General features: G+C 39.2%; 56 protein-coding genes, 7 tRNA genes, 4 pseudogenes, 1 CRISPR repeat array and 1 riboswitch (2 of these 69 cut by a window edge). Of the genes and pseudogenes, 52 read left to right on the top strand and 15 right to left on the bottom strand.

Features of this window, described 5'->3' with window-relative positions:
- The 7 genes from H4683_RS12595 to H4683_RS12565 all read left to right on the top strand — a co-directional run.
- Positions 1-32, top strand: a tRNA-Asp gene (locus H4683_RS12595) (it extends 44 nt beyond the left edge of the window).
- A gap of 139 nt (positions 33-171) precedes the next feature.
- Positions 172-247, top strand: a tRNA-Phe gene (locus H4683_RS12590).
- Positions 248-254: 7 nt separating this feature from the next.
- Positions 255-328 (top strand) — tRNA-Gly (locus H4683_RS12585).
- A 3-nt stretch (positions 329-331) separates the two neighbouring features.
- Positions 332-408: transfer RNA gene (locus tag H4683_RS12580), tRNA-Ile, on the top strand.
- Position 409: 1 nt separating this feature from the next.
- Positions 410-484 (top strand) — tRNA-Asn (locus tag H4683_RS12575).
- 8 nt (positions 485-492) lie between these two features.
- A tRNA-Ser gene (locus tag H4683_RS12570) sits at positions 493-583 on the top strand.
- A gap of 11 nt (positions 584-594) precedes the next feature.
- Positions 595-666 (top strand) — tRNA-Glu (locus H4683_RS12565).
- A gap of 503 nt (positions 667-1,169) precedes the next feature.
- Here the strand turns inward: H4683_RS12565 and H4683_RS12560 are convergent.
- Positions 1,170-1,910 (bottom strand): TraR/DksA C4-type zinc finger protein, encoded by a 741-nt coding sequence (locus tag H4683_RS12560; protein ID WP_338062465.1) that lies wholly within the window; start codon positions 1,908-1,910, stop codon positions 1,170-1,172.
- A gap of 142 nt (positions 1,911-2,052) precedes the next feature.
- The gene (locus tag H4683_RS12555) at positions 2,053-2,964 is read right to left on the bottom strand and encodes a 1,4-dihydroxy-2-naphthoate polyprenyltransferase (RefSeq protein ID WP_192599180.1); all 912 of its coding nucleotides are present in this window, start codon (positions 2,962-2,964) and stop codon (positions 2,053-2,055) included.
- Between the two features lie 348 nt (positions 2,965-3,312).
- Here H4683_RS12555 and H4683_RS12550 point away from each other — a divergent pair, with 348 nt between their 5' ends.
- From H4683_RS12550 to H4683_RS12530, 5 genes are all read left to right on the top strand, one after another.
- Positions 3,313-4,698 (top strand): isochorismate synthase, encoded by a 1,386-nt coding sequence (locus H4683_RS12550; RefSeq protein ID WP_192599179.1) that lies wholly within the window; start codon positions 3,313-3,315, stop codon positions 4,696-4,698.
- Positions 4,691-6,403 (top strand): 2-succinyl-5-enolpyruvyl-6-hydroxy-3-cyclohexene-1-carboxylic-acid synthase, encoded by a 1,713-nt coding sequence (gene menD, locus H4683_RS12545; RefSeq protein ID WP_192599178.1) that lies wholly within the window; start codon positions 4,691-4,693, stop codon positions 6,401-6,403. The genes H4683_RS12550 and menD overlap by 8 nt, the downstream gene beginning before the upstream one ends.
- Positions 6,396-7,241: a 2-succinyl-6-hydroxy-2,4-cyclohexadiene-1-carboxylate synthase gene (gene menH / locus H4683_RS12540; protein WP_192599177.1), complete on the top strand. Its 846-nt coding sequence runs from the start codon at positions 6,396-6,398 to the stop codon at positions 7,239-7,241. Before menD ends, menH begins: the two co-directional genes overlap by 8 nt.
- Positions 7,238-8,056, top strand: a complete 819-nt coding sequence (menB, locus tag H4683_RS12535; protein ID WP_192599176.1) for a 1,4-dihydroxy-2-naphthoyl-CoA synthase — start codon at positions 7,238-7,240, stop codon at positions 8,054-8,056. The genes menH and menB overlap by 4 nt, the downstream gene beginning before the upstream one ends.
- 102 nt (positions 8,057-8,158) lie before the next feature.
- The gene (locus tag H4683_RS12530; protein WP_192599175.1) at positions 8,159-9,604 is read left to right on the top strand and encodes an o-succinylbenzoate--CoA ligase; all 1,446 of its coding nucleotides are present in this window, start codon (positions 8,159-8,161) and stop codon (positions 9,602-9,604) included.
- Positions 9,605-9,748: 144 nt separating this feature from the next.
- Here the strand turns inward: H4683_RS12530 and H4683_RS12525 are convergent, their stop codons facing one another.
- Together H4683_RS12525 and yidD are read right to left on the bottom strand one after the other, a co-directional pair.
- Entirely contained in the window at positions 9,749-10,783 is a 1,035-nt protein-coding gene (locus H4683_RS12525; RefSeq protein WP_192599174.1) for a metal ABC transporter solute-binding protein, Zn/Mn family, read from the bottom strand.
- A 134-nt stretch (positions 10,784-10,917) separates the two neighbouring features.
- Positions 10,918-11,166, bottom strand: coding sequence for a membrane protein insertion efficiency factor YidD (yidD, locus tag H4683_RS12520; RefSeq protein WP_192599173.1), 249 nt, complete (start codon positions 11,164-11,166; stop codon positions 10,918-10,920).
- 94 nt (positions 11,167-11,260) lie between these two features.
- On the opposite strand from yidD, the gene H4683_RS12515 reads away from it, so the two are divergent.
- From H4683_RS12515 to H4683_RS12495, 5 genes are all read left to right on the top strand, one after another.
- Complete coding sequence (locus H4683_RS12515) at positions 11,261-11,710, top strand: Dps family protein (RefSeq protein WP_192599172.1); 450 nt, start codon at positions 11,261-11,263, stop codon at positions 11,708-11,710.
- Positions 11,711-11,773: 63 nt separating this feature from the next.
- Positions 11,774-11,956, top strand: coding sequence for a putative motility protein (locus tag H4683_RS12510; RefSeq protein ID WP_192599171.1), 183 nt, complete (start codon positions 11,774-11,776; stop codon positions 11,954-11,956).
- Between the two features lie 86 nt (positions 11,957-12,042).
- On the top strand, positions 12,043-12,351 hold the full coding sequence (locus H4683_RS12505; protein ID WP_192599170.1) for a transposase: 309 nt from the start codon (positions 12,043-12,045) through the stop codon (positions 12,349-12,351).
- A gap of 37 nt (positions 12,352-12,388) precedes the next feature.
- On the top strand, positions 12,389-12,859 hold the full coding sequence (locus H4683_RS12500; protein WP_338062464.1) for an NUDIX domain-containing protein: 471 nt from the start codon (positions 12,389-12,391) through the stop codon (positions 12,857-12,859).
- Positions 12,849-13,640 carry an alpha/beta hydrolase family protein gene (locus H4683_RS12495; protein WP_192599169.1) on the top strand — a complete coding sequence of 264 codons (792 nt, stop codon included), beginning with the start codon at positions 12,849-12,851 and terminating at the stop codon, positions 13,638-13,640. Before H4683_RS12500 ends, H4683_RS12495 begins: the two co-directional genes overlap by 11 nt.
- Before the next feature lie 47 nt (positions 13,641-13,687).
- Here H4683_RS12495 and pckA read toward each other — a convergent pair whose 3' ends face one another.
- On the bottom strand, positions 13,688-15,274 hold the full coding sequence (gene pckA / locus H4683_RS12490; protein WP_192599168.1) for a phosphoenolpyruvate carboxykinase (ATP): 1,587 nt from the start codon (positions 15,272-15,274) through the stop codon (positions 13,688-13,690).
- A 171-nt stretch (positions 15,275-15,445) separates the two neighbouring features.
- Positions 15,446-15,563: riboswitch (SAM riboswitch) on the top strand.
- Between the two features lie 190 nt (positions 15,564-15,753).
- Here pckA and metK point away from each other — a divergent pair.
- Together metK and H4683_RS12480 are read left to right on the top strand one after the other, a co-directional pair.
- A complete protein-coding gene (gene metK / locus H4683_RS12485) occupies positions 15,754-16,977 on the top strand; it encodes a methionine adenosyltransferase (RefSeq protein ID WP_192599167.1) in 1,224 nt (407 codons plus the stop codon).
- A 563-nt stretch (positions 16,978-17,540) separates the two neighbouring features.
- Positions 17,541-19,481: a M28 family metallopeptidase gene (locus H4683_RS12480; protein ID WP_192599166.1), complete on the top strand. Its 1,941-nt coding sequence runs from the start codon at positions 17,541-17,543 to the stop codon at positions 19,479-19,481.
- A 153-nt stretch (positions 19,482-19,634) separates the two neighbouring features.
- On the opposite strand, the gene H4683_RS12475 is transcribed toward H4683_RS12480, so the two are convergent.
- Positions 19,635-21,941 carry an ATP-binding protein gene (locus tag H4683_RS12475; protein WP_192599165.1) on the bottom strand — a complete coding sequence of 769 codons (2,307 nt, stop codon included), beginning with the start codon at positions 21,939-21,941 and terminating at the stop codon, positions 19,635-19,637.
- Positions 21,942-22,128: 187 nt separating this feature from the next.
- Complete coding sequence (locus tag H4683_RS12470) at positions 22,129-23,034, bottom strand: polyprenyl synthetase family protein (protein WP_192599164.1); 906 nt, start codon at positions 23,032-23,034, stop codon at positions 22,129-22,131.
- A 135-nt stretch (positions 23,035-23,169) separates the two neighbouring features.
- Between H4683_RS12470 and H4683_RS12465 the strand changes: the two genes are divergently transcribed.
- On the top strand, positions 23,170-23,811 hold the full coding sequence (locus H4683_RS12465) for a response regulator transcription factor (RefSeq protein WP_192599163.1): 642 nt from the start codon (positions 23,170-23,172) through the stop codon (positions 23,809-23,811).
- A gap of 511 nt (positions 23,812-24,322) precedes the next feature.
- A complete protein-coding gene (locus tag H4683_RS12460; protein WP_192599162.1) occupies positions 24,323-24,631 on the top strand; it encodes an ABC-three component system middle component 6 in 309 nt (102 codons plus the stop codon).
- Positions 24,632-24,758: 127 nt separating this feature from the next.
- Here H4683_RS12460 and H4683_RS12455 read toward each other — a convergent pair whose 3' ends face one another.
- Positions 24,759-25,271: a gamma carbonic anhydrase gene (locus H4683_RS12455; RefSeq protein WP_192599187.1), complete on the bottom strand. Its 513-nt coding sequence runs from the start codon at positions 25,269-25,271 to the stop codon at positions 24,759-24,761.
- 117 nt (positions 25,272-25,388) lie between these two features.
- On the opposite strand from H4683_RS12455, the gene H4683_RS12450 reads away from it, so the two are divergent.
- From H4683_RS12450 to H4683_RS12350, 22 genes and pseudogenes are all read left to right on the top strand, one after another.
- A complete protein-coding gene (locus tag H4683_RS12450) occupies positions 25,389-26,177 on the top strand; it encodes an alpha/beta hydrolase (RefSeq protein WP_192599161.1) in 789 nt (262 codons plus the stop codon).
- Positions 26,178-26,274: 97 nt separating this feature from the next.
- On the top strand, positions 26,275-26,850 hold the full coding sequence (locus H4683_RS12445; RefSeq protein ID WP_192599160.1) for a histidine phosphatase family protein: 576 nt from the start codon (positions 26,275-26,277) through the stop codon (positions 26,848-26,850).
- Positions 26,851-26,870: 20 nt separating this feature from the next.
- The gene (locus H4683_RS12440) at positions 26,871-27,011 is read left to right on the top strand and encodes a cupin domain-containing protein (RefSeq protein WP_192599159.1); all 141 of its coding nucleotides are present in this window, start codon (positions 26,871-26,873) and stop codon (positions 27,009-27,011) included.
- A 250-nt stretch (positions 27,012-27,261) separates the two neighbouring features.
- A complete protein-coding gene (gene lepB, locus H4683_RS12435) occupies positions 27,262-27,789 on the top strand; it encodes a signal peptidase I (protein WP_192599158.1) in 528 nt (175 codons plus the stop codon).
- Positions 27,790-27,792: 3 nt separating this feature from the next.
- A complete protein-coding gene (locus tag H4683_RS12430) occupies positions 27,793-28,335 on the top strand; it encodes a nucleoside/nucleotide kinase family protein (RefSeq protein WP_192599157.1) in 543 nt (180 codons plus the stop codon).
- A 14-nt stretch (positions 28,336-28,349) separates the two neighbouring features.
- Complete coding sequence (locus H4683_RS12425) at positions 28,350-28,898, top strand: GNAT family N-acetyltransferase (protein WP_192599156.1); 549 nt, start codon at positions 28,350-28,352, stop codon at positions 28,896-28,898.
- A gap of 57 nt (positions 28,899-28,955) precedes the next feature.
- Positions 28,956-29,141, top strand: a complete 186-nt coding sequence (locus H4683_RS12420) for a hypothetical protein (RefSeq protein ID WP_192599155.1) — start codon at positions 28,956-28,958, stop codon at positions 29,139-29,141.
- 129 nt (positions 29,142-29,270) lie between these two features.
- Positions 29,271-31,427, top strand: coding sequence for an ATP-dependent helicase (locus H4683_RS12415; RefSeq protein ID WP_192599154.1), 2,157 nt, complete (start codon positions 29,271-29,273; stop codon positions 31,425-31,427).
- Positions 31,424-31,801: a fluoride efflux transporter FluC gene (locus H4683_RS12410; RefSeq protein WP_192599153.1), complete on the top strand. Its 378-nt coding sequence runs from the start codon at positions 31,424-31,426 to the stop codon at positions 31,799-31,801. The genes H4683_RS12415 and H4683_RS12410 overlap by 4 nt, the downstream gene beginning before the upstream one ends.
- On the top strand, positions 31,798-32,148 hold the full coding sequence (gene crcB / locus H4683_RS12405) for a fluoride efflux transporter CrcB (RefSeq protein ID WP_192599152.1): 351 nt from the start codon (positions 31,798-31,800) through the stop codon (positions 32,146-32,148). The genes H4683_RS12410 and crcB overlap by 4 nt, the downstream gene beginning before the upstream one ends.
- A gap of 123 nt (positions 32,149-32,271) precedes the next feature.
- Positions 32,272-33,009: a thermonuclease family protein gene (locus H4683_RS12400; protein ID WP_192599151.1), complete on the top strand. Its 738-nt coding sequence runs from the start codon at positions 32,272-32,274 to the stop codon at positions 33,007-33,009.
- 136 nt (positions 33,010-33,145) lie between these two features.
- Positions 33,146-33,280, top strand: coding sequence for a hypothetical protein (locus tag H4683_RS22170; protein ID WP_338062463.1), 135 nt, complete (start codon positions 33,146-33,148; stop codon positions 33,278-33,280).
- A 14-nt stretch (positions 33,281-33,294) separates the two neighbouring features.
- Positions 33,295-33,552 (top strand): Na+/H+ antiporter NhaC family protein, encoded by a 258-nt coding sequence (locus tag H4683_RS22165; protein ID WP_338062462.1) that lies wholly within the window; start codon positions 33,295-33,297, stop codon positions 33,550-33,552.
- 330 nt (positions 33,553-33,882) lie between these two features.
- Positions 33,883-34,865: pseudogene (locus H4683_RS12390) on the top strand (beta-ketoacyl-ACP synthase 3).
- A gap of 248 nt (positions 34,866-35,113) precedes the next feature.
- A pseudogene (locus H4683_RS22410) lies at positions 35,114-35,315 on the top strand (transposase); the annotation flags it as partial.
- Between the two features lie 1,400 nt (positions 35,316-36,715).
- The gene (locus H4683_RS12380) at positions 36,716-36,967 is read left to right on the top strand and encodes a phosphopantetheine-binding protein (RefSeq protein WP_192599149.1); all 252 of its coding nucleotides are present in this window, start codon (positions 36,716-36,718) and stop codon (positions 36,965-36,967) included.
- Positions 36,964-38,334 (top strand): NAD(P)/FAD-dependent oxidoreductase, encoded by a 1,371-nt coding sequence (locus H4683_RS12375; RefSeq protein ID WP_192599148.1) that lies wholly within the window; start codon positions 36,964-36,966, stop codon positions 38,332-38,334. Before H4683_RS12380 ends, H4683_RS12375 begins: the two co-directional genes overlap by 4 nt.
- Positions 38,335-38,360: 26 nt before the next feature.
- Positions 38,361-39,077 (top strand): SDR family NAD(P)-dependent oxidoreductase, encoded by a 717-nt coding sequence (locus H4683_RS12370; RefSeq protein WP_192599147.1) that lies wholly within the window; start codon positions 38,361-38,363, stop codon positions 39,075-39,077.
- A gap of 15 nt (positions 39,078-39,092) precedes the next feature.
- Positions 39,093-39,878, top strand: coding sequence for an alpha/beta fold hydrolase (locus tag H4683_RS12365; RefSeq protein ID WP_192599146.1), 786 nt, complete (start codon positions 39,093-39,095; stop codon positions 39,876-39,878).
- Between the two features lie 26 nt (positions 39,879-39,904).
- Positions 39,905-41,641, top strand: coding sequence for an AMP-binding protein (locus tag H4683_RS12360; RefSeq protein WP_192599145.1), 1,737 nt, complete (start codon positions 39,905-39,907; stop codon positions 41,639-41,641).
- Between the two features lie 19 nt (positions 41,642-41,660).
- Positions 41,661-42,710, top strand: a complete 1,050-nt coding sequence (locus tag H4683_RS12355; RefSeq protein WP_192599144.1) for a fatty acid desaturase family protein — start codon at positions 41,661-41,663, stop codon at positions 42,708-42,710.
- A gap of 14 nt (positions 42,711-42,724) precedes the next feature.
- Positions 42,725-44,020: a cation:proton antiporter gene (locus tag H4683_RS12350; RefSeq protein ID WP_192599143.1), complete on the top strand. Its 1,296-nt coding sequence runs from the start codon at positions 42,725-42,727 to the stop codon at positions 44,018-44,020.
- A 319-nt stretch (positions 44,021-44,339) separates the two neighbouring features.
- Here H4683_RS12350 and H4683_RS12345 read toward each other — a convergent pair whose 3' ends face one another.
- The 3 genes from H4683_RS12345 to H4683_RS12335 form a co-directional block, all read right to left on the bottom strand.
- The gene (locus H4683_RS12345; RefSeq protein WP_192599142.1) at positions 44,340-44,690 is read right to left on the bottom strand and encodes a holo-ACP synthase; all 351 of its coding nucleotides are present in this window, start codon (positions 44,688-44,690) and stop codon (positions 44,340-44,342) included.
- A 254-nt stretch (positions 44,691-44,944) separates the two neighbouring features.
- Positions 44,945-45,475 carry an isoprenylcysteine carboxyl methyltransferase family protein gene (locus tag H4683_RS12340; protein ID WP_192599186.1) on the bottom strand — a complete coding sequence of 177 codons (531 nt, stop codon included), beginning with the start codon at positions 45,473-45,475 and terminating at the stop codon, positions 44,945-44,947.
- A gap of 12 nt (positions 45,476-45,487) precedes the next feature.
- Positions 45,488-46,567: a type III polyketide synthase gene (locus tag H4683_RS12335; protein WP_192599141.1), complete on the bottom strand. Its 1,080-nt coding sequence runs from the start codon at positions 46,565-46,567 to the stop codon at positions 45,488-45,490.
- 135 nt (positions 46,568-46,702) lie between these two features.
- Here H4683_RS12335 and H4683_RS12330 point away from each other — a divergent pair, with 135 nt between their 5' ends.
- Together H4683_RS12330 and H4683_RS12325 are read left to right on the top strand one after the other, a co-directional pair.
- On the top strand, positions 46,703-47,707 hold the full coding sequence (locus H4683_RS12330) for an LLM class flavin-dependent oxidoreductase (RefSeq protein ID WP_192599140.1): 1,005 nt from the start codon (positions 46,703-46,705) through the stop codon (positions 47,705-47,707).
- A gap of 15 nt (positions 47,708-47,722) precedes the next feature.
- Positions 47,723-48,022 (top strand): cupin domain-containing protein, encoded by a 300-nt coding sequence (locus H4683_RS12325; protein WP_192599139.1) that lies wholly within the window; start codon positions 47,723-47,725, stop codon positions 48,020-48,022.
- Between the two features lie 82 nt (positions 48,023-48,104).
- Here the strand turns inward: H4683_RS12325 and H4683_RS12320 are convergent, their stop codons facing one another.
- Positions 48,105-48,557, bottom strand: a complete 453-nt coding sequence (locus H4683_RS12320) for a YaiI/YqxD family protein (RefSeq protein ID WP_192599138.1) — start codon at positions 48,555-48,557, stop codon at positions 48,105-48,107.
- A 245-nt stretch (positions 48,558-48,802) separates the two neighbouring features.
- On the opposite strand from H4683_RS12320, the gene H4683_RS12315 reads away from it, so the two are divergent.
- Positions 48,803-49,039: a hypothetical protein gene (locus H4683_RS12315; protein WP_192599137.1), complete on the top strand. Its 237-nt coding sequence runs from the start codon at positions 48,803-48,805 to the stop codon at positions 49,037-49,039.
- Positions 49,040-49,404: 365 nt separating this feature from the next.
- Here H4683_RS12315 and H4683_RS12310 read toward each other — a convergent pair whose 3' ends face one another.
- The 3 genes from H4683_RS12310 to H4683_RS12300 form a co-directional block, all read right to left on the bottom strand.
- Positions 49,405-49,740: a DUF4288 domain-containing protein gene (locus H4683_RS12310; RefSeq protein WP_192599136.1), complete on the bottom strand. Its 336-nt coding sequence runs from the start codon at positions 49,738-49,740 to the stop codon at positions 49,405-49,407.
- A 24-nt stretch (positions 49,741-49,764) separates the two neighbouring features.
- Complete coding sequence (locus tag H4683_RS12305; protein ID WP_192599135.1) at positions 49,765-50,226, bottom strand: hypothetical protein; 462 nt, start codon at positions 50,224-50,226, stop codon at positions 49,765-49,767.
- A gap of 360 nt (positions 50,227-50,586) precedes the next feature.
- Positions 50,587-51,057: a DUF3967 domain-containing protein gene (locus H4683_RS12300; RefSeq protein WP_192599134.1), complete on the bottom strand. Its 471-nt coding sequence runs from the start codon at positions 51,055-51,057 to the stop codon at positions 50,587-50,589.
- 646 nt (positions 51,058-51,703) lie between these two features.
- Here H4683_RS12300 and H4683_RS12295 point away from each other — a divergent pair.
- From H4683_RS12295 to H4683_RS12265, 6 genes and pseudogenes are all read left to right on the top strand, one after another.
- Positions 51,704-52,260: pseudogene (locus H4683_RS12295) on the top strand (protein rep); the annotation flags it as partial.
- On the top strand, positions 52,237-52,764 hold the full coding sequence (locus tag H4683_RS12290) for an IS66 family transposase (RefSeq protein WP_338062466.1): 528 nt from the start codon (positions 52,237-52,239) through the stop codon (positions 52,762-52,764). The pseudogene H4683_RS12295 and the gene H4683_RS12290, both read left to right, overlap by 24 nt.
- A gap of 279 nt (positions 52,765-53,043) precedes the next feature.
- Positions 53,044-53,633 (top strand): annotated as a pseudogene (locus tag H4683_RS12280) (transposase); the annotation flags it as partial.
- A gap of 466 nt (positions 53,634-54,099) precedes the next feature.
- A CRISPR array of direct repeats spans positions 54,100-55,004; the repeat unit is 32 nt; unit sequence GTCGCACTCTACATGAGTGCGTGGATTGAAAT.
- Between the two features lie 510 nt (positions 55,005-55,514).
- Positions 55,515-56,423, top strand: a complete 909-nt coding sequence (cas6, locus tag H4683_RS12275; RefSeq protein ID WP_192599133.1) for a CRISPR system precrRNA processing endoribonuclease RAMP protein Cas6 — start codon at positions 55,515-55,517, stop codon at positions 56,421-56,423.
- A 23-nt stretch (positions 56,424-56,446) separates the two neighbouring features.
- A complete protein-coding gene (locus H4683_RS12270; RefSeq protein WP_192599132.1) occupies positions 56,447-57,412 on the top strand; it encodes a DUF6602 domain-containing protein in 966 nt (321 codons plus the stop codon).
- A 50-nt stretch (positions 57,413-57,462) separates the two neighbouring features.
- Positions 57,463-57,671 carry the start of a Cas10/Cmr2 second palm domain-containing protein gene (locus tag H4683_RS12265; protein ID WP_192599131.1) on the top strand. The gene runs 1,348 nt beyond the window's last position, so the window shows 209 of its 1,557 coding nt (coding positions 1-209); the start codon lies at positions 57,463-57,465; its stop codon lies beyond the right edge, outside the window.

Here is a 57,671-nt window from a genome sequence, read left to right as displayed (position 1 = left end):
GATCGCCGGTTCGATCCCGGTCGGGACCGCCATTTATTTTTTAGTACATAGTGATTTGAGATAAGCATGAATTTCTAGGAAGTAATTGGGCGAGGAAAGAAGCGTACTTACGTAACTAACTAAGCATATGAAGCTGACAAAGAGATTCTTAACTTAACACAAATCAAATGTGGCTCAGTAGCTCAGTCGGTAGAGCAAAGGACTGAAAATCCTTGTGTCGGCGGTTCGATTCCGTCCTGAGCCACCATATTTATGCGGGTGTAGTTTAGTGGTAAAACCTCAGCCTTCCAAGCTGATGATGAGGGTTCGATTCCCTTCACCCGCTCCAAGAGGGCCTATAGCTCAGCTGGTTAGAGCGCACGCCTGATAAGCGTGAGGTCGGTGGTTCGAGTCCACTTAGGCCCACCATTCCGCAGTAGCTCAGTGGTAGAGCAATCGGCTGTTAACCGATCGGTCGTAGGTTCGAGTCCTACCTGCGGAGCCATTTTTTACGGGGAAGTACTCAAGCGGCTCAAGAGGTGCCCCTGCTAAGGGTATAGATCGCGAAAGCGGTGCGAGGGTTCGAATCCCTCCTTCTCCGCCATATTTTTTTTTGGCCCCTTGGTCAAGCGGTTAAGACACCGCCCTTTCACGGCGGTATCACGGGTTCGAATCCCGTAGGGGTCATACATTTAAAAAGATAAACTCTTCGTTATTTTAACGAAGAGTTTATCTTTTTTTGTTGCGGAATTATTCGAGATTATCCTGATGCGGCCGAACTGTCATGGCGAATTGAGAAACTGTGAGGACAATCGGGAAAACTGTAATGGCTCGGCCGAACTGTCATGGCAAATCGAGAAACTGTGAGGACAATGGGTAAAACTGTAATGGGTCGGCCGAACTGTCATGGCAATTCATGAAACTGTAAGGACAATCGGGAAAACTGTAATGGCTCGGCCGAACTGTCATGGCAAATCATGAAACTGTAAGGGCAATCGCGAAAACTGTCATGGCTCGCCCGAACTGTCATGGCAAATCATGAAACTGTAAGGGCAACCGGTAAAACTGTAATGGCTCGGCCGAACTGTCATGGCAAATCATGAAACTGTAAGGGCAACCGCGAAAACTGTAATGGCTCGGCGGAACTGTCATGGCAATCCGTGAAACTGTAAGGGCAATCGCGAAAACTGTCATGGCGCGATCGGACTGTCATGGCTTTCCTCCTGAGAATGTGGAATGTCCCCTAGAGTGAATTTTATTTCTTCATCATCTAATTCCACTTCATACTGTTCTAATGCATCCGACTTAACGAATCCGGATGGTTTACCACTACTATCGCTACTCACAAATTCCTCGATTTCCTCTACAGCGCCGTCCTGAATTTCATTATCATACAGCGTATTATAACTGTCATGGTCCCCTATGAAGTCTGAAGGGGTTTCTGATGTACCGGATTTTGCGATTTCTTGGAAACTATCTTGGCCATCACGTGCTGCGCCGGATCTTCTATCAGCAAATGAATTCGGATTAGCCATGATAAGAATATCCTCTTCGACAGGACGGTCATGCGGTACTTCCTGTTCTGTAGCGTGCTCGATGCAAAGAGTCGTGTGTGGAACTGCCTCGAGCCGTTCGAATGGAATGTCCTTTTGACATACTTCACAATTCCCATATGTGTCATCCAGCATAGCTTGTATGGCGTTCTCGACTTTTTCTAACTCAGAGCCTGCATGTATGTTCAGTGCCATATCTTTTTCCCGTTCAAATAGCTCTGTGCCCATATCAGCTGGATGGTTATCATACATCGACAGTTCTCCTACATCTTCTTGTGCACTATTCTTGATTTCTGTTGTTTCTTCTGTCTTGGTCAATTGTTCCTTCATTTCGAGTAATTCGTTTTTAAGAGTGGTTTTCTGTTTATCATTTAGCACATTAATCACGTCCCTTTAGGTTAATATTCATAGTATGCTCATTCATGACGCATAAATGCTCAGCTATTACCTTTTACGTGAATTAGTGAAAAAAGCCGGAAACACTGAGTTCAATCAGTATTTCCAGCTTTTCGTTTATCAATCAAATCAAATGACCTAGCAGGATACCAATGCCTAGCAGTAATCCGAACAAAGTGTTTGTTACAGCAGTATCTTTCATGGCAGGCATCACTTGCAATGGAAGAAGATATCTACGGAACACAGTGACGGCTTTAGCTGGTTTTCGAATACTAAGGACAATAAGAAGTGCCCATGGCGTAAGATGGCCCCAAATAATTAACGCGATAATCCAGCTATAGGAAATGACGAAAAACAGCGCTAAAATCGAAATTGCATTCGAACGGCCAACGAGGATTGCTAGTGTTTTTCTTCCGCCTTCTTTATCCCCATCCAAATCGCGTATATTATTTGCCAACATAATTGCCGCAACAAGTAGCATACTTGGAATAGAAAGTAGAATCGCTTGTGTCGTTACAGTTTCTGTCTGTATGTAAAATGCGATGAGAATAAGGAGCATTCCCATGACAACACCTGAGAACAGTTCTCCGAACGGAGTGTAAGCAATGGGATAAGGTCCACCAGTATAAAAATAGCCTACCATCATGGACAGCACGCCAACGAGTGCCAGCATCCAGGACGTTTCTATGCATATGTATATGCCGATGAGGACGGAAATACCATACAACATGAAAGCTAAATTCAATACGGTTTTAGGTTTTATGCCGTTGCGTACAATCGTACCTCCAATACCGATAGACTGTTCCGTATCAAGCCCTCTCTTATAATCGTAGTATTCGTTGAACATATTTGTCGCCATTTGGATGAGTACACTTGCGATTAGCATAGCGAAGAATAAAGGGAAATTAATTCCCCCGTAAGTTAATGCAATCATCGTACCAAGAAATACGGGTGCAAAGGCTGCTGTCAGTGTATGGGGTCGTGTAAGTTGCCACCAAATCCGCCAGCCAGTATCTGCTTTAATTGTCTGTTGCAAAATGGTTCTCTCCTTATTGTTTTATTAACTTTATACCGCGTTAACGGGCAGTAAGACCACCGCATCAAGGTTTTTGGAAATACGAAGAAGCCTAAGTGGGGGATTAACGGCCCGAAGAACTGGCAGAATAAAATTCGATTCCGCCATAAAGTCCGAATGGTTCCACTAACAAACAGAGGGGAATAAGGAAACCCCCTCTGTTTGAAGTATCACTTTATCCATTGTACTCTAAAATTGTAGAAGTGGACATATTACCTGATTATTATGTGCTGCAACAATAAGAGTTCAGTATGATAGAATATAGGTATAAGTTCTATATATGTTGAAAGAATGTACGGAGGGAAAATAATGAATCGGAAGTTAACCGCAACCCGTAACCCCCAATTGAAAATCAGCCAGAATGAATTACGATTTTTTACGGAAACGATCGATGTGGGTCGAATTTCACCACTTGCGTTTTTTGAAGCGGGAGATTCCAGTTATAAGGATGAACGTTTTTATTGGCAAAATGCAGATAAAACACTAACACTCGTTGGAATTGGACATGCCACAGTATTGACTAGTAATAGCGTAAACAATCGTTTCACACATATATCTACTGGTTGGAAAAAGCTATGTGCCGCTCTCATAAAAGAAGAAAAGGATATGGAACCAGTTCTTTTCGGAGGATTTTCTTTTGATCCGAAAAATAAGAAGGAGTCAGAGTGGAATTCTTTTCCGTCCGCTCATTTCGTAGTCCCATCATTTCAGTTAACCATTAAAAATGGCAGGACAAGCATTTCCATCAATCTTGTAACGGAAACGGATGATGCGATGAAGGAATTTGACAGGTTACGTGATGAGAGAGATCGTCTTATCCATATCGCACAGGTGGAAGAATTCGATGTTTTATCAAAACCGGAAGTTATCTGGGTCGAAGAAGTTGAGAAGGCACAGTATATGCATGCCGTGGCCGATGTGACAAAGAAAATCAATAATGGTGAGGCTGAAAAAGTTGTTATTGCACGTTCAGTGAAACTTAACTTTGAACAGAAAGTGCCAGCTGTTATCGCGCTTCAACATATTTCAAACGAACAGCAGGAAAGTTACCATTTTGGCTTACAAAAAGAAGGACAATTATTTTTTGGAGCCACGCCAGAACGATTAATTGAAATAGCGAATGGACGAGCTTATTCGTCCTGTGTTGCTGGATCCAGCAAACGTGGGAAGTCTGCTGCCGAGGATCGTGAACTGGGTAAAGAGTTGTTGGAGGATCATAAAAATAAGGAGGAGCATCAATATGTTGTTGATATGATTTCACAGGTGTTTCAGACATTTTGTTCAGATGTGGAAATTCCAAAGGTACCGAAGCTGATGAAAATTCGTGATATTCAGCATTTGATCACACCGATTGAAGGGCAATTGGAGCGGGGAATCGATATTTTTCGTCTTATAGAAGCCCTACATCCAACTCCAGCGCTTGGTGGTGTTCCGAGAGAAGTATCAATGGAAATAATTCGTAATGAGGAAAATATGGATCGTGGTTATTATGCTGCGCCAATCGGCTGGACGGATACCTCTGGTGACGGGGAATTTGCCGTTGCAATCCGTTCTGCTTTATTGGATGGCGCTACTGCCTATTTATATGCAGGCGGTGGGATTGTAGCAGACTCCGAACCCGACAAGGAATATGAGGAAACATGGGTGAAGTTTAGGCCAATCATGCGTGCGCTTGGAGGGAAATTGAATGGATAATCGCGCAGTTTTGACCGATTATGTTCGGAGAATGACGGGGGCTTTGATGAACTCCGGTGTGACAGCGGTTGTCATAAGCCCGGGCTCACGTTCAACCCCGCTCGCTTACGCATTCGCGTCAACGGAAAACCTTGATGTTTATATGCAGGTTGATGAACGTTCAGCGGCTTACTTCGCACTTGGACTTGCAAAAGCATCCCGCAACCCTGTCGTTCTGCTCTGTACGTCAGGAACAGCGGCATCGAATTATCACCCTGCAATTACGGAAGCTTATTATGCGCGTATTCCACTGGTCGTCATTACAGCAGACCGCCCGCATGAATTAAGGGAAGTCGGCGCACCCCAGGCAATCGATCAGATACGAATGTATGGCAATCATGTGAAATATAGTTTCGATTTTCCATTGGCGGAAGATAACTCGGACATCGACGACTTCATAGATCGGCATATAAGCCGTGCCTTGGCAGTCGCAACATCCACTCCCTATGGGCCAGTACATTTGAATGTACCATTTCGTGAACCACTTCTCATTAATTTTGAAAGGGAAGCACCGATAGCGACATTCCATAAACGAATTACCGGGTCCGTTGTATTAGATGCATCCACTAGACAACAAATTACGAATTTACTATCTAAATCAGAAAAGGGAATCATTATTGCTGGGGAAATGCCGGTTGATCTCGACAAAAAGACATTTTGGAAGTTTGCGGAAGCTCTTAATTGGCCCGTGTTATGTGATCCATTGTCCAATCTACGTGCTGAAGTACCGTCGAGTTGTACGGAACTTTGTATCGATCAATATGATGCGTTGTTAAAAAGTAGTATGTTCTGTGGGCAGGCAGTTCCTGATACGGTAATTCGATTTGGTGCGCAACCTGTGTCGAAGCCCTTATCACTTTTTTTGAAAAAGGTACGACCTTCGACAGTCCTTGCAGTCGATGAATCACCGGAATTTAGAGATTCACTTGGCGTAGTCACGCACCATATCCAAGCGTCACCTGAGGCCGTCTTTGGAGTTGTGGTGGATAAACCCAGAACATCCTATATGGAGCTGTGGGCGGTGGCTAATAACAAAGCAACTGCAATTACAGACAGATATGAAGGCGTTATTGGGAATGAAGGAATCTATGCGAAACTATTGTTTGAGCATCTTCCAAACGGTAGCGATCTCGTAAGTGGAAGTAGTATGCCAATCCGCGATGTCGATACGTTTTTCAGAAAAACGACGAAAGATATATCCATTTTTACGAATCGAGGAACGAATGGCATTGATGGTGTTGTATCAACGGCATTTGGAATTCAGGTCGCACGGAAGCGGAAGGCTTGGTTACTTATCGGAGATTTGTCATTTTTACATGATGTGAACGGTCTTATTGTTAGCCGTTTTCACGAAATGGATTTGACAATTGTTGTTATCAATAACGATGGGGGCGGAATTTTTTCTTATCTCCCACAAGCGGAATCTGGCAATTATTTTGAAGAATTATTTGGTACGCCGACAGGATTAACATTCGACCATCTTGCGGCCATGTATGATGCCCAGTATGCAGCTGTCAAAACCCCTGAAGTGTTTAGCGAAGAATTAAGGCGCCCGAAAAACAAGCCGGTGAGGATCATTGAAGTGTTTACAAATCGCCAGGTAAATGTGAAAGCACACCGGGATTTGTGGACACAAATTACCGAAAGGCTCGATCAGCATGAATGACAAACGACTACGAGTCCGAGGAATTGAACTACATATGGAAATCAACGGTGATGAAAACTTGCCTGTTATCGTTTTCCTGCATGGCTTTACAGGGAGTACCGCAACATGGCGTGAAATTTCAAAGTTACTTGAAGGGAAATACCGAACTATAGCCGTAGATTTGACTGGGCATGGTAAATCCACCGTTCCGCAAGATGCTGAGCGTTATACGATGGAGCAGCAAATCGAGGATCTTGAGGAATTATTTGAAACGCTGTTGTTAGACCATTTCACGCTTATTGGGTATTCAATGGGAGGACGCGTGGCTCTCGGCTATACAGTTCATTATCCAGAACGGGTATCGACGTTGATTCTTGAAAGTTCTTCTCCAGGATTGAAGACGGAAGAGGAGCGGATAGCCCGAAAAGATGCGGACCGTCGCTTAGCGGAAAGGCTACTGATCAGTGGAATGGAGGCATTTATCGATTTTTGGGAGAGTATCTCGTTATTTGATTCGCAGAAAGGGTTGTCTTGCAAAAAACGCCTTGCAGTTCGGGAAGAACGTCTAAGTCAAAGTGTAATGGGGCTTTCCAACAGCCTATATGCCATTGGAACAGGTAGTCAACCATCCTATTGGGCCGAGTTAGAAACAATCAATCTCCCTGTTTTACTCATTACGGGTGAAATCGACATGAAGTTTGTAAATATTGCCCGGGAAATGATGCAGTTCATTCCAAACGTCCACCATTATTCGATTAAAGGTACAGGACATGCAATTCACGTGGAAAAACCGCGTGCGTTTGCTACAATGGTAGAGGAACATATTTCAGAGTGTGAAAATCGAGGAGGAATAGTATGACACGCCAATGGGAAAAAATACGTACATACGAAGATATTAAATATGAAAAGTATAGTGGGATTGCGAAAATAACAATCAACCGTCCGGAAGTGCGCAACGCATTTCGTCCGAAAACAGTGATGGAACTGATTGATGCTTTTTCGCGCGCACGAGACGACGCAAACATCGGTGTCATTGTTTTAACAGGAGAAGGCGAAAAAGCGTTTTGTTCAGGTGGCGATCAATCCGTTCGTGGCCATGGTGGTTATGTCGGGGATGATGAAATTCCACGTCTGAACGTTCTTGACTTGCAACGTCTTATCCGGGTCATTCCGAAACCAGTCGTTGCGATGGTGGCTGGTTATGCAATCGGCGGCGGACATGTTCTGCACGTTGTTTGTGACTTGACAATTGCAGCTGATAACGCGAGATTCGGACAGACGGGACCTAAAGTTGGCTCATTTGACGCTGGTTATGGATCCGGTTACTTGGCACGCATTGTCGGCCATAAGAAAGCACGTGAAATCTGGTTCTTATGCCGTCAATACGATGCACAAGAAGCGCTTGATATGGGTCTTGTCAATACGGTCGTTCCATATGAACAACTTGAAGATGAAACAGTCCAATGGTGTGAGGAAATGCTTGGTATGAGTCCAACAGCATTACGTTTTGTAAAGGCAGCGATGAATGCTGATACAGACGGACTTGCAGGACTTCAACAATTGGCGGGAGACGCAACTCTTCTTTATTACACAACGGATGAAGCGAAAGAAGGCCGTGACGCGTTTAAAGAAAAACGTCAACCGGACTTCGGTCAATTCCCACGTTTTCCTTAATCAATCTAAACAAAAGCTTTAGCCTCTTGGTGCTGAAGATGAATGACGACGAAAAGCTGCCTTTAACCGGGCAGCTTTTTCTGAATAATGGGAGGTGAAAAAATGATTCCAAACTGGTTACTCCAACGCGCATATTTGACGCCGCATAAAATAGCACTCTCTTTTGGAGATGAAAAATGGACTTTCGTACAGCTAAAAGATCGGGCACTGACGCTAGCACGTAAACTAAGTGCGAATGACTTGAACGAAGGGGACCGCATCGCTTTACTTGGACCTTCGAATGCGGAAATGGTCTTCGTTATTCACGCCTGCATGCTTGCGGGGTTAGAAATCGTCATGTTGAACAGTCGACTTACGGAGAAAGAAATCGCGTGGCAATTGGATGATTCAGGTGCGTCGGCAGTACTCGTATTCGATGGCCTTGAAAATAATGTTGCACAATCGAATGTCCAAACACTTCTATTTTCAAAGGTAAAGGAAAGTGCAGAAGAACCAATTGAACTTCAAGAACAATGGGAATCTGACCGTACCCTCACGATTATGTACACATCCGGCACAACTGGTTTTCCGAAAGGGGTACGTCAAACGGTCGGAAATCATGTTTCAAGTGCACTTTCCTCTGTACTTAACCTTGGACTTGCCGAAGATGATGTATGGCTTTGTGCGATGCCGTTGTTCCACATTAGTGGATTTTCTATACTTGCCCGTTCAGTCTTATATGGAATGGAAGTTCGATTATATGAAAAGTTTGATGCAATACAAGCTGCAAAAGAAATTCAGACAGGAACGGTCACGAGGATGTCCGTTGTTGCCCTCACGTTAGATAAGATCTTAAGAGAACTTGAAAAAAAAGATGCAGTGGCACATCTTTCATTTAAAACAATGTTGGCAGGCGGTGGACCCGTTCCTGTTGATTACTTAGACCGGGCGCAGAATCGCAAAATTCCAGTCCTTCAGACATACGGTATGACGGAAACGAGTTCCCAAACAGCCACCCTTGCGGCAAGTGACGCAATTCGTAAGATAGGATCCGCAGGTAAACCCCTATTTTTTAATCAAATCAAAATCAAAGACGCAAATAATGCTGGTGACAAAGGGGAAGTACTTATCCGCGGACCACATGTCACGCCAGGATATATCGGCCGTTTCATTGAGCTAGACCCGTTGGAAGACGGATGGCTGCCAACAGGTGATATCGGTTATTTCGACGAGGAAGGCTATTTGTACATCGTCGATCGACGGGCGGACCTCATCATTTCTGGAGGAGAAAATATTTATCCAGCAGAAATTGAAAATGTCCTTGCAGCGCATCCAGGTATTTTGGAAGTCGGTGTGTGTGGACAAGAACATGCTGAATGGGGAAGCGTTCCAATCGCATTTATCGTTGCGTCAGGAAGCTTGGAAGTGGATGAATTGACAGCGTTTTGTGAGGAACGGTTAGCACGCTATAAAGTACCGAAAGTGTTTCGATTCGTTGATCAATTACCCCGTAACGCTTCGAATAAATTACTTCGTCGAGAGTTGAAAGAATGGACGGGGTTAAAATAAAGGAAATCTGACTTCATCGTACTTTTTTCCACACCTCCAAACGTAACGGAGAGGGAAAGCACACCAATCGAGATAACTAACTCAAGTGAATGATTAGAAAGAAAGGGTTGTCCTCAATTGCTCATGAGGACAGCCCTACTTTACTTATTTACCGCCAAGTGCTTTTTTCAGCATTGTTATATTTTTTTCCATCAGTGTGAAATAAGTTTCCTTATTTTTTACATTTTCAGTAGTCAACACACCAAGATTATGAAGCATAAGTGATTCCGCTCCAATTTCTTTCCGTACGACATCTGTTAATTTCGATGAAACATTCTGTTCGAATAGTACATACTTCACATTTTTTTCTTTTGCTGCTTCAACGATTTTGGTCAATTGCTTTTGTGAAGGTTCGCTTTGAGAATTCAATCCAGCAATCGCTACTTGTTCAAGTCCGTATGGATTAGCAATATAACCGAATGCGGCGTGCGATACGAAAAATGTTTTAGTCGGTGCGTTGGACGCCATCTCTTTGAATTTGCCATCCAGTTCGATTAAATCTTGTTGGAGTGTCTCGAAGTTTTTCTCGAACTCGTCTTCCAATTCTGGTGATTTTTCGACGAGTGCATTTTTGATGGATGTAGCTAGTTCAACACTAAGTGTTGGTGAAATCCATACATGAGGATCCGGACCGCTATGGTCATGACTTTCATCCTGATCATGTCCGTCTTCACTGTGGTCTTCATCTTCATGTCCATCTTTGCCGTGGTCATGTCCTTCATGACCTTCTTTACCTTCATGTCTATGACCTTCTCCGAGTTGATCCTTAGAAATGCCTTCCGCAGTGGCGACCATTTTCACATTTTGGCCTTTCATCGTTTTCTCTGCGTTTTCCACAAACCCTTCCAAACCTAAGCCGATATAGAAGAAAAGGTCAGAGTCAGCAAGTCCCATCATATCTTTTTGTGTAGGGTCGAATGTATGCTCATCCGCACCTGGTGGATAGATTGATTTGACATCGACATGCTCGCCACCAATTCGTTCTGTAAAGTACTGCAGCGGATAAACCGTCGTATAAACGGACAACTTATCTGCATCTGTTCCTTTTGCAGGCTTGTCTTTTCCTGAATCCTTATTGCCGCAAGCAGTGAGAAGTATGAGGGTGAATATTGAAATGATCATAACTAATTTTTTATTCATCTGATAAATTCCTCCGTCTTTATTTAATAGTAATCATTACGATTTGTGCAATTGACTTTATTATCATACAAGAGAGATGTTCATTTGGCAACCAATTGAGCAAAACTATTTTGACCGTAAAAAAAATCCGCGAGTTATAGCGGACCTACATCCTTACTTTTATCATAAAATTTCTCCGGAACAGGATCAAAACCACCTTCGTGGAACGGATGGCATTTTGAAATGCGGCGAACCGCGAGCCATGAACCTTTCAATGCACCATGCTTGTCAATCGCCTCGAGTCCGTAATGGGAACAAGTTGGGTAGAAACGGCATGAGGGAGGTGTCAAAGGTGAAATCGCTTTTTGATAAAATCTAATGATAACCATAAGAACTTTTTTCATAGCATGGACTCCTAATTTAACAGATAGGTTTATTGTAGAGCCTTTGGTGGTAAATTAACAGAGAGATGAATTATACAAAGGGAGATGTATGTATATGTCGAAAGAACTCATCAACGAATTGAACACGCAAGTAGCTACTTGGTCGGTTATGTATGGAAAACTTCACAACTATCATTGGTATGTTAAAGGGCATCATTTTTTCACATTACATGCGAAATTTGAGGAACTTTATAATGAGGCGACGTTACATATGGACGAAATCGCTGAACGTATCTTGACGCTTGGGGGTAACCCGGTTGCAACGCTAAAAGAACATCTAGAACAATCTGTCGTAAAAGAGGCAACAGGACAAGAAAAAGCGGACGACATGGTGAAAACAATTGCCGAAGATTTTGATGGAATTATGAAGTCCTTGAAAAAAGGCATGGATTTGGCCGCAAAAAAGGGTGATGGTATGACAGAAGATCTACTGAATGCAACCTATCAAAGCATCGAGAAACACCAATGGATGCTGAATGCATTCCTTGGTGAAGACAATAAATAAACATTCAACTATTGAAAATCCCCTTGAATGGTCGATAATAAGGCTATGAAAGGAGTGATGGGAATGGATATGAACTCCATTATGGCGAGTCAATTGAGAAGTCTGCAATCGACAATCCAGTTAAGCATTTTGAACAAATCCCTTTCAATGGGTGCTGCTGTAGCGACGGATATGCTGAAAAGTCTACCGGATCAACCTGTTGCTGCCCATCCTCATAAAGGGACCGCGATTGACGTGCAAGCGTAAATTGAATAAAAACATGCATCTCCTATGAAAAGGGGATGCATGTTTTTATTTTAAAAAGCCATCCTAAGAAAAAAGGATGATTGTGCATGGGAAAAGTCAAAATGTACGTTTCGGTCGTTCATCAGCAAGTATATGTACATCCATGGGATTCACCATGGGAGTATGAAGTTATTATGGACAAAGAAGTTGCACCTGTGTTTAAACGTCTATTTAACCAGATGGACCGGCTTGAATTCAGGAACTTTCTTAGGGCGCATTTGCCTTATGTACCGTACCATTATGATAAGGATAATCACGATATTGATCTACGAACGATGAAGGTCTATGCGTTGATCCATGAATATACGGATGATCACTCGAAACGTTTTATCGAACAACTCCCGTATTTCCGTTGAAAACATTGGAGTCCTTCGCTACACTGTACAAAAGGACGTGATTGAAATCGTAGTATTTCAAGACTTGAACGGAGGGCGTGTGGAGCTAACATTCGGAGAAAATCGGTTCGGTATGGAGGCAAGGCATGTCCTTATTGTATTAAAATATAAAGATAAATGGCTGCTAACCCGTCATTCCATCCGGGGCATTGAATTTCCGGGTGGAAAAGCGGAAGCAGGCGAAACAATTGAGGAAGCCGCAATTCGAGAAACAATTGAAGAAACAGGCGTTACCATTACAAATCTCGTGAAACTTGCTGAATATGTTGTAGAGAGCAATATCACTTTTTGTAAGGCAGTATTTACGGGAACGGTTGTCCATGTAGATGACAATCCAGTTCTCCATGAAACGGAAGGTGCACTTTGGTTGACGAACGAAGAACTGAATCGGTGTGATGAACTGAGCTTTCATATGAAGGATAAAGGGATGAAGACCATACGAAAGTGGGTGGAGGCGAATGAACAATGATGGCGCAATCCATAGCCGTAGACCCTATCCGTCACCTAATCCACATGTGAATTTGCATGAGATCACTTATTGGTCAGATGGTTTGAAAGTAAAAGGGCTGATGGCTGAGCCGGTTGCCCAAGGGACATATGAAGGAATCATTTACTTGCGTGGTGGTATCCAGCATGTCGGAATGGTTCGGCCAGCGCGCATCGCCCAATTCGCTTCACAAGGCTTCGTCGTATTCGCCCCCTATTACCGTGGAAACCGCGGAGGGGAAGGAAGAGATGAATTTGCAGGTGCAGATCGCCAGGATGCTGTGAATGCGGTTGAGGTGCTAAAACAGAGCCCGAAAATTGAAAAAGAGCGCATCCATCTATTTGCGTTTTCTCGCGGCGGAATCATGGCGCTTTGGACTGCTATTTTAAGGGATGACATCACGTCAGTTGTCACATGGTCAGGTGTATCTGATGTTATTTTTACATACAAAGAACGGAAAGATCTAAGACGGATGATGAAAAGAGTTATCGGCGGTACCCCGAGTAATACGCCCAATGAATACCGGGAACGAACGGCACTTCTCCGTGTCGATGAAATCGATGCGCCAGTTCTCATTATCCATGGCATGAAGGATGGCAATGTATCCTTTGAACAAGCAATTCTACTTGAAAACACATTGAGGGAACATAGGAAAGTATGTGAAACGTGGTATTTCCCTGATTATACACATTATATCCCCACTTCCGTGAACGCACAGCTGGTCCGTGATTTATGTCTATGGATGAAGGGGCAGAAGAAATGAAAAAACGGAGTAACACATATGGAATGTGTTACTCCGTTTTACGTTATTTAAGCAATCGGTCCGCCTTTAAGCGTGATATCTTCAGAAACTGTACCGAATTTCTTGAAGTTTTCACGGAATGCATCCGCCAACTCTTTTGCTTTTTTATCATAAGCTTGTGGATCTGCCCATGCGTTGCGAGGGTTCAAGACTTCGCTTGGAACGCCTTCGATCGTTGTCGGCATTTCAATACCGAATACGCCGTTCGTTTCAGTTGTAACATCATTTAGTTTCCCCGCAAGTGCTGCACGGATCATTGCACGCGTGTATTTTAATTCCATACGTTTTCCAACGCCATAGACGCCGCCAGTCCAGCCTGTATTGACAAGGAATACTTGTGAATTATGTTCATCGATTTTCTTTCCAAGCATTTCAGCATAAACAGTCGCTGGAAGTGGAAGGAATGGTGAACCAAAGCATGTCGAGAATGTCGCTTCAGGTGATGTGATGCCACGTTCTGTACCAGCCAGTTTCGATGTGAAACCGCTAAGGAAGTGATACATCGCTTGCTCTTTCGTCAATTTAGAGATTGGGGGCAATACGCCGAATGCATCCGCAGTTAGGAACACAATCGTTTTCGGATGACCCGCAACCGATGGCGTAACGATATTGTCTATATAGTGGATTGGGTATGCTGCACGTGTATTTTCAGTCAACGAATTATCGTCGTAATCTGGAGCGCGAGTTTCTGGATTAATCACAACGTTTTCAAGAACGGAACCAAAACGGATTGCACCGTAAATTTCAGGCTCTTTTTTCTGAGATAGATTGATACATTTCGCATAACATCCGCCCTCAATGTTAAAGACACCATTATCGGACCAACCGTGCTCATCATCACCGATTAATTTACGGTCAGAATCAGCAGAAAGTGTTGTTTTACCTGTACCAGAAAGACCGAAGAACAATGCAGCCTCGCCATCTTCACTGACGTTTGCTGAGCAATGCATCGATAAGATTCCTTTTTCAGGAAGCAAATAGTTCATAATTGAGAAGATTGATTTCTTCATTTCGCCTGCATATTCAGTTCCACCGATAAGTACAATACGTTTTTCCATTGAAACAATGATGAATGTCTCAGAATTCGTACCATCAACTGCTGGATCCGCTTTGAAAGAAGGTGCTGCAAGAATCGTGAATTGTGCTTCATGGGCTTGCAGTTCTTCTTCGGTTGGACGGATGAACAATTGGTGAACGAACAAGTTCTGCCACGCATATTCATTTACAACTTGAATAGATAGACGTGAATCCTTGTCAGCACCGGCAAATCCTTTGAAGACATAAAGTTCGTCTTTCGTTTTAAGATGATTAATAACCTTCGTATATAATGAATCGAAAACATCAGAAGAAATGGGACGGTTAACGTCACCCCAATCAATCTTGTCTTTCGAAGATGCCTCTTCTACAATGAATTTATCTCCAGGGGAACGCCCGGTATATTTACCTGTTTGAGCAGTCACTGCCCCATCGACCGTGAGCTTCGCCTCGCCGCGAGTTGTTGCTTTTTCAACAAGTTCAGGAACTGAGGGTTGCGTCGTTACGTTTGCTCCAGAGAGCAGATTTTTAAGTTCGTCACCAATTTTCGAAGAAATCATAGTTATGTACCGTCCTTTGCGTATAATCCCAATTAGTTGGGTGTCATCACATTACTTAAATAGTATAACACATTAAGAATAATAATCTATATTCGTAGAAATCTCAAGCGTTAGCATCGAAAAAATTTGACAAAATATAAACTTTTTTGTAGCATGATAGTTGAACGGATACTCTTATCCCGAGCTGGCGGAGGGACAGGCCCTATGAAACCCGGCAACCTGCAAAGACATTATTGTCTACGCGAAGGTGCCAACCTGGAGCAAGGTTGAATTCCTTGGACGATAAGAGTGAAAGGTGCTTTTGAAATCATGCCTTTCCTCATGTTTTTTTTACGTGAGCGAAGGGCTTTTTATATGGTTAGCCCTTTATCCTCGTGTTAGGAGCTCGAAATGGCTTGAAGTCGATTTCTAAAGAAAACGGCTTGACATGGGACATATGAGTACCGTTTCAATCTCGTAGGATATAAGGAGGAAATGACATGACAAACCGCAAACTATTTACATCTGAATCAGTAACAGAAGGGCATCCGGACAAAATGTGCGATCAGATTTCAGACGCCATTCTAGATGCAATATTGGCAGAGGATCCGAATGCACGTGTTGCGTGTGAAACGACGATTACAACAGGACTTGTACTTGTCGCAGGGGAAATCACAACAAGTACGTATGTCGATATTCCGAAAGTTGTTCGCGAAACAGTGAAGGAAATCGGTTATGTGCGGGCGAAATACGGTTTTGATTGGGAAACATCGGCAGTCCTTACGGCAATCGATGAGCAATCGGCTGACATCGCTGCTGGGGTCGATCAAGCACTTGAAGCGCGTGAAGGCTCTATGACAGATGACGAGTTGGAAGCAATCGGAGCAGGTGACCAAGGGTTGATGTTCGGTTACGCTTGCAATGAAACACCAGAGCTAATGCCACTTCCAATCAGTTTGGCGCATAAACTTTCTCGTAAACTGGCGCAAGTGCGTAAAGACGAAGTACTTACTTATCTACGCCCAGACGGCAAAACGCAAGTGACGGTGGAATATGATGAAAACAACAACCCTATTCGCATCGATACGATTGTCATCTCGGCGCAACATCATCCAGAAGTGATGTTGGAGCAAATCCAGCGTGATATCAAGGAATTCGTCATTGTTCCAGTTGTCCCGGCTGAATTAATCGATGAAAAAACGAAATACTTCATCAACCCGACAGGCCGTTTTGTAATAGGGGGGCCTCAAGGGGATGCTGGACTAACAGGACGTAAAATTATCGTCGATACGTACGGTGGATATGCTCGTCATGGCGGTGGAGCATTTTCTGGAAAAGATGCAACGAAAGTGGACCGTTCAGCTTCATATGCAGCACGTTATGTTGCGAAGAACATTGTTGCCGCTGGACTTGCGGACCGTTGTGAAGTTCAACTTGCCTATGCAATCGGTGTAGCGCAACCTGTATCGATTTCCATCGACACATTCGGGACAGGCACAGTTGCAGAAAGCAAGCTTGTTGAGCTCGTTCGTGGACTGTTTGATCTTCGTCCAGCCGGCATCATCAAAATGCTTGATCTACGACGTCCGATTTATAAGCAAACAGCAGCCTATGGTCACTTTGGCCGTACAGATATCGACTTGCCGTGGGAGCAGACGGATAAAGCTGCTGCACTGAGAGCGTGCATGACAGCGTGCATGACAGACAAACAGACTGACAGTTAATAAAAAAAGCGCAGGAAGAGGGATTATCCCATCTTCCTGCGCTTTTTTATGATTCAACATATTATAGTCCTAGGTTAACCGTTTGATTAGTTGTTCTCAATTCATCGTAGCCACAATCAATACAACTGTAGAGTTTTGTTGTAATTAGAATATACGGTTGACAGTAATATTTCCCATGGGTAGTGTGGTCTTCCTGTGTCACCCCCGTGAGAAGTCTGTGTGCTCATGTAAGTCATTATATGCATGCAACCAGTTATTGGGCGTGGGTATCATACCTAAATTCAACCTCATCAGCTTGAACTTCATCACGTGTACTGTTCCCACAGCATGGTTATGGGTAACTTCTTCATCATGGCTGTGAGTTGATTCAGCAGCTTGGGATAATGTACTAAATGATAACAAACTGAAACCTAAGAGTAGTACGAATAATAGTCTTTTAAATACCATAGTTTATCACCTTCCTCTTTAGTTATATAGACATTATCTTCCTTGTATTATAAATTATAATATCCAAATTAATACAAGTGTGTTAGAATATTTACATACAATAGGAGGTAAAATGGATGAAGAATGCTAAATACTATTCACTACTACTAGTCGTGGTCATCCTTTTCATGATGAGTGGATGTAAAGGCGAACCATTAAATGATTTATCAGAGGACAAGCTAGATGAAGAGATTTCCCATTGGTCCTCAAAAGAATATGAGGGAAGACAAACAGGTACTGAAGCAAATAATCGAGTGAGAGATGAAATAGTCACACAATTTAATGAAATGGAATTGGAGCCAATACAAACTAAAGACTATCTAACGCAGTTCGAAATGGATTATTATAACCCACAGAAAATACAAGCGAACTTAATCGTCAACCTTCATAATGGTAAGAAAAAAGAATTTACCTATGGGCAGGATTGGATGGAACATTTAACTAATAAGGATATCCATATAGAAGTACCGATAAGCTTTTCCGACACCGCAGGGACTATTCTTGTATCGGATGATCTTCAAAGTACGACAGAAAATGTTGCAGCAAAGTTTATAAAAACCGATAAATTTCATAAAAAATTGAAATATCTTGATTCAGGTATTTCGTCATTTCAGATTTCTGATTCGTTCTATACCTATCTTAAAACAAAAGAAAAAGAAATAAAAAGTGTCAATCTCACTTATTCCGCTCAATCTGAAAAGATAACTGCTTATAACGTAGCAGGGAAAATTACTGGCGATGGTGGAAAGTTAGGCAAACAGGCGATTATTCTCTCCGCACACTTTGACCATATAGGCACCGCTGGAGAAACCATTTTCTTAGGAAGCGTGGATAACGCAACAGGTTTAACAGGATTAATGAATCTCGCTTCTATTCTTAAAGAAGATTCAAAAGAAAAAGCATTTGCATCGGATATTCTTTTTGTTGCGTTCAACGCAGAAGAAAGCGGTTTGGTAGGTAGCAAAGCCTTTGTAGATGAGATTTCTTCACACTATCAATCCATCATCAATATCAATATGGATACGATTGGTATTAAGGATGGTGGGAAAATCAGCTTTGTCGGAGAAGAATTGGGAAGTGAGCTTCTAAGTGAAAAGCTGAACAAAATCGCTACAGAGAAGAAAATTGAAAGTAGTGTTCATATCGAAAAAGTGGCGGGTCTTATTAGTGATCACATTTCCTTTATAAATGCCAACTACCAGGCAATTAACATTTCACAAGAACGGTTTGATAAAATTCATACAGTGGAAGATAACATGGAGTATACGGATAGCAAGCCTCTTAAATCTGCCATAGAAATCATACGTGGTTTCGTGCATGAAAATCATACTACTAAATTCGAAATGATGGATAGAAAAGAAATATCCCTACCAGAAGAAATAGATGAACATAAAAACGAGTTAAATTTTGCTGAATATGAAACCTTCCCTTCTCGTGCAACAAAGAAAGTTGAAATAGCCTATAACTTAACACGTGAGATGTCAAAAGAAGAAGTAAGTCAAATCGAATCCTCTTTTATGAATGAGTCAACCAATGTTAAACTATTAAATGCTCAATTTTCATATGAACCAAACAATCAAAAGTCTTTGAAAGCTAGGGTAGAGAGTACGAACAGTATTCGTGAAGTGAAAAAGATGAAAAATAGTGATTACAAATTGACGACGATTTACTTGACTGTTAATCGAGAAGATACAGACTATTATATTCAAATTTTCGAAGGGGCGATAGAAGAATTAGAAAAAAATCATAAAGAAATTGATACGATTGGAAGCTGGAATTTAATCGCAGGAAATGAATCAACATCTGATGAGAAAACATATAGCACTGCTATTTCTACCGTTAACTTGGATAATCGAGTATTCACAGTACTTATCCAAAACTATGATGTAAACACTAACACCCAAGTGGATTCCTATAATAAGACAGAGATTGAGGGTCTCTTGACCATTCTTCGGCCAGAACTCTCTAGCAAAGTTTTTCTTGCAGAAGAAGCTGCCTTAGATATTACGTCCAAATAAATAGCCCGAGTCTTTTAGTTATAGAAATAGTTGACGCTTATAATTGAAAGAAAACGCAGGTCAGGGTCAGGCGATTAGTTAATAAAAGAGGCATAGGAAGAAGGGGATGAACCTTCTTCCTGTGCCTCTTTTTTCATATAGTTTATGTTTGTTCTAGTGGTTATCATTTGAAATCTCTAAGGGGAAATCTATCGTTACTTGCAATCCATCGTTTATTGAAAACTCGATATCCCCATTCAAGCTTTTGACTCTTTCTCTGATTCCAGTAAGCCCATTGAAATTTGAATAATCATCCTCCATTTGTTTTATGTCCATGCCGATTCCATTGTCGGCGTAAAATAACTTTATACTGTTTCTTGTGCTTTTCAACGAAAGAATAACGGCTTTAGCACGTGAATGTTTCATCGCATTCGTAAATAATTCTTGAACAATACGGTAAAGTGTAACGATATACTCATCACTTAACGAATGATCATTGAGTTCATCACGATCAAATTGAACATGGAAATTTGATTGCAAATGTATTTTTCTAATAAGTTGTTCAAGAGCTAAAATGAGCCCAAACTCAACTAAAAATGGAGGAGATAATTTGTAACATGTTTCCCGTGTTGTATGAATACAGTCTAAAATCTTTTCTTTTAATATATCCATTTCCTTATGTGTATCGGCAGGTAAAGATTCTGTTAGAGATTTCTTCAAACGTATGTTGATAAGTAACAATTCTTGTAGCACTGTATCGTGTAAATCACTTGCTAAACGAACTCGTTCTTTCTCAGCAAATGAAAAGAGAAAATTTGACAACCAATTTGAATAATACGTATCATTCTCTTTTAAATTACGAAGTTCTTGAATCACATTTTCAATGGTGTACTGATTAGCTAATAACACATTACTATAATTTGCGAGTGTTTCAAGCCAAGCTTTCTCAACCGGATTTAAATTCGTTCGGTTATTTTTATCACTGCAAAACAAATAGAGCGAAGTGTCATGTTTCTCGTGAATCAACATACAAAAACTACCCTTTAATGGGATTATTGTTCCTATTGAAGATTGACCACTTATTAATAATTCGGCAAAAGGTTCGATGTGGGCTCGGGTACTCGTATCGTCTATACAGATTTTTTTTGTGATTCTATGTAACTCAAAATGCTGTATCGTCTGAATCTCAGGAATAATTCTTTGAATCTCGTTCGTAATGACTTCTGCTAGTCCTAGAGGTGATGACTCTATCTCTGCCCTCTTAAAAAAACGATTCAATTGCTGTTCTAAAATTGAATTTGGTGGAATGAATTTTGACTTAGTTCTAAAAAACATTGGATTTCGAAGTGTGAAAATAACTAAACAAATAATTGTTACATAAAATGAATTTAGAAGAGTTTTTTCTATAGGACTTGTCGTTGATAAAATGAAGAAAAAAAGACCTGCCAATAATGAAAAAAAGAGATCTTTTTTTAACCAAAATAATATAAAATCAATATCAATAATTCGTTCCTTACGAATTAAATAAAGAATCGTAAGTGGTAAAACAAATAGGGATATCGACGAGATTTCTGGATTTATCAATGAGACATTGAATAGTAAATAAGGTAAAGCATGCATAAATGAAAATGGAGCAAAGGATAAAATAATGCCAACCAATAACACTTTTATAGTTGGTCTTGCATCTGAGTATTTGTGATTACTATAAGCTACAAATAAAACATAAATAATAATAAAGATTGTCGTAAAAAAGAAAAAAAGTTGCGCTTTATCAATTATAGTGTAATACCAGTTTGATAACTCGTGAATCGTGGAGATTCCCATTAAAAATATAGAAAATGCATAAAACCAACTTATGCGCCACTTCCAATTCAGTTTAATATTCAAACTTTTAAATAAAACAATGAGCAGATGCAATAAAAGAACGGGGGATAAAATAAACGAAAATGAAGTGACAATTCGCGCTAATAAATCCCCCCTAGAAGAGGCGCCTGCAGCTACATAGCCTAAACCAATTGCTAATAGAAAATAAATCAGTAACTTATTCGCACTATTATCATCTTTTTTTCGGGATACGATTAGACTTAGAATAATGCAAAAAATAAATACAATACTTGGGAAAACTAAGTAATTTAAAATTTCTTGAGGTGAATAGTTATGAGATACTGTTTCTTTCTTAATCCCTGCTCCGTGTTGAAAATCAATGGTTTTTACTTGTTCAATCTTTTTGAATTTTTTGAACGTAAAATGATCTTCAGGTTTTTCACCATTTATTTTTAAAATTACATCTTGTTCTTTCATACCAATCTCAAACGCTGCTCCACTTTTGTATATTTTAGTAATTACAATATTTCCTTGAAGTGTGGTATCTACGTGAAAGTATGGAAAAACCGCTGCAATATAGATGAAATAGATTGCTAAAACTGTGGAAAGAATTGCCCAAAAAGAATATGAAAAGTAACTCTTTATAGTTATCCACATTTTAACTTACTTCCAATATTTAATGTTTGACATGATTTTCCCGTTTAAGACCTCATAGAGTGCTTTGTTGTCTACCTCTTCTTTAAAATTAAGTAAACAAATCTTTTCCTCCAAGAACAGAGCAATCAAATTAGGATTTTGAATAAGATATTGAATTATTTTAGACATATTATAGTATTCTCCTTTTCTAATTAATATTGAGTAAATATGAGATTCTTTCTTTGTACTTACTGTCAAATGGAAGCGAATTTAGTTGTTCTGCTGCAAGTAGTTGATGTTTACGCAAAATGACTTGAGCATACATCATCGAACCAGAATCGAAAAGAATACCTTTGAGTTCTGCTTTTTTCATCCGAAGTTCGTCATAGGTTAGCTGCCCTTTATAATAATCCAAAATAGCAGGTCCGATATTATTTTCAATCAAATAGAGAATGGGGAGTGACTTTTTACGAGACATCCAATCACTTTTTTCAAAAGTCAAAATGTCATTTAAGTCATTTTTTATTTGTTCTGCAATGCCGAATTGTATACAATAGTTTTTAACGATGTCATGATAGTTGTTTGTCGCCAAACCTGTTCCAACCAAACTAGCCATGGCAAGTAGAGATCCTGATTTTTGCGCTGCTATATCAATGTATTGTTGCTCCGTTTCAATCCGATTTAGCAAGTCGGAATGTTGCCCATTAATTGCCTTTAGGTTAAATCGATTAAAATAGTTTATACCATTTTTTAAGGATTGAATTTCATTGATTATTTTTGTACTCAAGGAAAATAAACCTAACGCTAGATTCAATGTCAAAGCTGGATCTAACATGCTCCATGGGGTATCAAAACTATCACCATCTTGAAGGTCATCAAAAAGATCGAAAGACAATACAAGGAATTCGACAGCGGCAGCAGTTTTATAAACTTCTACTGATGTACCACCGAACATTTCGTGATGTAATAGGGTGAGCTCTCCAAATAAAAAACCTTCTTTATTTTTATGCATAATAATTTGGATTGCAATTTCTTTCAAGTCAGCTTGAAAGAAATCTAGTTCAATCTTTTGTAGCATACATTCTTTTATTTTCACTTTGTAATCTAGTAGCATAAACACTTCCCTCCTCTTCAGGGTATTCCAATATTGCAAAAACCCCAATAAGTAAGATATGGTATAATTTTCATTATAACTTAACTGTGAAAAAAAGATAGCATAAAAACTTCCACACTAAGGGAGGGTGCAAGGTTGATAAGAATTCTAATTGTAGATGATCATATTGCTGTTGCGTTGGGAACGAAACTAATCTTGGAAAAAGAAAAAGATTTTCAAGTGATAGCTCTAAATTCTGGTAAGGCTACGTTAGCACTTTTAAAAGAAAAAAAGTTTGATATCTTCATGTTTGACTTAAAAATGCCAGAAATGAACGGACATGATTTGGCCAAAAAAGTGATTGAACTGAATCCCGAAGCAAAAATAATTATTTATACGGGTTATGAAATAGAACCATACTTCAATTCTTTATTTGATTCAGGCGTGTTAGGCTTCATCAGTAAAACAGATTCGGAAGAACAAATCATCAAGATAATCCGATCGTTGTTAACTAACGATGTGATAATCCCCATCAATCTTCTAAAGCAATTAAGAGAGGTGGACAACCGCTTCCAGTTAGAAAAAAGGAGTGCGAATCCTTTAAATGCAAAAGAAATGAATATACTCGAACAAGTTGCTCTTGGGAAAACGAATATAGAAATAGCCGATTTACTATTTCAAAGTACAAGAACTGTGGAATACCAACTAACAAATATTTTTAAGAAATTAAATGTAGAATCAAGAAAAAAAGCGTTGGAAAGGGCAAAGGAACTGAATATAATCAGTATAATTGAGTGAATTTCGTTATATTATTTCGAAGCTTTTTAGTATTTCATTATGGATACCGCAACCAAAAGTTGCGGTTTTATTGCGGATTTAGATCTATATCTGAACTATTAGTAATGGTATAGTTGAAGAGAATCTAACGCCTGTTCCAATGAACAAAATCCGACTGAATAAACTAAATGAGGGTGTAGAATCGCTCATCAAATTCGAAAGCAAACAAGCAGCATTAATTGAGAAATATATCGAGTTATCTGGTGAAGAAAATGAATTTACAGAGCGGGCTTCAAAAGTAAATACTGAATATCAAAAACTTAAAAGAAAATAGCCGAATGATCCCAACGTTATTTTCATGAAGCTACTTACGTTTACTCGTTTCGATAAAGCGAATAGCGATAAGGATCAAGCAGTCTATTTAACTATATTTACTGATCTGTTTAGCAGCTGCTCGATTTTCGAAAGAGAAGCTATGATAGAGTGTTGTTAATCAAAGAAATAACTACGGAGAAGGGGGGTGAGGGAGATTATGTTCCTACCAGGAAAATACGTACATCAGGAAAGAACCCTCGTGACAATCGGGGCTAAAATCATTTATCTCTTTCAACGTCCGCAAAGTGTTTCGAAATTATCGAATTCCTATAAACAGTTGCAGGAAGACGAGCAACTACCGGTTGTCTCCTTCGATGTTTTTATAAACGCCTTATGTTTCCTTTATGCGATAAATCATACCTTGGAAGAATTATACGGAACGAATCATGGAACCCGTTTTTCAGTTGGTTTAAATGAGAAAAGCGGTTTGGGTGTATCATTTGAATTATACAGGGAGGTTCACTAATAATGACTCTAACCGTTATAGGACTTCTTTTAATCGTAGGATTTGTCGGATTGATTATCTTGATTGGACTAGTTATCTTTCTATTCATCAAAAAGTAAGAGCCGCCAGCGAGAGGCAGCTCTTTTCTTTATTTCTGTAATCCTTTGTAATACTGCCCTTTTTCCGCATACTCCCTGACAATCCGATTCATATCCGCACGGTCTTCGTCATTCAATTCACGGACGACTTTTGCAGGGGAGCCGAGTGCTAGCATATTCGGTGGAATCTTTTTGCCTGGTGGGACAAGACTGCCCGCACCGATGAATGCCCCTTCACCGATTTCGGCACCGTCTAGAATGATGGAACCCATACCAACAAGCGCACCTTTTTTGACAGTACAGCTGTGTAGCGTTACTTGATGTCCAATCGTCACTTCATCCTCAAGAATAAGCGAGAATTGAGGGCTTTGATGAAGACAACATAAATCTTGAATGTTCACTTTACGTCCGATAATCGTTGGTGATACGTCACCACGGATTACCGTATTGAACCAGACAGAGGATTCTGGACCGATTGTTACATCACCTGTAATTGTCGTGAAATCTGCGATGAAGACGGATGGGTCAATTTTTGGAGTTTTCTCTTTATAAGGGTAAATTATTGTGTTCTCCTTCTTTCTAAAAATAGTGTATAATTATCATACCAAAATTAATGTTTTAATTGAATAGAGAACGGGGAAATACAGTATAGAAAATAAATAGAAAAGGGGAGAATGTTCATGTGGAAATGGGAGGCGGAAGGGCAGCCGAAAGCTGTTGTGGTCATCGTCCATAATGCATACGAACATCATAACCGTTATGCGTGGCTAATACAAAAACTTCGAAGTAGCGGTTTTCATGTCGTTACAGGGGATCTACCGGGTCACGGAGTTGAGAAAAGTAAAAAGATTCATAATGAGAAATTTGAAACATATGAGGAATTTGTGAAGAAATTGATCACAATCGGATTGACCGATAGTTTGCCGTTGTTTGTGATTGGACATGGTTTGGGTGCAACTCTCATGATGCGAATTTTACAGACGGAGAAAGTCGAATGTGCCGGGTTTGTCTTCAGTTCCCCATGGCTGTCGCTCATACAGCAACCATCGAAATTTTCAATAATGTTGATGAAGTTGACTTCATCAATGAAAATGAATCACGAAATTACCATTGAATTGTTGACTCGTAAATATGATTTATACACAGAAGGCCACCAAGGGCAGAATTATAGCTCAATTATGACCGCTGCGTGGTATAGAGAATTGCAAACGCTCATGAAATCGGTGGCACGACACGAAGGGACTATTCAAAATGTACCGGTCCTTATGCAGGCCGCTGGGAGCGACAAGATAACCGATATTGCACAAGCGAAGAAATGGTTCATCAATCAGGGGCTTTCCGAGTTCCAATATAAAGAATGGAAACGGTTATATCATGACGTTTTTCAAGAACCGGAACGAGAAGAAGTTTACTTGTATACGGAGTCATTTATGAACAATGTGTTGAGATCGCTAGGATATATAGTATGAAAAAATGCCTTAGATGGGCGTTTTATTTTTGGGGAATGATATTGTACTAGGAGTCAGATAAAACAGATGTGAATTGAATAACAGGGGAGTGTAGTAGATGACAACGATCGGATTTGTACGGCATGGTATCACCGCGTGGAATAAAGAAGGGAGAGCGCAAGGGCATTCAGATATTCCACTAGATGAAGAGGGAATTGCCATGGCTGAGCGTATAGCTGAAAGACTATCGGATGAACAATGGGATATCATCTACACGAGCCCATTGATCCGTGCCAGTAAGACAGCGGAAATCATTGCAGAAAGAAAGCCAGGTATCGATCTTGTTGGGGATAACCGTTTACGGGAGTTTTGTGGGGGCTTGATAGAGGGGACAACGGAGTCGGAGCGTGTTGGAAAGTGGGGATTTGCATGGCGAAATTTAGATTTGGGCTTTGAGCCTGATGATGAAATACTTTCCCGAGGCATCAATTTTATTGAAGAAGTGAAAAAAACGCATCCAGGAAAACGGATATTGGTCGTCAGCCATGGGGGTTTCATTGGACGTCTCATTGGATCGCTTGTTCCTAAAGGGGATTTGACATGGGATCTTGGCAACACATCCCTTACGATCATTGAACTTCGGGACAAAGAAAATCTATGCCGTTTGTTCAACTGTACGGAGCATTTACAGTAAGGATTGAAGGAGGAATAAGGATGATTAAAGTCGCCAATTACTATATTCAACATTTAGGTTTGGAGCCTCATCCTGAAGGGGGTCACTTTGCACGTAGCATCGAATCCGCTGAAGAGATGGATGTTAGGGGAGAAAAACGTAAATTGTTCTCGAGTATTTGATCCGAAAGTTCGGGCCTGGTATAAGCTTGGAGTTGCAAATCCTGATTCACTACCTACGTGAGGGTCTATACGATGTAGGACATGTCGACAATGCCGCAGGACGTGGCGTTTTTGGTTAGGAACTATCGTTCAGTAGTTCATCATGGAAGGCAATCTTTAAGTTTTTTTAAGAAAATGAATGAACCTTTTCACATTGTATGGGTGGAATATGGTAAAATAAAGGCATTATATATTGAACGGAGGATTACAATTGAATAAAACTTTCAAAAGAGAACTTATTTCATGGGTAAAATCACTTGCAGTCGCTTTCATCATCGCAATAATTATTCGTCAATTCTTATTTACACCAGTCACGGTGTCAGGACAATCGATGGAACCGACATTCCACAATGCAAATAAGATTATCGTCTCCAAAATCGATAAAATCGATCGTTTTGATATGATTGTTTTTCGTGCACCTGATTCAAAAGATAATTTTATCAAGCGGGTCATAGGGCTTCCAGGGGATGTGGTCGTCATAAAAGATGACAAGCTTACGATTAACGGTGAAGAATATGAAGAAAACTATGTCGAACTGAATAAGAAGGAAATTTTTGAAGGGCAGAAGTTGACACAAGACATCGATGTTGAAGTGCCGGATGGTCAGTTATATGTTCTGGGGGATAACCGGAGAAATAGTACAGACAGCAGGATTATCGGATGCATCGATGAAAAATCGGTTGTAGGTGTTGTCAAGTTCAGAATTTATCCATTCAACGAAATCGGAGTTCCGAAGTGAACGATGATTATCGGCATTGATGGACTTGGCGGATCTGGTAAAACGATATATGCGCGTGAATTGCAGCAGCAAATAGGCGGTTCGATGCTCTTTCATCTTGATGATTTTATTCATACGAAAAAGATTCGTTATAACGATGAATTTGAAGAATGGTATGGCTATTATCATTTGCAATGGCGATACGATTATTTGATTGAGACCTTGCTGCGACCTATGAAAAGTGGATTATGTGTTAATCAAACAGTTGAGTTTTATGATAAAGAAAATGATTGTCATTTGAGACGTTGTATTGAGATACCTATAGGGACTACCGTAATTATTGAAGGTGTTTTTCTTCAACGTTCTGAATTAAGACAGTACTTTGATTTTGTTATTTACTTGGATGTAGATAAAGAAACAAGATTAAAACGTGTAGTAGAACGAGATCTTTATATTGGAAGCGAGGAAGAGATTACTCACAAATATGAAAATAGGTATTTCCCCGCAGAAGAGACATATAGTGAAAAATGTAATCCGTTGGCGTTAGCAGATTTTATTCAGAAATAGAGGAGGAAATATAGTTGACATTCCCTATCTTAGAAACAGCACGTCTTCGTCTGATAGAAGTGCGGGCCGAGCATGCGTCGACAGTTTTCGATATTTTTTCTAATCCGCAAGTCACCAAATATTATGGGATGGATTCTTTCACAGAAGTTGGACAGGCCGAGAAAATGGTTCAGCATTTTCGGAGTACATACGAAGCGAAAAAGGGAATTCGCTGGGCAATCATTATTGGAGACGACAACCGATTTGTCGGTACAATTGGATTGAATAATCTGGCGCTTGGCATGAAGAAAGCAGAGATAGGATTCGAGATTCATCCTGAATATTGGAGGAGTGGAGTCACATCTGAGGCATTGCGAGCTGTTTTAAGTTATTCATTCGAAACACTGGGTCTTCATCGTATGGGGGCTGTCACATTTCCTGCGAACACCGCATCTATCGGGCTTTTGAAAAAGCATGGTTTTAAGCAAGAGGGAAAGTTGAGAAGCTACCTCTATCAAAATGGACAATCCCATGATGCTTCCTTATTTTCTCTCTTGCATACTGAATGGGCTTCAAATGATTAAGACCTTTCTGATGAGGGTATATTCTTATTGTCAACTACCTAAATAGGAGTGGTAAGAATGCCGGAAAATGAAAAAAATCCGCTATCGGACAAAAAGACAGATGGTTTGAACCAGACGAAGATGAAGGGCAAGGAGTTTTCGGATGAAAAGCGTCATACGAATGAAGTTGCTTCCACGGAATATTCCGGTGGTGGAAAAAGGCACGGTGGTATCGAAATCGATCGACTTGAAAATGGCGAATAAGGAAATAATCGAGAGCCTCTGCACAGCATTTGTGTGGAGGTTTTTGTATGGAATACATTAAAACTTCTCTACAAATGCGCGTTCGTATGGTAAATTAGATACAGGGATAGTAAAAGGAGTATCTGTACAATGGCTAATTTTTTTGAACGGAAAAAGAAAGAATTGAATATAGAATTGAATGAGGTGCAAAAGAAAGCGGTCTTGCAAACGGAAGGACCTCTTCTTCTTCTGGCGTGCCCGGGTTCGGGGAAAACAACGACGATGATCATGCGGATTGGCTATTTGATTGAAGAGAAAGGTATTCAACCGAACCGCATTAAGGCAATCACATTTAGCAAGGCATCTGCACGTGATATGACGGAGCGATTCGGGCGGTTTTTCCCTCGGAGTACCCTTGTCGATTTTTCAACAATCCACAGTCTAGCGTTCACAATCGCACGTACCTATTTGAATAAAATCGGTACAACCTATGAACTTATTGAGGGCAACGGAAGAGGAAAGCAGCCAATCAATAAGCACTTTTTACTGAAAGGTCTTTATAAAGAAGTGCTACACGAGGAGTGTACAGATGATGAATTAGGGTCATTATCCACATTCATTAGTTCCATTAAAAACAAAATGATCCCCCTTGAAAAGTGGGAGGAACTTGATGGGCCAATTGACAAAGCAGGACGCATCGCACTGAAGTATGAACAGTATAAAACACGTACAAACGGTCATCTGCTCCTCGACTTTGACGATATGCTAACGATTGCAGTAGGGGCGTTTAAAGAAGACGAGGAACTTGCTGCTCTTTTCCGAAACCGATACGACTATCTTTTGACCGATGAAAGTCAAGATACATCGCTCGTCCAGCACAAAATTGTTGAGCATCTTGTGGCGCATCACAGCAATCTATGTGTCGTTGCAGATGACGATCAATCAATCTATACATGGCGCGGTGCGGAGCCGGATTACCTCTTAGATTTCAAGAAAGTCTATCCGGATGCACATGTTTTGATGATGGAACGCAATTATCGTTCATCGAAAGAAATTGTTGAGCTGACTGCACAGTTTATTAAACGGAATAAAAAACGTTATCCGAAAGAGATGCAGACAGAAAATTCGGCGGTTGGTCCGATTGGCATTCGACAACTGGAAGATCCGAAACGTCAGTTGGAATACGTGACATATGAACTGCTCGGCGAGACCAATTTGAAGGAAGTCGCCATCCTGTTTCGTAATAACTCTTCCTCGACAATGTTTGTCAACGAACTGCATAGGCGTGGCATCCCTTTCTATATGAAAGATGCGGATGACAAGTTTTTCTCTCATTGGATTGTTGAAGATGTGTTGAATTTCATGCGGCTTAGTTTCAATACAGAACGGAAAGACATATTCGCTAAGCTTATTATGAAAATGAATCTGTTTATATCACGCAACATGCTCACCCAATTCGAAAACACCAAAACGAAAGGAAATGTATTCGATGCATTCATTCAAACGGTCGATTTGAGAGATAATCAGATTAAGAAATTAAAAGAATATAAAGAGGTGTACGCTAAAATTCCCGAAATGCGTCCGGATCAGGTAATTCGGATGATTAGGTATGAACTTGAGTATGAAAATTCCCTTAAAAGTCGGGCTGAAAAATTCGGATTCCGCATTGAGAGTCTTCTTGGAATTCTTGACACACTTGAAGGAATCGCATCTCAACTACGAACGATGGTGGAATTTGCTAATCGTTTGAAAGAACTTGAACAAGCTGTTCAAAATGCCAAATTTAATCCTTCTGAAAACGCCGTCACCTTATCGACGTTCCATAGTGCAAAAGGGTTGGAGTTTAGGCGTGTATTTATGATTGATTTGCTAAATGGAATCATCCCATCGGAAGAAGACGAAGGAAATGAGGCGGCGCTGGAAGAAGCGAGGCGGCTCTTCTACGTAGGCATGACGCGGGCGAAAGAAAAGCTCGAATTGCTTTCATATAGTAAATCTGATGGGAAGCCGAAAGAGGATTCGAAGTTTTTGAATGAAGTGCGGGGTCTGCTTATGAAACCTGGCCACGCTGAAAATAATCGGAAGCCTGTGCGGATAATCGCAACTGAAATTCCCCTTAATCCGAACGGCATCGATGACAGTGACGAGCTTACGGTCGGAACAGTTGTGAAGCATCGTGTGTTCGGATGCGGTGAAATTATCAAATGTGAGGGTAATGAAGTCCATATTCAATTCGACAAAATGGAAAAGCGCCTTGATCTCGAAATCTTGCTGTCGAAGAGGTTACTTGAAAAGGTGGCGATATGAAGAAGGTTGTGTGGATTGGTCTCACGGGGGCGGCAGGTGCCATCCTACGGATAAGTGTGGGACAACTCATGTACAGCGAATCGGACTTTCCAACGATGACACTTACGATTAACATCATCGGCACATTCCTGCTATGTCTAATCGTCACTGGGGTTTTTCGGGAAATCGGTGCCGATAAGAAAACCGAAGAAGTTATCACGACAGGTTTTCTAGGCTCATTCACAACGTTTTCAGCCTTGAGCATGGAGACGGTTATGCTTGTTGAAAATGGCCAGTACTTCATTGCTTCATTTTATGTCGTCAGTAGTATCATCGGCGGATTAGCTGCCGGGGTATTCGGATTTCATCTTGGCAAGAAGAAGGTGTGTGCATGACGTTGGTTGACATTTTGATGGTCGGGATTGGTGGATTTTTCGGCGCCGTTATCCGATATCTTATTTCGAAAAACATGAATCACTCGGACGGCATTCCGACGGGTACATTGCTAGTTAATCTAATCGGGTCATTACTGATTGGTATAGTCTTTGGAATGGAGTTATCTCGAATGTGGACATTGTTAATAGCATCCGGACTTGCAGGTGCATTGACGACATATTCTACGGTGAATAAAGAGTTAATTCGATTATGGAAAAACAATCACAAAAACCACGCTTTGATCTATTTCTTGTTAACATATGGCGGGGGTCTTACGTTCGCAGCAATTGGATATAAGTTATTTTAACTTAATTCAGCAAAAGCTTCCGGCGGATGCCACAGATTTTTCAGGAGGATTTATCGAGCAAGCTCGATAAAAATCTTGGCGTATTTGATAAATGCAAAATAGCAAAGAAAAGGAATGAATTAGATGGCGAAAAAAAGAAACGTTTCTAAAAAGAATAACGTAACAAAATCGATCCTCATTATTGCCGCAATTATTATGGTAGCAATCTATTTCCCTGACCTATTTTCAGAGAAAGATAAAACACCTAGCCGTTCAGATTTGATTCCGGTGGAACTGATCAAGACGATAGACGGCGACACAATCAAAATTATGTATGAAGGTAAAGAGCAAAATGTGCGTTATCTGCTCATTGATACACCTGAAACAAATCATCCGCGCCTTGGCAAACAGCCATTTGGAGATAAGGCGAAAGAGCGGAACCAAGAGTTGATGAGTAGTGGGAAGCTTGAAATTGAATTTGATGTCGGTGGACGGACAGATAAATATGGCAGATTGTTAGCGTATATTTATATCGATGGAGAGAGTGTCCAAGAGAAGCTTTTGGCAGAAGGGTTGGCCCGTGTTGCCTATGTTTATCCGCCGAATACGCGACATCTTGATCCATATGAAAAAGTGCAAGAGGAAGCGAAAAAAGCGGGAATCGGTATTTGGGGACTTGAAGATTATGCGACAGATAAGGGTTTCGATGGTGACAAGTATGCCGAAGAAAAATCGAAAACAAAACCTGTTTCCGGCGCAAAGGAATATTTCAAGAACTGTACTGAACTACGCAAAAAATATCCGGACGGCGTGAAAAAAGGGCATCCTGCCTACGCGGAAAAAATGGATGGCAACAAGGATGGATATGCGTGTGAACGTTGAAAAGTGTGATTGCCCACTATTAAAAAACACTTAACTTCTAAAATGGTCGTGTTACGATTCAAAATAACCATATTTTTGTAAAAAGTGTAAGTGCCGCCGGCTTGAAGCAGGATTGGTGGAAGGGGCAAGGGCGGGAATGAGTGCAGTATTCCTATTCTTCTTCATCCAGCTCCTAATTAGTAGCTGGATGATGGGGACGATTCCGACATTAATCTATATGAGCTTTCAATTGATTACGCCGACCTTCTTTTTCGCCATCGTTTTATCGTGACTTCGATTATCGGTGTGTTGATCGGAAGTTCGTTGACAACGGTTGCGACGGTCGGAGTTGCATTTATCGAAATGGCAGGGGTACTTGATTTGTCATTAGCTATAACTGCTGGAGCAATTGTGTCGGATGGGTTCTTCGGTGACAAGATGTCTCCACTTTCGGATACAACGAATCTTGCGGCATCGATTGTCGGTGTCAACCTGTTTGAACATATCCGCAATATGGGGTGGACAATATTTCCGGCATTCCTGTTATCCCTGCTGTTTTTTTAGCATCATGTCGCCGAGAACCGATACTGTCGAGTTGGCTGACGTTGCGGTCTTCCAGGAGGGGATTTTAAATACAAGGATGATTCATTGGTATAAGGGCAGTCCCACTTATCGTGTTGTTCATCTTGACAATGAGTAAGGCTCCCGACCCTTCTGACATTTATGCGTGTCAGTACCGATTCAATTCTATCTATTTTGATTAAAAAGATTCTACAAGAAAAAGAATTCTTTATTTACATGAAATTATTGACACTTACATAAATCAACGTATACTTGTTATCAAGTACTAATATTAAATGCTATAATTTACTTATATTTGAAAGAGGTGATAAGTTGTTATCCAGAGCAAGAATATCAGCCATAGGTAGTTTTGTACCGGAAAAGCGTTTAACGAATACCGATTTTCAAAGTATAGTTGAAACAACTGATCAATGGATTTTGGATAGAACGGGAATGAAGGAAAGACGTATCACAAATGAAAATGAATTTTCATCACATTTAGCCATCAAAGCTGTAAAACAACTTGTTAAAACATATAAAAAAAAATTGACGATGTGGACCTCATCATAGTAGCTACTACAACCCCAGATTACCCCTTTCCGAGTGTAGCTTGCCTAGTTCAAGATGCATTAGGCATTCAAAACACCGGAGCGATTGATATAAATGCTGCTTGTGCAGGCTTTACACATGCTCTTCATTTAGCGAACTGCCTTATTACTGCTGAAGCTCATAAAAAAATACTAGTTATTGGTACTGAAACGTTAACAAAAGTAACGGATTATACAGATCGTTCAAGTTGTATCTTATTTGGTGATGGTGCAGGAGCTGTAATGGTGGAAAGAGACGAAAACTTTTCAGGTTTTCTAGTATCACATTTAGGTAGTAACGGTGACGGGGGAGAGCATTTATACCGGTCTGGCCTTTCTAAAACCATGAAGGGGAAGGAACTCGCTGGAAGTGGGAATATAGTACAAAATGGCAGAGAGGTTTATAAATGGGCTATCCGGACTATACCAAAAGGTATGAATGAATTACTTGAAAAAAACAATATGTCAGTCAGTGATTTAGACTGGTTTGTTCCCCATAGTGCTAATTTAAGAATGATTGAATCCATAACCGAAAAGTTAGAGATTGATAAATCAAAATTATTGCATAGCGTAGAGTTTTTTGGGAATACTTCATCTGCTTCTATTCCATTGGCTTTAGACCTGGCTGTAAAGGACGGTAAATTGAAATATAATGATACACTGGCTATTTACGGATATGGCGGTGGCCTGAACCACGCAGGACTTATTTTGAAGTGGGGAGTAAACTGATAAATAAAGAAGCAGAATAAACAAATGGGAGTGCTGAAAATCACAGCCTATATAGATCCAAATTAAAAAGTGGGTCAAACGATAGGGTCAGACTGTAGACAAACTCGATAAAAATCGATTTGCCTACATTTTTTTGTATAAAAAAGTTACTAAGACTACTTGAGGCGGTGAATGATGTTATCCAAGAATAATAGCCCTATTCACTGAGATCAAGTTGAATTAATTGAGATTAACGGGTTTTCTCTGCGAACCATCTAGTTAATAAAATTGATGTTGCGATTAATTTTTCTTTTATCTATCAGTTAGTTTTGTATTTTTGGTGTAGATCGTCCAAGTATCGGCCCTGTGATATTAAATGCCGTTTATTCAATACATCTTAGGTATCGTTCGATACGTAAAACAATAGAAGAAATCGAAACAAATATAGCATATCGCTGGTTTCTCGGATTTTCTGTTGTATTTTAAAGGATGATTTAGATAAGAAAGTCAAGTCTATTGAACACGCATTTGCAGATGGTAAGGAAAAGCACAGTATGCGATGGAAACACTGAGAGGCTAAAAAATTGTCCATGCATTTGATACTAACTTTTTTTGCTGAGAACTTAAAAAAAGATTTCCAAGTGGATTTTGTCAGGTCCAGAAACGGCATAGAAAGCGGTCATGCATAGGTCTATTTCTAAGAGAAATACAAAGGAAATCACGAAAGGCACTTCGAATGGCCCTATTCGAAATGCCTTTTGTTTACAAACCGAATCAATCCATCGTTTTTTTGATTTGGTCTTTTCATTTATCGCGTTAATTTATAACTGTAGCCTCTTGGAGTAAATAAGGTGAAAAACTTGAATTTGTAAGAAGATTGCTGAAAATCCCGATGGATATCTATTTTGGGGGTAGCGATTCATTGTGTCAAAAGGTCTATAAAATCAACTATAAAACCGATGTATGAAAGTATATAACAACCGCACGTGGCCCAGAAAAATGGAGCAGATTGTATAAGGAACGAAGCGCAGCCTAATTTTTAAAAAAGCATTTTGGACTACGGAGTAGTCTGTACTTTGAGAAAATTTTAATTATAAAATTGATTCAAGTGTATTTAATTTTAGACTCAACACCAACGAATGTACTTAGCTTTTACAACAACCTAGAAGTTCCTCGTTACCTTCTAGTTAAATCGATTATTTGCTAGTACTTTCAACCGTGGAGGATACGGAATACAGATGTTTTTTGTATATTTTTTATATCAAGTACAGACTATTGTGTTGAGCTTAAATTTAAAGGCGATATTTCATTCGAATTTGAATGAAATGTCGCCTATTTCTATGCCTAGGAATTTAAAAATCTCGAACTGTGGATAAGTTACAAGTTGGAGATTTGTCGGCTAGACTCCAGCGCTTTTGTTCTTGGTATTTCTTAAATCTTTTATTAAGGTAATAATCCGTTTGAGCTTTACTGCGAATACGACCATGGCTCTCTACATTAACCTTCTCTTTGACAGCAGGAATACATGCTTAATCAAAAAGTGGTTGAAATTTTTTTGTCAACGTGAAATTGAATTAGAAAAAGAACTCATCAAAAGTAAGTTCACTATCGTGGAGGCTACACATAGAAAAGCACATCTCACATATCTAATAACCGCAGTTATTGAAGTCGAAGCTTACGGAATCTTGTTTAAGAACTTGGCTCGATCACCGAAGCTTTAGGCTCCATTTCGCGGAAATATTTAAATGACATCCGTATTTAGAGCGTTCAACGACATCTATACCCTCTTTTTATTTTAAAAATATAACTTGACGACAGATTCCTAGTAGGTTACATTGAAGTTATATTTTAGGAGGAGGAGTTCGCTAATTATGAGTAATGAAAAACTTTTAATTGAAGTCATAGAAGTCTTAAAAAAGCACGTAGAAAAAAATCAAAAAGATTCAATAACTGAACTTAGCAATTTACAAGACTTAGGTATTGATTCATTGAATAATATTAAAGTTATTTTATCCATAGAATCAAAATTCGATGTAGAATTTAGTGAAGAAGATGCTGCAAATATTTCTACAGTAGAAGACTTGATAAAGTTTATTAAAGGTAAACAAGGAGTAATTTTATGAGAATGGAAAAATACGATGTTGTCATAATAGGTGCAGGATTATCAGGATCTTCAACAGCTATACGCCTATTACAACAAGGTATTAAGCCTTTAGTAATAGAAAAAGCTAAATTCCCCAGAGCAATAGTTGGCGAAGGATTATCCCCTATATGTAACATTTATCTTAAAGAATTAGATGTATATGACGAAATTTATAACGGAAATTTTTTCAAAAAAAATTCCTTGCAAATTATCGCTCCAAGTGGTGGAAAAGCATATACTCAAGTGGATTTTAAAAAGAAAGAGTACCAAGATGGAAACCATGCATTTAATTGGGGATACAACGTAAAACGTATTGATTTTGATATGGTCTTCTTTAATAAGGCTAAAAGTATGGGGGCTGAAATAAGAGAAGAACATACACTTAGAGATATTATTTTAGGTGAAAAAGATGAAGTAACTGGAATTATTGTAAGAGATAATCAAAATGAAGATATTTTAATAGAAACAAAATTAGTTATCGATTGTTCCGGTAGAAGCTCTATTTTCGCTAGTAAATTACAACTTAGAGACAAGTTAGATCATGTGTTTGATGGTCAATGGGCCAATTTTGCAGTGAGATGCTATTTCGAAAATTTAAATTTGGAACCATTAATTAAAGATAATCCGAACTACCATAAAGGTACTGTTAATATGTTACCTTTTTCAGATTGTTGGTATTGGATTATTCCCCTTGAAGATAATTTAACAAGCATTGGATTCGTTGCTAGAAGTAAAATGAACGATATTTTTGCCGGCTATGATGATAAACTACTTGCTTATAGAGATTTGATGTCTAAGCATCCAGTACTTAAAGAAGTCATTGAGGGAGCAAATATGCTTGATAGTGTCGCGGTTACTTCACGCCTTGGTCATATGAATAAACAGATGAGCGGACCTGGTTATCTTTGTGTAGGAGATAGTGCATTTTTTGCTGATCCTGCATGGGCGACTGGAATGACGATTGGATTAAAAAGTTCAAAACTTGCTGCAGAAGTAGCAGTAGAAGCTTGTAAGAAGCAAGATTTCAGTAAAGAATTTTTAAATCGTTATGAAGAAGTGTATAGAACTTACTTGGAAAACCCTGTAAATAGTATTAGGGCATACAATTACTATTACAACGATGTTGATTATGTGGAATTTTTAGTTGATCGACTCGCCAAAAACCCAAGTGAAATGGATTTAATGGGTGCTATATTATTTGAGTATGCCAACCATACACAGTTTAGAGATTGGACTTTCAGAGCATATAAGGCCTATGTGAAAGAGACAGGGAAAATACCGCAAATGGATAAAGTTTCGCAGTTTGATTTTGAGCAAGGAATTAATAAAACAGTTCAAAGTATTTAGTAGTGGAGATAAAGGAGACTAAGTTTATGCCAAAAGAGTGCTTTATTGTTGCTGGTGGGCAGTCAGGGATTGGGAGATCCTTGGTCTCCCTCTTGCAAAAAGAAGTTGAAACTGTATTTAATTTCGATCTTTTTAAAAATCATGATATAACGAATTGCTATGAAAAAAAGGTGGATTTAAATAACTATTCTCAGTTAAAAAAAAAAATATCCGAGATTTCAAATGAATATAGTATAAAAGGAATTGCCGTTGTTGCAGGAATAGGGTATATCACTCCTATTCACGAATTGGATTCTGTAAAGTTTTCTAAAGAAGTTCAAGATAATCTTCATATTGTCTTCAATATGATTAAAGCTAGCTTACCTTATTTGGTAGAAGGTTCTTCGATTGTGACAGTTTCTTCTACAAGTATTTATGGTTCTAGTGGGAATAGTGTAGCATATGCGGCCGCTAAAGCCGGAGTGATAGGTCTTACTAAAAGTTTAGCAATGGAACTCAGCTCTAAAAATATACGAGTGAATTGCGTTGTACCTGGAGCTGTTAATACTCAACTTTTTGAAAGTTTGACTCGTCCAACTGAGAGAAGACTAATGAAAGAATTCACACCATTAAAAAAAATTGCAGAACCTGTAGATGTAGCTAATTCAATTCAATTCCTTCTATGTGATAAATCTAAACATATTACCGGACAATCATTAGTAGTCGATGGAGGTTTATCAATGGCTTACAAATTATACTTATAAGAGGTGGTTAAATAGATGTTTGAATTAAATTGTGAAATTATTAACGCTGGTAATCCTGAAAGAATCATTTTTTTTAATCCTCTGGCAAGCGATTTCACTGTTTGGAAATCTATGGTTAATTTCTTTAAAGAAGATTATGAAGTTGTTTTAATAGACTATCCGGGTTACGGGCTCTCTCCATATGAACCTATCCAATCATTAGAATGGCTTAGTGATAAAATCTTATCGCAGTTACAAACGCTCGATCTAAAACCTACTCATTTAATCGGTTATTCTTTCGGTTCTTGGATAGCTCAACGTTTAGCAACTAGTGAATTGCTTAACATTAAAACACTGAGTTTAATCGGTTCCTCTGCTCATGTTTACCAATTAGGAATATTCATGACCGAAGGATGGTTGGAAATATTGGAAACTTGCGGAGTAGATGCTATGTTGAAACAGTTATCGTATTGGAGTTTCCATCCGCTGACGTTCCAACAAAATCCTAAACTTCTCAATATTTATGTCCGTTCATCTAAAAAAGGCATTAATAATATTGAGACATTAAAAGACCAAATCAAAGCAATCTCAAACTACCAAGAAGCGACAGACCTTTCTCGTATAAGTGTTCCAACTCTTATTCTTAGAGGTGAGTATGATATTTCTTATCCGAAGTTTTGCTCTGAAAAACTTATTAAACTAATTAAAGATACAACATATATCGAAATTGAACATTCTGCTCATTCAACTTTATGGGAACAACCAAAAGAAGTCATTAAAGCAGTTTCGACTTTTCTTAATAAAATAGATAAAAAAGATTAAGTTGATTAGGAGTGGAAAAGCAGATTATGTCTGAATTGAAAACTAAGGAAAATCTCTTGATTAATGATTTACTATTTAACCTTAAAGATGAAAAAATAAAGGGTCATCATTTTTTCAACAATAAGGAATTTGAATTTGAAAGCTATAGCACACTTGTAAAAAACGCCTTTAAGTTCGGTTCATATTTAAACGAGCAAGCAGTGGTAACACGTTCCGTCTGCTTACTATATCTTACTACACCAAAAGAGATTTTAACCTGTTTTTACGGTGCTATCTCTAAAGGTTTTATACCTTTAATATTACCAGCTATAAAAGCTTTAAGTGGAAAGGAAGTATTACTGGAACGTATCAAAGAGTGGCATTTAAGATTTGAAAAAAATTCCGTATTAGTAATAGGCGATGATGAATCATTATCTATTGAACAGCTTCCAAAATCGCTCAGAGTAATTTTATTTGATCATTTAGATATTTCTTCTCAGAACATAGAAATTGAAAGTCCATTAAATAGAATGAGCGATTTTGTTCCGTCTTCGAATGATATTGCTTATATACAATTAACAAGTGCTTCTACCGGTAAAAGTAAAGGAGTTGCAATTTCACATAGAAATGTTATTCATAATGTTTCAGGAATTACAGAAGCCTCACGGCTAACAAAAGGGGAATTTGGGTGTTCATGGTTACCTCTCTATCATGATATGGGGCTTGTAGGTGCAGAGATATTCTGCTTATATAATAACTATTCTTTAGTTCTGATGTCTCCATATAACTTTTTAAGAAAGCCTCTTAGATGGTTAGAAGCTATTGATCAGTTTAAATGTACACTTAGTCCAGCCCCTAATTTTGCATATAGTTATTGCTGCGACTTAATTAAGGATGATAAGCTAACTGACTTAGATTTATCGTCTTGGAAAGTGGCTTACAATGGATCTGAACCTATTAATGTTGATACGCTAACAAGATTCAATGAAAAATTCAAACGGTATGGATATAAGAGCAGTATAATGACACCTGTTTATGGACTTGCTGAAAATACTTTGGGGGTAACTTTTGATGACGTTCAGGCTGAAGCAAATTTTCTAGTGATTGAGCGAAAGAATATAGCTTTCAATAAAAAAGTGAAAATAGTCGAAGAAGTTTTTGACTACAGTCTAAAAAATTACTCGACCACTGGTCAATACCTCACAGCTTTTTCTTTAGGTAAGTCACTATCAGGTCAATTTGTATATATTGTCGATGAAGAAGGTATAGTAATAAACCACGAAGAAACGATAGGACAAGTAGTAGTAAGAGGTAATTCTGTTGCACTAGGATATATAACTCAAGAATCAATAGATTTCGAATTAAAAGAATTTAATGGGGCTGTGGAAACTGGCGATATTGGTTTTATCAGGAATAAAAAGTTGTATGTGATTGAAAGAATAAAAAATATCATTATTAAGAACGGTGAGAATTATTTTGCTAATGATTTAGAGACTCAGCTTTCTCGAAGTTTTGGTATTGATGAGGGGAGGATTGCCGTGTTCGAAGTAACATTAAACAATAGTAGTAATATTGTAGCATTAATTGAAGCCAGAACTACCGAAGAAGCTAAAATACTTAACAATAAAAGTCGAATGAATTTATCAGTAGACCTTCCAATAAATAGTTTTATTTTCGTTAAAAAGGGACAGATACCGAAAACGTCAAGTGGAAAGAAACAACATTTTAAATGTAGAGCATTACTAGTAGAGAACAATTTAAGTATTATTAATGTGGAATCTTAAATGAAATGGAGGAATTAAGTTGATTATCAAAGAACATAAAATGATTATTAATTTAATGTCCAAAAAAGATTATGCAAGAGAATTGAGACGATTATTGCCAAAAGAGGCATTTAAACGTTCACCTAAAAGAATTGGTTGGTTTTATTTGCATATGTTAATCATTGCAACAGGGTTCTTTTGTATTTTTTCTTCGGACAATCTTATTCTCTATTTCTTACTATCGTTGCTTATAGGGCAAAGTATGGGGATATTAAGCTTTTTAGGACACGAAATTATTCACGGCACAGTTGTAAAAGGAAAAAAGAAAATATTTTTTTTTGGTACTTTATGTATGTTTCATTGGGGAATGTCCGCTAATGTTTGGATAGCGTGGCATAATCGTAAACATCATACTCATACACAAAAATGGATGGAAGATCCTGATTGTTTTGGTCCTGTTATTCTTTTCCAAAAGAGCACTACTATGCAAAAACTACAGAAATTAACTCCAGGTTCGAATTATAAACGTAGTTACTTTTTTCTGCTCTATTGGTTTTCCTTCCATACAATGTTAATGATATTTAAAACACCTGGTTTATTTAAGAGTAAAAAAGAACATTTGTACACGAAGATTTTTCACCTTATCACTATGATAGGTTGGCCGGCCATCCTACTTCTCTTAAATCCTAAATATTTAATTTTTTTATGGCTAATTCCTTTGGCGATAAGTAACTTTTTAATGATGGGGTATATTGCAACCAATCATTTTCTAAGTCCTTCAACAAATAAAGTAAACGATCCTTTAGTAAATTCTTTAACTGTTAGAAGTTTTAAATTGTTAGAAGCGTTTCATCTTCACAATAATTTTCATGTAGAACATCATTTGTTTCCTGAATTAAATCCAAAATATGCTCCACTTGTCCAGAAACTAATTTTAGAAAGGTGGCCGGACAAATATCAGCAAATGTCTCACTGGAAAGCATTAAAGATGGTATATAGCACTCCTAGATTTTATAAGACCGAAACCAAATTAATAGATCCTCGCACAGGTAATCTAGCAAATACATTACTGGCAGAATACTTGGATTAAAAAGGAGCGTAACAATGGGACAAATTGAATTGTTTCTAAATATTACTGTAGGTTTAATCATGATTATATTACTAGCTCAATTGTTTGGCTCAATGGCTCAAAAAGTAGGTCAACCCAGAGTCGTTGGTGAGATGATATCTGGAATTTTCCTAGGACCGACTTTTTTCGGATATTTACTTCCAGATATACAAGGACAAATTTTTAATAATGAAACCATTTCGATACTTTTTGTTTTAAGCATAATAGCTCTTGCCTTTTATATGTTTATAGTTGGTCTTGAGATTGATTTCTCGAAATTAGAGAAAAGCGTAGCTAGGCATACTTTTTTTCTTTCTATAGCTGGTTTTTTTCCAGCTGCTATTACTGGATTTTTAGTTGCTTTCCTCTTATATGGTAATTTCGTGGTGAATAGTAACTCTTTAGTCTTTTCATTATTTATCGGAACAGCTGTAGCAATGACAGCATTTCCAATGCTAACAAGGATTCTTGAAGAAAAAGGAATAACCCATACAAAAGTGGGAACTCTAGCTCTTTTTTCCGCAAGTATAATTGATGTTTTTTGTTGGATTTTATTAGCTGTTGTTTTAGCTTTACATAAAGCAAATGGTTATGGCTCTGTTTTGTTCACATTTTTTGGTTTACTTCTCTTGGTGATAGTTGGATACTTCATTATTCGACCAATCATTCAATGGATGATTACCACCAAGTTTCAGAATGCAATTAAAGATAATGAATCCTTACCTCCAGTTTTATTTGCAACAATTCTCTCCTTAATATTGCTGTATGCCATTTCCACGGAAGTTTTAGGCCTATATGCAGTTTTCGGTGGTTTTGTTTTAGGAGTGTGTATGCCACGGAAGAAGTTATTTCAGAAAAAGCTGATTGCAAGTATGGAACCTATGGTTAAAGTTTTTCTTTTACCTATATTCTTTGCCTATTCCGGGTTAAAAACACAATTTATAGGGTTGATGAACCCTTCTATTATTTCAATAATAATTATCCTAACAATTGCTTGTTTTATAAGTAAATATGGAGCATGCACCTTAACTATGAGGGCAATGGGATATTCTTGGCGAACCTCATCTTCTGTCGGAAGTTTAATGAATGCAAAGGGACTAATGGAACTCATTTTAGCTAACGTTGGGTTATCCACTGGAATAATTTCCGAGGAAGTCTTTGCTTTACTAATTATTATTTCAGTTATCACTACAGCCGCAGCTATGCCATTGTATAATTATTCATTAACAAAAGAATCACGAATCCTGCAAAAAAATGGGTCTAAGCCAACATCCTTGACACAAAAAAATTAAATCTATTTTAAGCCTGAATCCAATCACGGATGATTTAGTAACCAGAGAAATCAATTAAGAGGGAAATTATTATTGCTAGTATTTTAGGATATAGGAAATGATATCCATAGATTTCGTTCCTGTAAAGTGAAGTGTATAGATGCCTCACCCTTCTTATCGTCCCCTTTGCTACGACATGAGTTTTCCAGTTGCTTTGCTTCACCACGGCCACCTCTAGGTGAAATTTCGTTAATCTGGTTATAGGTAGTTATTGGCTTGTTTACTATGATGGTTTTTAGTACCAACTTATTTTCCCATAAGTAGAGTGAGTAACAATCAACTAACTTGCCGATTCCCAAATTACATTAGCTATTACTATGTTGTCACTCTTCGTAACTGAGACATGAAACAAATCCCGTTCAATATTGAAGTGATTTATCGTTTTCTGAGAAAATTTAATAACAAAAGTATTTCCAATAGGTAATACTTCAATATCTTTCCACAAAATATTCTTTTGAAATCCTGTTCCTAAAGCTTTTACTATAGCTTCTTTGATACACCAAAGAATAGCAAGGTTTATTGGATTTTCATTGGCCCAGTTTATCTCGCTTTTCAAAAATACTTTTTTTGAAATATTTGTATTGTCCATTCTTTCGATTTCAACTACATCAAGTCCAATTCCTTTAATCATAATATGCTCCTTATATAGTACTCTTTACTACTATAGCATATCACAAGTGTTAATTAACTAAAATCAACCAGTTTCTTCTTGATGTAGTTCTCGTTAGGAACACAGCGTTCCATCTTTAGGCTGCCTTGCCATTTAAACGGCAAGGTAACCTAAAGTTGGTGTTTTATATGTGTCTCAAATCGCTAGGTGATTCTACGTATAGCCCACGGTTGCAAGGAAGTTTTGTTATTCGCTGGTCGAGCTCACGTCGGTTATCATTCCAACAAGAATTTCTCCTTATAGTTCGTCAGTTCCTTCAGGGCCTTCTCTTCGGCAGGAATGCGCACGGACAGCATCCATAGGTTAAGGAGTGAATAGATAATGGCAGCGAAGTAGGCGCTAAACAGTAATGGTAGGACGAGTAACTCGGTAGCCACAATCAAATAATTTGGATGACGTACCCATCGGTAGGGGCCCTTACGTACAACATCAGTTCCGGGTAGGATAATAATTTTTGTATTCCAGAACTTACCGAGGGAAGCAAGACACCAGATTCGTAATATTTGTGCCAACAGAAAAATGCCGAAAAGTGCAATCCATAGCGAAGAGAGGGGGCGGTCAAGGATAGTGACTTCCAAAAAGAGTGTCACAAAAAATGATACATGCATGGCAACCATCACCGGGTAATGGCTCTTACCGACTTCGAAGGCACCGTTCTTGAGCATCCATTTCTCATTACGTTTTGCGATAATGAGTTCAATAAGCCGCTGTACAACAATAATTGAAATAACAATGGCAACTATCATCTTTGACATACCTCATTCCCATTTTAACAATAATAGTTCACCGCAAAAGCCCGGTCCAAGTGCCGCCATCAATCCATATTCACCCGCAACTGGTTCTCTCGTCATGAACTGTTCAAGAACATAAAGAATCGTTGGCGAGGACATATTGCCATTGTTGCGCAAAACCTCACGTGAAATCTCAGTTTTTATTTGATCAAATCCAAGTGCTTTTTCATACGCTTGAAGTACCTTTTTACCGCCGGGATGTGCAACGAAATGAGTAATATCATCTTTCGTAAGTCCATGCTTTTCGAGGAACTCATGAACAAACGGACCAAGCCAATTCGTAATAATAGCTGGAATACTTTTTGAAAAAATAACGTACAAGCCGTTACTTTTAACATCCCATCCCATGACCTCTTCCGAATTTGGCATTAGTTTTGATGTTGTCGATACGATTGAAGGTACAGCTTTTCTCACACCTACCTCAGAGGCATCTCCTCCAATTAACGCACAAGCCACTCCATCGGAAAATAACGAGACGCCGACCAGATTACTTTTGGAATAATCGTCTTTTTGAAACGTTAAACTACATAATTCTATTGATAGGACGAGGACATTCGCTGTAGGGAAGGCTAGGCAATATTCATATGCTCTACTAATTCCAGCCGCTCCCCCAGCACAACCAAGCCCCCAAATCGGAATGCGTTTCGTATCATCCTGGAAAGCGAGCCTGTTCATAATCCGTGCCTCGATACTCGGCGTGGAAATTCCGCTACTTGAAATGAAGAAAATCGCGTCAATCGATGAAGGAGTAATCGATGTATCAAGCATCCCGTCACCTTGAAGGCAAGACAGTACAGCCTCGACACCAAAGTCCACTGCATGTTGAATATATAACGTATTTCTTTCTTCAAAGTCATGCGTATTTCCGTACCATTCGAGCGGCATACATACATTTCGTGACTCGATATCACCGTTTTGAAAAACTTTCAAAAGCCGTTCAATATCATTATATTTCTCACTGAAAAGTGAACGTGTTAATTCTATAGCCTGTTCTTGCTTCACTTCGTGGGGCGGTTTAAACGTACTGACAGAAAGGATTTTTGGCATGGGCAACCTCCGATTTCATTATGTAATCGTCATTCCATAGCAATAGTTTAAAAGAAACAGGGACATATGAGCATGTCCGATGAGAAAATAATTCTCATCATGTAGAATAGGGTCAATGTGATAGGAGGATTCAGAATGTCCATCAAATTAAGCATTTTAGATCAGTCACCGATATCCGAAGGAAGCAATGCAGTTGAATCATTAAAAAACACAGCAGAACTCGCGCGCAAAGCGGAAGAGTGGGGTTATACGAGATTTTGGGTCTCGGAACACCATGATGCGACGACACTTGCGGGCTCATCACCGGAAATCTTAATAGCACATCTTGCAGCTGTTACCTCTACGATTCGTATTGGCTCGGGCGGCGTGATGCTGCCCCATTATTCGGCCTATAAAGTTGCCGAGAACTTCAAACTATTGGAGGCACTTTATCCGGGAAGAATTGACGCAGGTATTGGCCGTGCACCGGGTGGAATGCCTCGTGCAACCTACGCTTTACACGATGGGGAATACAGAGATACTAATAAATTCCCACAACAAGTAGATGATCTACTCATGTATTTGAATGATAATGTACCGACAAATCACCCCTATGCAGGATTGAAAGCTACGCCTGTATCAGATAGCGTTTCGCCTGTCTGGATGCTTGGTTCAAGTCCGAATTCGGGCCTTCTTGCGGCGGAAAAAGGTTTGCCTTATATGTTTGCACAATTCATCAATGGAGAAGGGGGCCCATCATATGCGGCCCGCTATCAAGAAAGATTCCAACCTTCAGCCTATTTGCAACAGCCTGAGCAAGCGGTAGCCATTTTCTTCGCTTGTGCAGAAACGGAAGAAGAGGCGGAACGTATTATTTCATCGCTTGATTTATCGATGCTCATGTTAGAACAGGGAATGCCTTCGAAAGGGACACCATCACCTGAAAAAGCAAAAAATCATCCATACAGTCCCTATGAACAGTTGCGTGTCATTGAAAACCGCAAACGGATGATTGTCGGTACACCAAAAATGGTACGGGCACAAATCGAAAAACTAGCAGAAGAATACGGTGCGAATGAAGTAATGCTTGTCATAATTGCGTATGATTTCCAGGACAAACTAAAGTCTTATGAATTGATTGCCAAAGAAATGTTGAAATGACAAGGAGAAATGACAATGAACCTCAACCTAAACCCATGGAAACTTGATGAAAAAAAGAAACATGTTGCAAAAGTAGTGACGTTGGAAAATAGTACAATTGTTAATATCCAGCTTAAAGAAAACGAAGAAATCGCTGAGCATGATTCAAGTATGGACGTGGTCATCGCTGTTAGAAAAGGATCAGTCATCTTCACAGTTGAAGGTAATGAAGTGCTCGTAACACCGGAAAACGTCTTGCACATCGCGCCGTTGGAAAAACATAGCCTGCGTGCAGTTGAGGACGCGGACATCCTTGTGATACAAATCAAACCGTGAACAGTTAACAGTTGATTATATGATGAAACAGTTTAAAATATGAAAGCCCGCCAATCATCGGCGGGCTTTCTTTTAACTTCATTCAGCTATTCATACCCAAAACCTTTTCACATAAAGCTTTCATGCTTACTTCAAATTTCAAATCATTTTCCTTGGATCTTTTTTTCGGGCCACGTAATCTTCCACCTGCCATCCTCACTTTTTGCGCAGTATGGCGGGCATAGAGTAGCTGATCTATATTCTCTTCGGTATAGCGTCTTCCATTCTGATCGATTGGATGCCCCTGTTTCGCAAGCACCATCGCAGCCAACCCATAATCTTGCGTAACAACGATATCATTTTTCTGCACACGGTTGACAAGGACGAAATCGACGGCATCCGCTCCCTTTGAAACGATGATTGTATCCGCACCGTCTCGATGCATTTCATGCGCTGTATCACAAATGAGAATGCATGGAAAACCGAACTGCCTCGCTATGCGAATACTTTCATCCACAACTGGACAGCCATCCGCATCCACAAGAACTGTCGCCATCTAATCAACCTCCCTCTGTACTGTCTTATGTCGAGTATAACAGACATAGAACCTTTCAAAACCATTTGATTGAACGGACTAAACTATAAGCTACTCTTTATCCCGAAGGATTCCGGATAGAAGAGTAGCTTATAGTTACTTTTTGGCGGTCAATGTCAAAACTGATTTCCCTACCTTTTTTACGATATCGCTTAGGCGCTCATTTACATACGTACGAACAATTGTTCTTTTTAAGGAGGAGAAAAATGGCTTACTTGGATTTTGTTAAAACAAAGGGGAAAACGTATGTGTATGTTGGCGAAAAAGAATTTTCAAATAAAAAAACACAAAGAATATGTGGATTAGGGCAATTGCAAGCTGCTTTCTGCGTGTTGAGATTTTGGTCAATCCATAAAAAAGAGATACCGGAAGTGATTAAAACTAATGATTATGCACGCATACCTGCGTGGATAGACGCGGTTCGCGACCGTGGCGCGTTTTAAAGTTACTAAGTAACTATATATACCTACGGGAACCGGCTGTTTTTTTGAGGTACGGTGGTTCCCGTATTTTTGTGTTTTTTATTAAAAGAGTTACTGGATTAATTGAATTACAGAATCAAGTTAATTCGGAATTTACGTTTCTCGTTTTTTAGTGAAATCTTAATCAAAGAAAAACAGAATTCGGAATTTCGTTTTTCTTTTGAAAAAAACAAAAAAACAGAAAAGTCCGTTTGTGTTTAATTTTTTTAATTGGTTACTTTAAATATTTGAGTTTAGGTAACTTGGTAACTACGAAGTAAAAAAGATGGTTCCTATGTTGAGAGGAACCATCCTTTTTACTTTATTCCATAGCAGAAAAACAATTCTTATTTGTCAAGGGAATACAATTTTATGACTTCATTTGCAGTAATCGGCTTATCAAAATGTAAATAACGACTGTAAACCTCTTTGAAATTAATATCCCCTTTGAATTCATCCATGACCTCGAATGTATCCAAAATTTTCATCAGACTCCATGTAACTTGTCCGCCCTCTGCATTTTCGTAAGTATTATTGACAAAATAATTACGTACTTTTGAATCTAATTCATCTTGCTCTGTAACCTCTACCAATCTTATGGTTTCTTCAAATAATATTTCAGTTGGATAAGTGTTTGGCATTACAATAGATTCTAATAATACTTTAACTGAATATATAGGCATAACTTATCACCCCAAACGATTTAATTATTTTTTCCAACGGCCATCTGTTAGCAGTTTCTTTGCTGTCTTTGCATCTGAATTACCTGCCTTAGCATCCTTTTCAATTTCATTAAGGGTTTTCTCTAAATACTGACCCGGAAATTTAGCTCGAATACCTGCTTTTCTATTTTTAGAGATATATTTATCTGCTGACTCGTGTTCAATGAACGAATTTATACAATCTCCAATCCAAGTCCCTACTTGATAACTGGTGTAACCTACTGCAAAGAGTCCTACACCAATCACAACAGCTGGTCCTACACCTGGGACTAAAAACAAAGTACCAATAGCGGCCTGAGGATTTACTTCTAAATCTTCATCAATAACAATCTCTAGTTCCGATTGTATAAAGTCAATATCCTCTTTTTCTGCCGCTAGTGCACTAATCGGTGTGTAAGTAAGTAGTAAAGCACCTGATAAAAATACACTTAATGATTTTCTTAACATTTCTCTTCCTCCCTTTTTTTTACTTGTAATATAACTACTATGTTAGCGTGGAAAAATGGAAATAACCAACTTTAACTTTAATTATTTGACATTTTGATGTTTAATGCGAAAGTATGGATTTATATTTTTATTGTTAGGATTAATGAAAGTGGCTGCGATGGCTCTTTTTTTGGTTAGAGGGAGAAAAAAACGGGAAGTGTCAACGGTAAATGTCTGACTGAAGCAAAGCGGAAGGAATTTAAGGAGTTGATGCGTAAGGTGATTATCCACCCTGTCTATGGTTCTCACCCCTGTGAGAACCTGCCACCCGGCGAGGGGGTTTGGGGGTTGCACCTTTTCAAAAGGGGCAAGGTCTTATTTTTAAAACATGCACCATCTTTTTTGTTGAGTGGCTGCAATTTGTTTTTTTACTTCCTGGGTTTCTCGGATGGCTATTAATAAATTTTGGTCTTTTTGGATCTGTCGCTTTTCATGTGTTTCAAGTTGTTCTAACACTTTTTGATTGAATTCATGTTGTGTTTTGATAAACTCCAATAAAACGTCTTTGTCTTGTAGCGGAATAGCGGGTTGCGCTATGGACAAATTCGCACGATATAAGACCGCTATATGATTGGCTAATTCATCCAGGGGTTTCCCCATTTTTTTCATGTCGCGTAGATATTCTAGGAAACCAATATCTACTTCGCTATATTGCCCCCAACCTTTTTCATCTTTAATAAACGAATATCCTTGTTTTTCAAGCATTTGCGAGTATTTTCTGACGTTGACTGGCTGAATTGAAAGTCGCTTTGCAACGTGTTTGCTGGAGCAGGTCTTTGTATCGTTTTCCATATCAATCACCTCTTACGAATCATTCGATATGAATCTAGAAAAAGCCTTCAATGATTATTTGCAAGAAAAGATTTAGGGTGATAAACAGAAGAAAGTGATTTAAAGGTTCGTGTGGCTGATTTAATGCTTGAAATTAAGGCGACTTATCAAAGGTGTAAAAGAATTTGTTAAGGAACACACAAAGAGTGTGGGGGCGGCAGGAGCGTCTTTGGGGATTTTGCGGATAAAAAGTTAAGGGGGAACTTCACAGGCGCGTGAGAAGGGCCTGCTGAATCCAAGAATAAGTGAATTTGAAAAGATTCACAAAAAAAGAGGTCAGACGTGAGCGAGACAATGAATTGAGCAGATAAAAAAAGAGCCCTCAAAGGCTCTTTTTTTATTTTTGTTTGGTTTTGTTCTTTCTTATCTCGATACTACTACAATTAACATCATTTTGAGGAAATCAGCAGGAACCTTGATATGAAAGGGGTTGTGATGGTTTTTGGGGGTTAAAACGAAATGTGTCATTGCAAAAAAAAGCCCCGTGGTAATTTTGAAATGTCTAGTAACAAAATTAAGCCTATCGGAGACTTTTTTATATGCGCTTATCGGTAAAGGATAAGGCACGTTGTATATGCATCCCATCGGCAAGGACAGGAGCTTATTTATGCAGACAAAGAATAGCACTAATTTGGGGGAAAAGGCAACACCTTTGAGTGACAAAAAAGCGAACGGAAAAGAAATGCCTTGGCGTGAGAAGAAAATATCAAACGTTGGTTATTATGAATTACTTGAACTACTAAACTTTAAAAAGGCTGAAAGGGTTGCAAATTGTGGTGACATTCTGGAGTTCAAAAAGAACGAAGAAGGACGTCTAAAATTGGCACGGGCTTGGTTCTGTATGTCGCCACTTTGCCCAATGTACAACTGGAGGAAATCTATGAAGCGAAGCGCACAAACTAGAATTATAGTTGAGCGAGTGATTCGGGAAAAACCGAAAGCCCGAAAGCCCGTTGGCTGTTCCTAACTTTGACGGTTCGCAACGCAATTGACGGGGAGCATTTGGACGAATCTTTGAAGGCGATGGCTGAAGGTTTTCGGCGGTTAATGATGTATAAAAAAGTGTCGAAAAATATGGTCGGATTCATGAGATCAACTGAGGTCACAGTCAACGAAAAGGATGGTTCATACAACCAACATATGCATGTGCTGCTATGTGGAGAGTGTCAGGGGATTATGGACCATGACAAGCACCGATGGGCTGCCGATATGCAGAAGTTTCTGCTGGAAACCTGGAGCCAAACGAAAAAAGCGAGGAAATCAGGGATCCCGGTGGATGAATTGGAAATCTCTGAATGGGAAGCCGAGTACGACGCCATTTTGGGTCTGGGTGAAATGGAATGGTTTACAGCCCCGGCCCCTGATGCCCCGCTCAAACGTGGGCGAAAGAAAAAGAGTAAAGCCGCTAATCTGGGAGAGCGTTTTCAAAATCACAAAACCGCCATTCTGCGGTTTATTCGAGATGACCGTGTCCCTTTTGATAACAGTTTGGCCGAACGAGATGTCCGAATGATGAAGGTGAAACAGAAAGTATCAGGATCCTTTCGAACAGTCAAAGGCGCAGAAAAATTCGCCCGAATCCGTGGTTTCGTCTCTACTGTTCGAAAGCAGAATCGTGGGGTACTTTCTTCCCTAATTGCAGTCCAATGTGGGAAGTTTACCTTCTGATAAGTAAGACCTACCTAGGTAGTTACGATCAAACATTATAATGAGCACTTTCCAGAGACAACGCCATTTATTCGCGGGGACAGTGGTTTTGCAGTCCCTGAATTGTATACACTTTGCGAAAAGGAATCGGTTTATCCCGCATTAACGGGCAGTAAGACCCTCACTTCAAGTCTTCAAGGATACAAGAAAAATAAGAAGGGGTCTAACTGCCCGTAAAAGCCCGAATGGTTAAACTAACAATCATTGGGGAATAAAGACCCCCAAATGATTGAAGATTAACTTTATTATGTCATCCGCTTAAAATCAAATGCCGTTTTACAACGACTAGCGGAGGAATACCGTCCCTCCACTGCACCAACTGATAGCGAAAAGACTGAATACTATTTTGAGGAAGCGATGTATCAAGCAAAAAAATGGGATGAACCAAGAAAAGTTGTGATTCAATCTGTTCGTCCAGCAGGTGAATTGTTCTTTACTCATTCATTCTTTGTGACCCATTTAACGGAGTCATTCACGCCTGAAGCCATTGTGCGTACGTACCAAAAAGAGGGACGATGGAGAACTACATAAAAGAATCAAAGAACGGTTTTGGGTTAGATAACATGACAAGCCATTCTTTCCAAGTGAACGAGGCGAAGATGACGTTAAGTCTACTTGCTTATAATTTCACCAATTGGTTGCGTACGCTAGTCTTTCCAGAAGGACAAAAACAAATGCAGATTCAGACCATTCGAGAACGGATCGTGAAAGTTACAAGCAAATTAGTGAAGTCTGGACGGTCTCTTTATTTTAAATTGTCATCCAGTTTCGTGTATCAGAAATTCTATTGGAATATCCTCACCCGAATCCAACAACTAAAAATAGAATAAGTACAAAGATATACATTTTATGTAAGGTGAATAGTAACCAAGGGAGAAGTCTGCTCAAAATAGCGATATCCTACGCTGCAAAATGAAAAAAGCATTTATGGGACCACAAAAGATGATAGATTTACAAAATCAAAATACGTGATCATGAATTCTAGCTAAATTCACGATTTCTCGTACATGCGTGAATAATTCAGGTATAATCTAGTGGGACTTAAACCCTTTAAAGTATTGGATTTTGAATTCTCATTTGTCATGCAAATTCGCTCTGTCCCGAGTCCTGTGGTAGCGAATTAGTTAAGTGCGAGTGTGAAGCTCTCATACTTTCTCTAGGGGATTCGCACCAATAAATAAGGGTTTTAGGAGTTAAAACTAATGCAGTGAAGTATTTATATTCATTTTATGGGTGAAAAATAGATATTAATTACATAAAACACCTTTTTCTGGGGAGTATTTGTTCTTTTTTGCTGTCGCACTCTACATGAGTGCGTGGATTGAAATTGTCATTGGCGATTACAAGGAGGAAGCGGGCGCATGTCGCACTCTACATGAGTGCGTGGATTGAAATATGGATTTCAGCTTTAGAGGATCATCAACGCCGGTCGCACTCTACATGAGTGCGTGGATTGAAATTCTATGACTCTCGTGCAGAAGTTGAGGATGAAAGTCGCACTCTACATGAGTGCGTGGATTGAAATTTAAGTTCGAGCGCCTAGTATACATGGCGTTAAACCGTCGCACTCTACATGAGTGCGTGGATTGAAATTTTCCGGCGATAATCGTACCTTTTAACTCGTTGCTCGTCGCACTCTACATGAGTGCGTGGATTGAAATTGAACTCCGATTCGACGCGAGGGTCTTTGCTTATGGTCGCACTCTACATGAGTGCGTGGATTGAAATGTTATGATCAACTCATCAAACTTAAAACTATCGTCGTCGCACTCTACATGAGTGCGTGGATTGAAATCTCCTAATCCATAATCCAGCCTTTTCAACGAGCCAGTCGCACTCTACATGAGTGCGTGGATTGAAATGACATCGACGATATCCCACTCGTAAATCTCACGAGTCGCACTCTACATGAGTGCGTGGATTGAAATAAGTTTCTCCCTTACATACTTCAATGTATTTAACTCCGGTCGCACTCTACATGAGTGCGTGGATTGAAATATTCTATCTTCATGTTCTTTAATAAGTCTAATAGACGTCGCACTCTACATGAGTGCGTGGATTGAAATTAAATTCCATACTCCCACTCGTCAGATTGAGTCGTGTCGCACTCTACATGAGTGCGTGGATTGAAATAGATTTAGTTGATCCGTTGCATTTTATAGTCGGTATGTCGCACTCTACATGAGTGCGTGGATTGAAATACAAATGCAGAACGTACAATGCACAACGGTGAAGTCGCACTCTACATGAGTGCGACTCTTGTTTTTTTTAGATGAGTAGATCATCTAAGATTGGCGAAAAAATTTTAATGCTGCAGTTACGCTGCATTGATAGCACGTACGACGATTGTCTTCTTACGTTATATGAGGCTAGCCGTAAGTTCCCAAGAGGTAGAAGGCAATCGATAATTGGCAATATTTTCTATGTGTGTTAGGATAAGTAGAGGATTTTCGGTTTACCGAAGCTCTTTTGACTTTTCTGGAATTGATGGGAACAATATTGGTGGAAGAATCATTTTAATAGAGGGTCAAATCAAACTGTTATTGGAAAGTATTCCTTGTGATTTACCAGCTTTTTTGAGAAATCCATTCCTTTTATCTGATGCTTCTTGACAATTGAACTAATGAAAGCCCTTTCATAATATAGGGTAAAAGGACTTTCATGTCTGGGATTTGAGTGGAAAACATACAACAACAAGGAGCTAATATAAGATGAATATAGATAAGCATATGGAAATCTTAACATTAAGAGTATTTTTTAATGCAAAGGAAGCGGGGCATTTGCCTGCCTATCTCGGTTCTACCCTAAGGGGGATTTTGGGGCATTGTATGCGCGATCTTGTTTGTACACAGCCAGGGGTTCAGTGTCATTTATGCCAAGTGTCTCATGACTGTGGGTATGCAAATAGCTTTAACTCCCCTGGAAATGTTGGAGGCGCAGTAAATCCATTTGTCCTATATGTTCCTGTTAGAGATAAAAAAATATGGAAATTTGGGGATACATGCGTGTTTGATATTACGATTATCGGTGATGCTACACGTTCTGCTGGATTTTATTTAGATGGGCTTTTAGCAATGGGGGAGCGTGGATGGGGAGCGAATCGTTTACGCTTTTCTATTGTACAGATTACGAATCCACTGCATAACACGCTGATATGGAGTGGAGGCAAGACGTGGTTGCGCAATCTTCACTCATCACCTCTCATTGCAGAAGAACGAACAGCGAGTAGTGTACTTATTCGCTTCGATACACCAACGAGGATATTAGTCAAACATAAGCTCCAACGAAAGTTAACATTTGAAAATATTGTGCAATCCTTGATAAGGAGAATTGGCTTATTATCTCATGCATATACAGGTCATATTATCCCATGGGACGAGGATGCCTTGCTGGAGAAGGCGAGAAGTGTGCGTACGGTTGAGGAGAATTGGAGATTTGTAGACTTTGAACGGTATTCGATGACATATGACCGTAAGTTAGCATTGCCAGCTATCGAAGGATGGGCACGGTACGAAGGAGATATTACACCGTTTACATCGTTACTTGCAGCAGGGATTAAATTGCATATCGGTAAAAATGCGACACATGGCTTTGGTCATTACGAAGTGTTTTATGGTTGAACAACATAAAGGAGGAAAAGTTGATGAGTGAAGAAAACAAAGGAAAAGAAGTATTTAAGCGAATTTATGAAAACTATAACGATATGAATCAAATGATGGTTCGAGAGATGGACATGACAACAGAACATGGTGGATTGACGGGAAATTATCGTGAAGAAATGTGGCTTAAATTTTTTAGAAGCATTATTCCGAAAAAATTTTCGATGGCACAAGGCGTTATGATTATTGATTCTGGTGGAAATGTATCCAAAGAAGTGGATATTGCAGTATATGATGAGCAATATACACCTTACGTTTTTCAATATAACACGTTGAAGTTTATTCCTATTGAAGCGGTTGTGGTGGTTATTGAATGTAAGAGCAAAAGTTGGGATGATGAATCGTTAAGAACATGGAGCAATCAAATTAAGAAACTGAAATCAAAACAATCTGGTATTGCTCGAATGGTAAGCGGTTATTCTATAGGTTTAACGAATGGAACACAAACAAGAACGAGACCGATACGTATTTTGGCGTCTATTAATTCTGCCTCCAAAACAGAAACACTCGAAAAATGGGGAGAAAATTTGGGTGATGCATTCGACTTCATTATTTGCCAGAAGACAAACGGAAATGAAGGTAATAACTTTGAGTTGCAGGTCGATAACAAAGGGAAGTCGCTTAATTGGTGGGGAGAGGAATTAAACAAATCTGGAACTAAGCTCGAATCCAAAGATAAAGATCTTACAGTGTTTAATTCGGATGCTGCAAAAAATTCAGTAAAAATAGATCCGGCAGATTATCCGGAGTTGCACTTTAACGATAGTTCTGAATTGGAAAACAAATTGGAGGATTTGGAGGTGCCTGGAAATCCGTTACTTACGCTCAATCTACAACTCAATCAACTACTAATGCTGTTAAATAATCCGATGCTGTTTCCACACTTCGCTTATGCTGAAAGGTTTAAGAGGGAGATTGGGGAATTGAGCAAAGGGACGAATAAACCATAACGATAGACAACTGAAGAAAATCGATTAAGTAGAAAGGATTGATAGATCTAATGGGGGCATATGTATTTATTGATGTATCGCAAAAACAGGAGTTTATTTATAAACATAATGGACTGAAGGATAATTTGTATAACTCTTCCATTATTAAAGCCGTAACAGAAGAAATGAAAGACAACAAGGGACCATTGACTGTCACTTTATCAGCACATTTGAAGAAGCGATATAGTGAGAAATTTGAATTTGTTTATTCCGGTGGTGG

Origin of the sequence: Sporosarcina limicola (assembly GCF_014873855.1) — a bacterium.
Lineage (GTDB): Bacteria > Bacillota > Bacilli > Bacillales_A > Planococcaceae > Sporosarcina > Sporosarcina limicola.
This window is presented reverse-complemented; position numbering and strand designations above follow the sequence as displayed.

Bases quoted from the DNA above. Each gene is read 5' to 3' on its own strand.
- H4683_RS12550 (WP_192599179.1), top strand. From the start codon at position 3,313: ATGAATCGGAAGTTAACCGCAACCCGTAACCCCCAATTGAAAATCAGC.
- menD (WP_192599178.1), top strand. From the start codon at position 4,691: ATGGATAATCGCGCAGTTTTGACCGATTATGTTCGGAGAATGACGGGG.
- menH (WP_192599177.1), top strand. From the start codon at position 6,396: ATGAATGACAAACGACTACGAGTCCGAGGAATTGAACTACATATGGAA.
- menB (WP_192599176.1), top strand. From the start codon at position 7,238: ATGACACGCCAATGGGAAAAAATACGTACATACGAAGATATTAAATAT.
- H4683_RS12530 (WP_192599175.1), top strand. From the start codon at position 8,159: ATGATTCCAAACTGGTTACTCCAACGCGCATATTTGACGCCGCATAAA.
- H4683_RS12525 (WP_192599174.1), bottom strand. From the start codon at position 10,783: ATGAATAAAAAATTAGTTATGATCATTTCAATATTCACCCTCATACTT.
- yidD (WP_192599173.1), bottom strand. From the start codon at position 11,166: ATGAAAAAAGTTCTTATGGTTATCATTAGATTTTATCAAAAAGCGATT.
- H4683_RS12515 (WP_192599172.1), top strand. From the start codon at position 11,261: ATGTCGAAAGAACTCATCAACGAATTGAACACGCAAGTAGCTACTTGG.
- H4683_RS12510 (WP_192599171.1), top strand. From the start codon at position 11,774: ATGGATATGAACTCCATTATGGCGAGTCAATTGAGAAGTCTGCAATCG.
- H4683_RS12505 (WP_192599170.1), top strand. From the start codon at position 12,043: ATGGGAAAAGTCAAAATGTACGTTTCGGTCGTTCATCAGCAAGTATAT.
- H4683_RS12495 (WP_192599169.1), top strand. From the start codon at position 12,849: ATGAACAATGATGGCGCAATCCATAGCCGTAGACCCTATCCGTCACCT.
- pckA (WP_192599168.1), bottom strand. From the start codon at position 15,274: ATGATTTCTTCGAAAATTGGTGACGAACTTAAAAATCTGCTCTCTGGA.
- metK (WP_192599167.1), top strand. From the start codon at position 15,754: ATGACAAACCGCAAACTATTTACATCTGAATCAGTAACAGAAGGGCAT.
- H4683_RS12480 (WP_192599166.1), top strand. From the start codon at position 17,541: ATGAAGAATGCTAAATACTATTCACTACTACTAGTCGTGGTCATCCTT.
- H4683_RS12475 (WP_192599165.1), bottom strand. From the start codon at position 21,941: ATGTGGATAACTATAAAGAGTTACTTTTCATATTCTTTTTGGGCAATT.
- H4683_RS12470 (WP_192599164.1), bottom strand. From the start codon at position 23,034: ATGCTACTAGATTACAAAGTGAAAATAAAAGAATGTATGCTACAAAAG.
- H4683_RS12460 (WP_192599162.1), top strand. From the start codon at position 24,323: ATGTTCCTACCAGGAAAATACGTACATCAGGAAAGAACCCTCGTGACA.
- H4683_RS12450 (WP_192599161.1), top strand. From the start codon at position 25,389: ATGTGGAAATGGGAGGCGGAAGGGCAGCCGAAAGCTGTTGTGGTCATC.
- H4683_RS12445 (WP_192599160.1), top strand. From the start codon at position 26,275: ATGACAACGATCGGATTTGTACGGCATGGTATCACCGCGTGGAATAAA.
- H4683_RS12440 (WP_192599159.1), top strand. From the start codon at position 26,871: ATGATTAAAGTCGCCAATTACTATATTCAACATTTAGGTTTGGAGCCT.
- H4683_RS12430 (WP_192599157.1), top strand. From the start codon at position 27,793: ATGATTATCGGCATTGATGGACTTGGCGGATCTGGTAAAACGATATAT.
- H4683_RS12420 (WP_192599155.1), top strand. From the start codon at position 28,956: ATGCCGGAAAATGAAAAAAATCCGCTATCGGACAAAAAGACAGATGGT.
- H4683_RS12415 (WP_192599154.1), top strand. From the start codon at position 29,271: ATGGCTAATTTTTTTGAACGGAAAAAGAAAGAATTGAATATAGAATTG.
- H4683_RS12410 (WP_192599153.1), top strand. From the start codon at position 31,424: ATGAAGAAGGTTGTGTGGATTGGTCTCACGGGGGCGGCAGGTGCCATC.
- crcB (WP_192599152.1), top strand. From the start codon at position 31,798: ATGACGTTGGTTGACATTTTGATGGTCGGGATTGGTGGATTTTTCGGC.
- H4683_RS12400 (WP_192599151.1), top strand. From the start codon at position 32,272: ATGGCGAAAAAAAGAAACGTTTCTAAAAAGAATAACGTAACAAAATCG.
- H4683_RS22170 (WP_338062463.1), top strand. From the start codon at position 33,146: ATGAGTGCAGTATTCCTATTCTTCTTCATCCAGCTCCTAATTAGTAGC.
- H4683_RS12380 (WP_192599149.1), top strand. From the start codon at position 36,716: ATGAGTAATGAAAAACTTTTAATTGAAGTCATAGAAGTCTTAAAAAAG.
- H4683_RS12375 (WP_192599148.1), top strand. From the start codon at position 36,964: ATGAGAATGGAAAAATACGATGTTGTCATAATAGGTGCAGGATTATCA.
- H4683_RS12370 (WP_192599147.1), top strand. From the start codon at position 38,361: ATGCCAAAAGAGTGCTTTATTGTTGCTGGTGGGCAGTCAGGGATTGGG.
- H4683_RS12365 (WP_192599146.1), top strand. From the start codon at position 39,093: ATGTTTGAATTAAATTGTGAAATTATTAACGCTGGTAATCCTGAAAGA.
- H4683_RS12360 (WP_192599145.1), top strand. From the start codon at position 39,905: ATGTCTGAATTGAAAACTAAGGAAAATCTCTTGATTAATGATTTACTA.
- H4683_RS12350 (WP_192599143.1), top strand. From the start codon at position 42,725: ATGGGACAAATTGAATTGTTTCTAAATATTACTGTAGGTTTAATCATG.
- H4683_RS12345 (WP_192599142.1), bottom strand. From the start codon at position 44,690: ATGATTAAAGGAATTGGACTTGATGTAGTTGAAATCGAAAGAATGGAC.
- H4683_RS12340 (WP_192599186.1), bottom strand. From the start codon at position 45,475: ATGATAGTTGCCATTGTTATTTCAATTATTGTTGTACAGCGGCTTATT.
- H4683_RS12335 (WP_192599141.1), bottom strand. From the start codon at position 46,567: ATGCCAAAAATCCTTTCTGTCAGTACGTTTAAACCGCCCCACGAAGTG.
- H4683_RS12330 (WP_192599140.1), top strand. From the start codon at position 46,703: ATGTCCATCAAATTAAGCATTTTAGATCAGTCACCGATATCCGAAGGA.
- H4683_RS12325 (WP_192599139.1), top strand. From the start codon at position 47,723: ATGAACCTCAACCTAAACCCATGGAAACTTGATGAAAAAAAGAAACAT.
- H4683_RS12320 (WP_192599138.1), bottom strand. From the start codon at position 48,557: ATGGCGACAGTTCTTGTGGATGCGGATGGCTGTCCAGTTGTGGATGAA.
- H4683_RS12315 (WP_192599137.1), top strand. From the start codon at position 48,803: ATGGCTTACTTGGATTTTGTTAAAACAAAGGGGAAAACGTATGTGTAT.
- H4683_RS12310 (WP_192599136.1), bottom strand. From the start codon at position 49,740: ATGCCTATATATTCAGTTAAAGTATTATTAGAATCTATTGTAATGCCA.
- H4683_RS12305 (WP_192599135.1), bottom strand. From the start codon at position 50,226: ATGTTAAGAAAATCATTAAGTGTATTTTTATCAGGTGCTTTACTACTT.
- H4683_RS12300 (WP_192599134.1), bottom strand. From the start codon at position 51,057: ATGGAAAACGATACAAAGACCTGCTCCAGCAAACACGTTGCAAAGCGA.
- H4683_RS12290 (WP_338062466.1), top strand. From the start codon at position 52,237: ATGCATGTGCTGCTATGTGGAGAGTGTCAGGGGATTATGGACCATGAC.
- cas6 (WP_192599133.1), top strand. From the start codon at position 55,515: ATGAATATAGATAAGCATATGGAAATCTTAACATTAAGAGTATTTTTT.
- H4683_RS12270 (WP_192599132.1), top strand. From the start codon at position 56,447: ATGAGTGAAGAAAACAAAGGAAAAGAAGTATTTAAGCGAATTTATGAA.